This window comes from Hymenobacter rigui, assembly GCF_003944715.1.
GTDB classification, from domain to species: Bacteria; Bacteroidota; Bacteroidia; order Cytophagales; family Hymenobacteraceae; genus Hymenobacter; species Hymenobacter rigui.
Map to the genome: position 1 here is coordinate 57,062 of NZ_RWIT01000016.1, position 45,929 is coordinate 102,990.

Here is a 45,929-nt window from a genome sequence, read left to right on the forward strand (position 1 = left end):
CGCTACAAGCTGGTGGATGTGCCAGAAGTGAGTGAGTGAGTGAGTGATGAAACTGTTGAATAGATGACTGGATGGCTGGTTAAGCGCGTCATACCTTCTATCACCCATTCAACACTTCCCCCAATATCATAAAGCGTACCTTTGCAGGAAATACTGCTTTATGACTTCAACGACTCCATCCTTTGCCGACCTGGGCCTCGCTCCTGAATTGCTGCAGGCCCTGGAAGAACTCCAGTTCCAGACGCCCACTCCCGTGCAGGAGCAGGTGGTTCCGATGGCGCTGGCCGGCCAGGATGTAGCCGGACAGGCCCCTACCGGCTCCGGCAAAACTGCGGCCTACGGCCTCTCCGTGCTGCAGCTTCTCGACCTCAAGACCGACGCCGTGCAGGTAATTGTACTGGTGCCGGCCCGGGAACTGGCCCTGCAGGTACGCGACGCCCTGAAAAAGCTCGGCAAGTTTCTGCCTAATCTGCGCGTAGCGGCCTTTTACGGCGGCCACGCCTTCCGCGAGGAAACCGCCTCCCTCACCCAGGCCCCGCACATTGTGGTGGCTACTCCCGGCCGTCTGCTCGACCACTTTGAGCGGCGCACCATCATCCCCAACAAGCTCAAAACCCTGATTCTGGACGAGGCCGACAAGCTGTTGGAGCTGGGTTTTCAGGATGAGCTGGTGGAAATTGTGAAGCGCCTCCCCCGGCAGCGTCAGACGCTGCTGTTCTCGGCTACCATGTCGGACAAGGTGGTGGAGTTGATCCGCAAGAACCTGACGCGCCCCCGGGTGGTAAATGCTGGCGAGGACACCGACGAGTTGCCCGAGAACCTGACCCTGCTGGGCCACGTGGGTACCGTGGAGAAAAAGCCCGCCGCGCTGCTGCATCTGCTGCAACAGCCTGAAACCGGCCGGGCACTCATCTTCTGCAACACCCGTGACCGGTGCATGGAACTGACGCGCTTCCTGGTAGGCCGGGGCGTGGCAGCCGAGGTACTGCACGGCAAAATGCCCCAGCCCGAGCGGGATAAAGCGCTGCTGAAGCTGCGCAACGGCTCCAGCCAGGCCCTGATTGCCACCGACGTGGCCGCCCGCGGCATCGACGTAACCCAACTGGATACGGTGGTGCAGTACGATGCCCCCGACAAGTCCGACTCCTTCCAGCACCGGGCCGGCCGTACCGCCCGCGCCGGCGCCGAGGGTACCGCCCACATTCTAGTGACCGACAAAGAGCTGGCCCACGTGAAGAAATGGCCCGTGGCGGCCGGCATCAAGTGGCAGCAGATGCACGCTCCCAAGCTGCCGCCCGCCGCACCCAAAGCCCCCCGCCCCGAAAACGTGACCCTGCACGTATCGGCGGGCAAAAAGGATAAAGTGAGTGCTCACGATTTGGTAGGTGCCTTCGTGAACGTGGGTGGCGTGGCCCGCGAGGAAGTCGGCCACATCGAAGTATTTGATTACTACAGCTACGTGGCCGTGCCGCGCCAGCAGGCCCAGGAAGTGGCCGAGCGACTGGCCGGTGCCAAAGTAAAGGGCAAGAAAGTGCGCGTATCGGTGGTGGCATAGGTGCTGCCCCGGTTGTAACGTCTGCCACGGCCGTCTGGGAAGTAGGTGCTGCCTGCATGCCAGACGGCCGTTGTGCGTATTGGCGGCTAACGAAGCCCACCAGTGCATGCCGCCCGGCTGCCCGATGTGGCCTCCGAAGCCCAGGTCGGATTTTTTCGTTGTTTCTTATCCGTAGCGCCCGGTTATGAGCAGGGCCCGCGCGGCATTTCAGCCCCTGAAAACTGCGCTTCCGGAGTGTGTAGTAAGTGTATAAAACGGGCCGCAACAGTTGCACAGAGCCGGTTTGAGGTTTGTTTTCTCCGGGTTCCGGCCGGTATATTTGAAGTAGTTGCTGGTCGGCTCAGTTGAATCCTGCACCCCGGTACCACCTAGTCCGTCGTTACCCGGAGTGCCCACACACGCCGATGGTAGATTCGGCTCTTACCGCTTATCCGGAAGGCATAAGCCGGCGTTGCCTCAGGGGAGCAGCGCCGGTTGCATTTGAGCCAAGCACAGCAACCATCCGCCCATAATCGACTACTTTGCTGAAAAGAGCCGATTTTGCAGGTTCCCGCTTTTCATCTCCCCTGATACCTTTTCCCCTTCATTCCCCAACATGGCTGCTCCTATATCTGCCTCCACCCTTCCCAAACAACCGGCCACGCCCCCCGGCGCAGCCACCCCCAACTACACTCCGGCCCTGGCCTCGCTCACGGTACTGTTCTTCATGATGGGCTTCATCACCTGTCTGAACGACATCCTGATTCCGTACCTGAAGGCTATTTTTCAGCTCAGCTACACCCAGGCCAACCTCATCAACCTGTGCTTTTTTGGGGCCTACTTCGTGATGGGTATTCCGGCCGGTAAGCTTGTGCAGCGCATCGGCTACAAAGGCGGGATGCTGGCGGGTTTTCTGATTGCCGCCCTGGGCGCCTTCCTGTTCTACCCCGCCGCCGACAGCCGCAGCTACGCGCTGTTTCTGGGGGCGCTATTTGTGCTGGCCACCGGGGTGGTGCTGCTACAGGTAGCCGGTAACCCGTACGTGTCCATTCTGGGTCCGGCCAAATCGGCTCCGGCCCGCCTCACGCTCACGCAGGCGTTCAACTCTCTTGGTACTACCGTGGCCCCACTGTTGGGTTCGGCCCTGATTCTCTCGAACCTGCCCGACCTGGATACAGCTACTTCTGCCGCCGCCATTGATGTGAAGGCCGTGCAGATTCCGTACCTGTGCATTGGCGCGGTACTCATTGTTATCAGCATCCTGCTGGGCATGCTGAAGCTGCCCGTGATAACCCACGCCCAAAATGAGGCCGACTCCGGCCGACGCGCCTACCACTACCGTCACCTGGTGTTCGGGGTAATCGGCATTTTTGCCTACGTGGGTGGCGAGGTGGCCATCGGCTCGCACATCGTGTCGTACCTACACCTCCCCGATGTGATGAGCCTCACGCCCAAAGTCGCCGGCGACAAGGTGGCCTATTACTGGGGCGGTGCCATGGTGGGCCGCTTCCTCGGCGCCTATCTGCTCAACAAGTTCAATCCTGGCCGCCTGCTGGCCTTCAATGCGCTGGGAGCTGTGCTGCTGGTGCTGATTTCGGTGAGCACCACCGGCGAAATTGCCATGTGGAGCCTGCTGGCCGTGGGCCTGATGAATTCCATTATGTTCGCCACTATTTTCACGCTGGCCGTGGCTGGCCTGGGCCGCAACACCGAGGAAGCCTCGGGTCTGCTGAACGTGGGCATTGTGGGCGGAGCAGTAATTCCGCTGCTGTTTGGCCTGGTAGCCGATGCCAGCACCCTGCGCTGGGCTTTTGTGCTACCGGTGCTCTGCTACCTCTACATTGTGTGGTACGGCCTGCAAGGCCACAAACCCTCCGCCGAGTAACCGAGGGCCGGCTTAGGCCGGCCCTTTTTGCTGCTTTCTGGTTTTTGTGTGTTTTCAGCCGGTTTTCGCCGGCTAACGGCCACCCGCTTGCCTTTCCCATCCGTTCTATGTCCTTCCTTTCCCGCTCCTGTACTTCTGCTTTTGTGCTTCTGGCCCTCGGGCTGGGTACCGGCTGCCAGCGTATGCCGCAGTCGGGCCCGGCCAAAGGCTCGGTCGGTTTCTGGCTTACCAATCCTGATAAATCAGTGCTGTTTCAGCAGCAGGCTGCCCCAGTCTGGAGCAGTGCCGCCCCGGCGGCCGGCACGCCGGTACTTGAGGTGGATGATAAGCAGACGTTTCAGACCATCGACGGGTTTGGGTATTGCCTCACCGGGGGCAGCGCTGAATTGCTGCACCGCATGAGCCCCGAAGCCCGCAAGGCCCTGCTGCGGGAGCTGTTTGCTACCGATGGCAACAACATCGGCGTGAGCTACCTGCGCCTGAGCATCGGGGCCTCCGATCTGGATGCCAGCGTGTTCTCCTACGACGACCTACCCGCCGGCCAGACCGACCCCACCCTGGCCCGGTTCAGCCTGAACCCCGACCGGCAGCACCTGCTACCCGTACTCAAGGAAATCCTGGCCATCAGTCCCGGCATCAAAATCCTCGGCTCGCCCTGGTCGCCGCCGACGTGGATGAAAACCAATAACAACTCCAAGGGTGGCTCCCTGAAGCCGGAGTTCTACCCGGCTTACGCGCAGTATTTTGTGAAGTACGTACAGGGCATGAAGGCCGAGGGCGTACGCATCGACGCCGTTACAGTGCAGAACGAGCCCCTGCACCCCGGCAATAACCCCAGCCTGCTGATGCTGGCCGAGCAGCAGGCTGAGTTCGTGAAGAAGCACCTGGGCCCGGCCTTCCAGGCGGCGAAACTTGATACCAAGATTGTGGTATACGACCACAATGCCGACCGGCCCGACTACCCCCTGACCATCCTCAACGACCCCGAGGCCAAGAAGTACGTGGATGGCTCGGCCTTCCATCTCTACGCCGGCCCCATTGAAGCCCTGAGCCAGGTCCACAACGCCCACCCCGACCGCAACGTGTATTTCACGGAGCAGTGGGTGGGCTCCAAAACCAGCTTCACCGAGAACTTCCCCTGGCACGTGCGCACCCTGCTGATTGGGGCTACCCGCAACTGGGCCCGCACTGTGCTGGAGTGGAACCTGGCCGCCGATCCGCAGCAGAACCCGCACACGCCCGGGGGCTGCACCGAGTGCCGCGGGGCTCTTACCATTGACGGCAGCACCGTAACCCGCGAGGATGCCTACTACATCATTGCCCACGCCAGCAAGTTTGTGCGGCCCGGTTCGGTGCGCATTGCTTCCACCACCTCCGAGGTGCTGCCTAACGTGGCCTTTAAAGCCCCTAATGGCCAGAAAGTGATGCTGGTGCAGAACAATTCCAGACAGGCACAGCCCTTTAGTCTGCGCTACCAGGGTCGCACCCTCACCTCTACCCTGCAGCCCGGCGCGGCCGGCACCTACGTGTGGTAACCCCAACTAAGGTGCGGCCCGGCCGAACCACGGAAGACCGGGCCGCACCTGACGCATTGCCCAACCAACCGAAGACCCAGAGTACCCCGCCCCCTCCTGTAACGCGTGGGAAATGGTAGTGACCTAGCGAAGTATACCGGCCTCCGGGCTGGTTGCCACTGACCTTTTCGGGCCACCCCAAGGCCTTTTTTCAGTTCCTTTTTCACAACCAATTCCCACTTTTTATGAACACCAATACTTTAGCAGGGGGCCGAATGGCCCGGGCGTGGCGGTATGTGCCGCTGGTACTTGCCGGTTTGGGCTTTGGGCAGAGCGCCGGAGCGCAGAGCTTTTTGCGGGCCGATGGGCAGCGCATTGTGAATGCCAGCAACCAGGAAGTAATTCTCAACGGCATGAACCTGGGCAACTGGGCCGTGCAGGAAGGCTACATGATGAAGGTGGGCTGGCCCGGGGCCACGATAAACGGCGCCACGAAGCAGACGCAGGGCGCGGTAAAAAAGAGCCTCTACAACGCGGGTATGAGCGACGCGGCCGTGGAAACCTTCTACCAGAACTACCGCGCCAATTTCATTACCCGGTCTGACATCGACTACATTGCCAGTAAGGGCTTCAACTGCATCCGGCTGCCGCTGCACTACGAGCTGTTTCTGACGCCCAGCCAGCGGGCCGTGCGCAGCAGCGTTATGCGCGGCACCGTGACGTACGACTCCTACGTGAGCCAGCTGACGGGCTGGTACAACAATAACCAGCTCTTCACGGACCCCAATAATATGGCGGCGCTGGGCATGATTGACAACGTGCTGGCCTGGGCCCAGGCCAACCAGATGTACGTGGTGCTGGACATGCACGCCGTGCCCGGTTCCCAGGGCACCGATGCCAACATTGCCGACCAGATTGTGGCCAATGACCTGTGGAACCGGCAAATCAACCAGGACGTGCTGAACCGGCTCTGGTCGTTCATTTCCAACCGCTATAAGAACGACGCGCGGGTGGCCATGTACGACCTCATCAACGAGCCCAACAACTACCCCAGCAACCAGAAGATTCATGACGTATTTCAACGCCTGATTACCACCATCCGGGGTCAGGGCGACAACCACCTGATTCTGGTGGAAGGCAACGGCTGGGGCAACGACTACAACTATATGGAGCCGTTTACCTTCCCAAACCGCTCCAACCTGGTGTACAACTCGCACCGCTACAGCGGCACGGGTTACGAGATGGACAACGGCGTGAACTCCACCGGCGGCGGAGCCAACGACCTACGCTTCATTGGCAACCTGCGCAACTTCCGCAACACCCACAACGTGCCCATCTGGGTGGGCGAAACCGGCGAAAACTCCGACACCTGGATGCGCGACGCGGCCCGCAACCTCAACTCCGTGGGTATTGGCTGGTGCCACTGGACTTATAAGCGCTTTGAGGACCGTAGCAACCCGGCCTTCATGCACATCAACCCGCCCTACGTAGTTGACGGGCCTTCGGGCCTCAATCAGGTGCTTACGAACATTCAGTGGGCCAACTGCGTGCCGAATACCACGGTGGCGGTTGTATCACCGAACCAGAACGGCCTTGTGAACTACCCCGGCGGCGGCAACTACAACGGTACCGGTGCCACGTACAGCGGCCCGGCCATCGGGCGCATCTACGAAATCAGCTCCAAGAACGGCGGCAAAGCGCTGGAAGTATCGGCTAACTCCCAGGTCAACGGTGGGCGGGTGCAGCAGTGGGGCTGGGTGGGTGCCGCCAGCCAGAAGTGGAAGCTGGTGGACGCGGGCGGCGGCTACGTGCGCATCGTGAACCTGAACAGCAACAAGAGCCTCGATATTGCCGGACCCTCTACGGCCGATGGTGCCCTGACCCACCAGTGGGACTGGCTGAGCCAGGATAGCCAGTACTGGCAGATTCTGGCCAACGGCGACGGCACGTACCGTATCATCAGCAAGTACAGCGGCAAGGCCCTGGATGTGCAGAACAACTCTACGGCCGACGGAGCAGCCGTGCAGCAATGGACCTACGGTGGGGGCGACAATCAGCGCTGGTGGTTTTCGGACCAGGGTGCGGCCCGTGCGGCACTGGCCATTGCCGGTTCCGACGACGACCTGCGCCTGCAGGTGTACCCCACCACCGCCAATGCTGAGCTGAACGTGCAATACAGTGCCCCGGCCGCCCAACGTCTGCATCTGCGTCTGCTCGACCTCACGGGCCGCCTGGTAGTAAACCAGCCCAACCGGGCCGTAACCACCGGCGACAATTCCATGAAACTGCCTGTTGCAACGCTGCGGGCGGGCCTCTATCTGCTGCAAGTGGATACGCCCGCCGGTCAGCTGACCCGCCGCGTTGTCATCAGCCACGAATAACGGTTCCGCGCCGGCCCCGGCCTCTGGCTGGGGCCGGCTTCCTGTTCTCCTTTGCCTGCATTTTCCTTATCCATCCATGAGCTTCCGTTTTATCCGCCTGCCGGGCCTGTCTGTCGTTACGCTGCTGTTACTGGCCGGCTGCGGCAAGGATACCCGGCCCGACCCCACGCCCGAACCGCCGCTGCCCCCTGCCCCAACCGGCTCCTCACAGGTACAGCGCTGGCTGACGACCACCGACCCGGCGAACCGGTTTAGCAAAAGCACCATCCCGCTGAATTTCGCGGCCACCAACGGACAGAACACGGCCATTTTCGTGGACACCACGCAAACCTACCAGACGGTGGACGGCTTCGGCTACGCGCTGACCGGCGGCAGCGCCCAGGTACTGCATCAGATGGGAGCTTCGGAGCGGGCGGCGTTGCTGCGGGAGCTCTTTGCCATCGATGGCACCAACATTGGCACCAGCTACCTACGCCTGAGCATCGGGGCCTCCGACCTGGATGCCAGCGTGTTCTCCTACGACGACCTACCCGCAGGCCAGATCGACCCCACCCTGGCCCGGTTCAGCCTGAACCCCGACCGGCAGCACCTGCTACCGGTACTCAAGGAAATTCTGGCCGTCAACCCCGATATCAAAATTCTCGGCTCGCCCTGGTCGCCGCCGACGTGGATGAAAACCAACGGTAACTCGGTGGGCGGGTCTCTGAAACCGGAATATTACGCGGCCTACGCGCAGTATTTCGTGAAATACATTCAGGAGATGAAGGCTGAGGGCGTAACCATTGACGCAGTTACGCTGCAGAACGAGCCCCTGTACGGGGGCAACAACCCCAGCATGCTCATGTCGGCGGCCGAGCAGGCCTCCTTCATCCGCGACCATGTGGGGCCAGCGTTTCGGGCGGCGGGTATCACCACCAAAATCATTGCCTACGACCACAACCTGGACCGCACCGACTACCCGCTGGAAGTTCTCCGCGACCCGCAGGCCAGCCAGTACGTGGATGGCTCAGCGTTTCATTTGTACGGCGGCAGCATCAGTGATATGACCACCGTACGCAATGCCTACCCCGCCAAAAATGTGTACTTCACGGAGCAGTGGACCGATGGCAACTCCCCGTTCAATGAGAGCTTTCGGTTTCATATGAGCAGCCTCATGATTGGGGCCCCACGCAACTGGAGCCGCAACGTCATTGCCTGGAACCTGGCCTCCGACCAGAATTTTGGTCCGCACACGCCGGGCGGGTGCAGTACCTGCATGGGGGCCGTTACCATCAGCGGGAATACCGTCACGCGCAATGCCACCTACTACACGGTGGCCCACGCGGCCAAGTTTGTGCGGCCCGGCTCGGTGCGTATCAATACTAACTCACCCACCAATCTACCGAACGTCGCCTTCAAAAACCCCGAGGGCCGAAAGGTGCTACTGGTGATGAACACGGGCGGCAGTACCCAGACCTTCGACATTACGTACCGGGGCAAGGCGGCCACTACCTCCCTGGAGGCCGGAGCCGCCGGCACCTACGTGTGGTAAATTTTCAGCTAACAGCCCGCCGCTGTCCGTGACGTTTTGAATAGTACAAATCCCATGCAAAAAGCTTTTTTCACCGCCCTGCTGGCCGCCGGTCTTGGCACCGCTGCTCTGGCCCAGAACAAGCCGGCCTCTTCTTCCAAAACCTATTCCGCCGCCGGCCGGCAGGTGCAGGTGTACACCACGGCCAGCGGCACCCAGCAGCGCCTCGCCGCCGGCGAGAAACTTTCCTTCCAGCAAGTGGGGCAGCCTCTGGAAACCCAGCCCACGGTATTCGTGGACCCCACCCACACCTTCCAGACGATGGTGGGCATTGGCGGGGCCCTCACCGATGCCTCGGCCGAAACCTTTGCCAAGCTGCCCAAAGCGCAGCAGCAGGAATTTCTGCGGGCGTATTACAGCCCTACCCAGGGCATCGGCTACACGCTGGCGCGCACCAACATTGCCAGCTGCGACTTCAGCAGCGACACCTACGCCTACGTGCAGGACGGCGACAAGGAGTTGAAGACGTTTTCGGTGAAGCACGACGAGCAGTACCGGATTCCGTTTATCAAGCAGGCCATTCAGGCCGCCGGCGGCAAACTGCCGCTGTACGTGAGCCCCTGGAGCCCCCCGGCCTGGATGAAGGACAACAACAGCCTCGTGCAGGGCGGCAAGCTCAAGCCCGAGTACCGCCAGGCCTGGGCCAACCACTTCGTGAAGTTTATTCAGACCTACGAGAAGCTGGGCATGCCGGTGTGGGGCCTCACAGTGCAGAACGAACCCATGGCCAAGCAGCGCTGGGAGTCCTGCATTTTCACGGCCGAAGAGGAGCGCGACTTCGTGAAGAACTACCTGGGCCCCACCCTTAAAAAGGGCGGAATGGCCGACAAGAAGCTCATCGGCTGGGACCATAACCGCGACCTGATGTTTCAGCGCGCCGCCACCCTGTTCGACGACCCCGAGGCCAGCCAATACTACTGGGGCCTGGGCTACCACTGGTACGAAACCTGGACGGGCTCGGGCATGCAGTTCGACAACCTGCGCCGCGTGCACGAAACCTACCCCCAGAAAAACCTGGTGTTCACGGAGGGCTGCGTGGAGAAGTTCGACCTCGGCAACGTGCAGGATTGGAAGCTGGGCGAAAAGTACGGCAACTCCATCATCAACGACCTAAACGCCGGCACCGTGGCCTGGACCGACTGGAACGTGCTGCTGGACGAAACCGGCGGCCCCAACCACGCCAGCAACTTCTGCTACGCCCCCGTTATTGCCGATACCAAGGCCGGCAAGCTCATTTACACCAACATATACTACTACATCGGCCACTTCTCCAAGTTCATCCGGCCCGGGGCCAAGCGCGTGGCCGTTACCGCCTCGCGCGATGCGCTGCAGGCCACCGCTTTCCTGAATACCGATGGCAAAGTAGCCGTGGTGGTAATGAACAGCACTGAGAAAGAACAGCCCTTCCAGCTCTGGATTAAAGGCCAGGCCGCCCAGACCACCAGCCCGTCCCATTCCATCCTGACGCTGGTGGTGAACTAAGGCCGCCAGCTTCTGTAGCTGATGGATTCATCGAACGTCATGCTGAGCGCAGCCGAAGCATCTCTCCCTGTGCCTAATTTTTGATTAGCAATACGGTAGAGATGCTTCGGCTGCGCTCAGCATGACGTTCTAGTGTTCACCCATTTTTTTTCCATCCCATGCTTCTCTTCCGCCTTCTGCTGTTGCTGATGCTGCTCTGGCAACTGCCGGCCCCGGCCCAGACGCCCGCCAAGGGCCGCGTGGTTGTCACCTACCTGGACTCCAAGCTACTGCGCGGCAACCCCGGCGGCGAGAACCCGCGGCGGCGGGTGAGCGTGTACCTGCCGGCCGGCTACGATTCTGACAAAGCCAAGCGGTACCCGGTATTATACTACCTGCACGGCTTCACCTGGAACGACAGCCTCATTTTCCACGCCGATGGCATGGCCGCGCTGCTAGATGAAGCCATTGCCGCCGGCCAGATCCGGCCCCTGCTGGTGGTGGTACCCAACGAGCAGACGCAGTTTCAGGGCAGCTTCTACGCCAACTCGGCCACCAACGGCCCCTGGGCCGATTTCACGGCTCGGGAACTGGTGAGCTTCATCGATAAGCAGTACCGCACGCTGGCTCGCCCGGCCAGTCGGGGCCTGGCCGGGCACAGCATGGGCGGCAACGGCACCTTGCGACTGTCCATGCTGTTCCCCGGCACCTACGCGGCAGCCTACGCCCTCAGCCCCGCTTTTGCCGCTCCCCACCCCGAGTGGATGGCCGCCCGCCCCAGCCAAACGCTGGCTAGCCGTGCCACCACGCCAGCGGCGCTACGCCAGGATTTCAACGCCGTGCGGCTGGTAGCCTGCGCCCGGGCCTTCTCGCCTACGCCCGGTAAAGGTGCGTTCGGGGCCGCCCTGCCCTACGCCTTCGGCCCTGACAGCCTCCGCCACCGCGACGCCGTGCTGGCCCAGTGGGGTGCGGCCTCACCGCTGAATTTGCTACCAGCCCACCTGGTCAGTCTGCACCAGCTGCGCGGCCTAGCTTTCGACTGGGGCGAGCAGGACCAGTTCCGGCACATTCCCGAAACCTGCCGCACCCTGGACACTCAACTCTCGGCCTACGGTATTCCGCACGCCGCCGAAAGCTACGAGGGCAACCACGGCAACCGTATTATGGGCCGCGAAGGCCGTTTCTACCAGAAGCTGCTGCCGTTCTTCAACCAGCGCCTGCAGTTTGAGTAGCGCGCCCACGTGTCATTCTGAGTAGCGTGAGGAATGTGATTTATCCTTCTGGATGCAAACCCGGCTTCCTCGCTTCGCTCAGAAGCCGAACAAACAAGAAGCGCGACGCCTGGCAGGCGTCGCGCTTCTTGTTTGTTCGGCTTCCGGAAAATCAGTCCGCTCCCCTAACTAGCTTTCTGGTTCCCGGAAGCCCCCGCGCATTCGTCCCACACGAAGCGCAGGTTGCCTGTACTTATTGCGCGGCCAGCTTGAAAGCGGCCATCTGCACGTCGCGGGAGTTGCCGCCCACCATCACCTGAAAGTCGCCGGGCTCGGCCACAAACTGCAGGTCGGCATTGTAAAACTTCAGGTCTTCTGGGGTGAGACGGAAGCTCACGGTACGACTTTCACCTTTCTTCAGCATAATTTTCTGGAAGCCTTTCAGCTCCTGCACCGGCCGCGAGATGGAGCCGACCATATCCCGGGTGTAGAGCTGCACTACTTCCTCACCGTCGAAGTTGCCGGTGTTGCGCACGGTTACTTTCACCTCCAGTGTGCCGTTCATGGCCAGCGTGTTGGTGCTCAGCTCGGGCTTGCCGTACTCGAAGGTGGTGTAGCTCAGCCCGTAGCCGAAGGGGTACAACGGGTCGTTGGGCAAATCCAGGTAGCGCGACTTGTACCAGTCGGGGGTGCCGTTGGTGTAGGGGCGGCCGGTGTTTTTGTGATTATAGTACAGCGGCACCTGGCCCACGTGCTGCGGGAAGGTAGCCGTGAGCTTGCCCGCCGGGTTGTAGTTACCGAACAGCACATCGGCAATGGCGTTGCCGGCCTGGGAGCCTGCAAACCAGGTTTCCAGCATGGCATCGGCGTTTTTATCTTCCCAGGGCAGCGTGAGGGGGCGGCCATTCATCAGTACCAGCACCAGCGGCTTCCCGGTCTTCTTCAGAGCCTTCAGTAGTTCCAGCTGCTGGCCGGGCAGGCCAATATCGGCGCGGCTGGCAGCCTCCCCGGTCATGCCCTGACTTTCGCCCACGGCGGCCACAATCACGTCGGCCTGCTGGGCCACCTGCACCGCTTCCCGAATCAGTTCCTCGGCACTGCGCTGGTCCACGTTCAGCTCGCCGCCGTGCTCGTTCAGGCGGGTAATCATCTGCTGATCATCGGTGAAGTTGGCGCCCTGGGCCGTCACAATCTTCACCCCGCTGCCGGCCACGTTGCGCATGCCCTGCTCCAATGATACTGCCTGCTTCCAGTCGCCGGCGGCGCTCCAGGAACCAATCATGTCGCGCTGACGGGTGGCCAGCGGGCCGATGAGGGCCACGGTGCCCTGCTTTTTCAGGGGCAGGGTGTTGTTGTTGTTTTTGAGCAGCACCATGCTTTTGCGGGCAATAACGCGGGCATCGTCCACAAACTCCTTTTTCATCATCGTGGCCTTGGCCCGCTCCTCGTTGGTGTAGCGGTAGGGGTCCTCAAACAAACCCAGCTTCCATTTGGCTTCCAGGATGCGGCGGCAGGCCTGGTCAATCTGGGCCTGGGTGACGGTGCCGTCCTTCAGGTTCTGCGCCAGGTTTTTGAGGAACACCTCCCCCACCATGTCCTGGTCGATGCCGGCGTTCAGGGCCAGGGCCGAGGTCTGCCGGTCGTCGCCCATGCCGTGGTTGGTCATTTCGTTGATGGCCGTGTAGTCAGTAGCCACAAAGCCGGTGAAGCCCCACTGCTTGCGCAGCAGATCGGTCATCAGCCACTTATTGGCGGTAGCGGGCACGCCATTGATGTCATTGAACGACGACATGAAGGAGCCGGTCCCGGCGTCGAGGGCAGCTTTGTAGGGCGGCAGGTACTCGTTGTACATGCGCACCAGGCTCATATCGGTGGTGTTGTAGTCGCGCCCGGCTTCGGCGGCCCCGTACAGGGCAAAGTGCTTCACGCAAGCCATCACCGTGTTGTTCTTCTTCAGGTCGTCGCCCTGGTAGCCGCGCACCATCACGCGGGCAATCTGGGAGCCCAGATATGGGTCCTCTCCCGAGCCTTCCGAAATCCGGCCCCAGCGCGGGTCGCGGGCAATGTCCACCATGGGCGAGTACACCCAGTTGATGCCGTCGGCGGAGGCTTCCTCGGCGGCAATGCGGGCACTACGCTCCATGGCCGGCAAATCCCAGCTGCTGGCCAGGCCCAGGGCAATGGGGAAAATGGTGCGGTGGCCGTGGATGACGTCGTAGCCGAAGATGAGCGGAATGTGCAGGCGGGTTTGCTTCACGGCCATTTCCTGCAGTTTGCGGGCGGCCTGGGGCGTGAAGGTGTTGAGCACTGCCCCCACCGAGCCGCGCTTGATGCTGGCGTCCACGTCCTTGCTCACCACGGGGCCTGTCACGTCGAAGCCCACGGCCAGCAGGTTCAGCTGCCCGATTTTCTCCTCCAGCGTCATCTTCTGCAGCAGGTCATCAATGAACCTGGTCATTTTGGGGTCGTCGGCCGCGGGGCGGGTTGTGGCAGCCGGGGCCGACTGCTGGGCCTGAAGCTGAGGCGTAAGCAGCCCCAGCGACATAAGCAGGGCGGTACGAAAAGCGTGTTTCATGTGGGAACGAACAGGGTGGATAAATCGGGCGAAAAGGGAGGCCGGCAGGGGCGCGGGTGCAGGGTGCAGCCAGCAGTGCGGGCCGGGCAGCGGCGGACGGGGCCGGGGGCTGTGGAAGCCGGAAAAACATCGGCTGATATACAATACTAGTACATCCGCCGCATCCGTAAAAGCTGGCTCCGGCTGCCCGTTGAGCCTGACCTAGCCGCCTGCCCGTCCGCAATCAGCTCCCCGGCTTAGTACGTGTTACGTAAGTGTTGCCCCCTGCCGACACCACGCCAAGCACAACCGTGCATCACGTGCGTAATTTTCTGTTTTTCAGAAAATTATTAACCCCACCGCTACTCTTGACCCACGCGCTGCGTGTGATGTAACGGGCCGCTCGTGTAACCGGGCTATTTTGTGGTTACGGGAGGATATTTTTTTAGCGCGGCAATGGCTCCCGGAAGCGCGGGCATACCTTTGCCGGCTCATCATCTTTGCCGGCGGTGCCCGATTCTCCTACCCAGCTTTTGTTTATCTGCAGCCAGAACCGGTGGCGCAGCCTCACGGCCGAGCGGCTGTTCGAACACCATCCTACCATTACGGCCCGCTCGGCCGGCACCGAGCCGGGAGCCCGGGTGCGCGTTACGGCCGGCCACCTGGGCTGGGCCGATACGGTGGTGGTAATGGAGCGCAAGCACGCCGACTACCTCCGCCAGAAATTTCCCGAGGCCCTGGCTGGCAAGCGGCTTATCATTCTGCGTATTCCGGATAAGTTTCAGTTCATGGACCACATACTGCAGGACTTGCTGCGGGAGCGGCTCCGGGAGCATCTGGGGCTGCAGTGGTAGCCAGCGGCAACCCCGCTCCTGTCCGGCCCGTTGAGGCACACCATGCAGTACATCCTTTTCGCCGCTCTGGTAGCGGTGGTCGCCTTTTTCTTTTACCGCTACCTCACCCGCGACGCCCGCTTGAAGCAAAATGCCTTACGGGCTGAGTTTCCAGCCGAGTGGCGCCAGACGCTGCAGCAGCGGGTGGCTTTCTACCTTTCTTTGTCGGATACTGACAAACAGCGATTTGAGCGGCGGCTGCAGATATTCCTGGCTCAGACTCGCATCACCGGCATCCAGACCGATATTGACGACACGACGCGGGTGCTGGTGGCAGCCTCAGCGGTAATTCCCGTGTTCGGCTTTCCTGATTGGGAGTATGCCAACCTGAGTGAAGTGCTGGTAGTGCCCGATGCCTGGACGCTGAAACGAGACCCGAACAAGGAGTTTGTGGGGCTGGAAGGTACGCTGCTGGGCTCCGTGCAGGGGTTCCAGACTTCACACTACATGCGGCTCTCCAAATCCTCCCTTGAACAGGGCTTTCAGGATTCAATGGACCGGCAGAACGTGGGCATCCACGAGTTTGCACACCTGTTGGACGAAGCCGACGGCGTGATTGACGGCGTGCCCGGTCTGGCCCTGCCCGCCGCCCTGCGCCCCGAGTGGGAAGCCGTGGTGCAGCGCGAAATTGCCGCCATCAGGGCCGGCAACTCCGAAATCAACGACTACGCCGGCACCAACGAGGCCGAGTTTTTTGCCGTGGTAACGGAGTATTTCTTCGAGAAGCCCGAGAAGCTGCAGGAGCATCACCCCGAGCTGTACGGCCTGCTGCTGCTGGCTTTCCGTCAGAACCCCAAAAGCCGCTTTCTGCGCTGGGCTACCGACCCGCGCCAGTGGCTGAAAGAGTTGCGTAGCCGCCAGAAATTCGGGCGCAACTCGCCCTGCCCCTGCGGCAGCGGTAAGAAGTATAAAGAGTGTCACCAGCTGCAGGAATCTGCCGCCGCGTAGCATATTGTAGCCTGTTCTACTTGTCATCCTGAGCGCAGCCAAGGACCTTATACCGTCAGAACAATTTGTTCCATTGGTATAAAGTCCTTGGCTGCGCTCAAGCCAACAGATAGTAAACTGGAGTTGTCGCTGAACTACTCTGGCAACCTCAACATGCGAGATACTTCGGCTCTGCATGATGAGCTAAATGGTAGCAAATAGCTTGACTGTACGCACTGCTTATCCGGGTTTGCGGCTTGTTGTTGATGGGTCACGTATTTTAGCGTTCTATCACACTCCGCTCTGCCCTATGAAACGCTACCTTCTGCCTACCCTCACGGCCGCCGTACTAGCCTCCTGCGCCCCTACGGCCAAAACGCCCACGGCTACAGTGCCCGCCACTACCCAGCCGGAACCAGCCACCCAGCCCGCCGCCCCGTCGTGGTCGGAACAGGCTGATGCTTTTTTGAAGGAATACTCGGCTGAATATGTGCGCCTGTACACGCAGTCATCGGAGGCGGAATGGCGCTCCAACACCCACATTGTGGCCGGCGACACAGCCAACTCCGGCGCTACGGCCCGGGCCAACGAGCGGATGGCCGCCTTCACCGGCTCCACCCGCAACATTGAGCGCCTGCGCGAGCTGCTGGACCACAAAGATCAGTTTTCCGAAATTCAGGTAAAGCAGCTGCAGACGGCCCTCTACAACGCCGCCAACTCGCCCCAGACCATTGCCGACGTGGTGAATCGCCGCATCAAGGCCGAAACCCAGCAGACGGAGAAGCTTTACGGCTTCGACTATAAGTACCAGGGCAAATCAGTCACTACCAACAACTTGGACGAACTGCTGCGCAAGGAGAACAACCCGCTGAAGCGCCAGCAGATCTGGGAAGCCAGCAAGGCTATCGGCCCCACCCTCAAGGACGGGCTGCTGAACCTGCGTGATTTGCGCAACCAGACGGTCCAGGCCCTGGGCTACCCCGACTACTTCAGCTACCAGGCCTCCGACTACGGCCTGAGCCGGGAGGAAATGATGACGCTGGTGCGCAAAATCAACGAGGAGCTGCGCCCCTTGTACCGGGAGCTGCACACCTACGCCCGCTACGAGCTGGCCAAGAAATACGGCGTGAAGCAGGTGCCCGACTACCTGCCCGCCTCCTGGCTGCCTAACCGCTGGGGCCAGGACTGGAGCGCCATGGTGGACGTGAAGGGCCTCAACATTGACCCCGTGCTGGCCAAGAAAGGCCCCGAGTGGCAGGTGCAGCAGGCCGAGCGGTTCTACCAGAGCCTGGGCTTCCCGGCATTACCCGGCTCGTTCTACGAGAAATCCAGCCTGTATCCGCTGCCCAAGGGCGCAACTTACAAGAAGAACAACCACGCCTCGGCCTGGCACATGGACCTGAACCAGGACGTACGCAGCCTAATGAGCGTGGAAGGCAACACTGAGTGGTACGAAACCACCCACCACGAGCTGGGCCACATCTACTACTACCTCACCTACACCAACCCCGAGGTGCCGCCCTTGCTGCGCGGCGGGGCCAACCGCGCCTACCACGAGGCCATGGGTTCCCTCATGGGCCTGGCCGCCACCCAGAAACCCTTCCTGGCCGGCCTGGGTCTGGTGGACGCCAAAGCCAAAACCGACCAGACGCAGACCCTGCTGAAGGAAGCCCTGAACTACGCCGTATTCATCCCGTTTGCCTCGGGGGTAATGAGCGAGTGGGAGAACAGCTTCTACGCTGATAAGCTGCCCGCCGACCAGCTCAACGCCCGCTGGTGGGCACTGGCCAAGCAGTACCAGGGCATTGTGCCCCTCACCACCCGCGGCGAGCAGTACCTCGACCCGGCCACCAAAACCCACATCAACGACGACCCCGCGCAGTACTATGACTACGCCCTGTCGTACGTCATCTTGTTCCAGCTGCACGACCACATCAGCAAGCAGATCCTGAAGCAGGACCCGCACGCCACCAACTACTACGGCAACAAGGAAGTCGGCACGTTCCTGGCCGACATCATGCGGCCCGGGGCCAGCAAGGACTGGCGCACCGTGCTGAAGGAAAAAACCGGCGAAGACCTCTCAGCCCGCGCCATGGTAGAATACTTCCAGCCCCTGATGGCCTACCTGAAACAGCAGAACAAAGGCCGCAAGTACACGATGTAAAACACGAAGCCCGATGCCTGCCCCGGCATCGGGCTTTTATTATTTCTTCCAGATGAAGCATACTACCTGGCTGTTTACTGTGCTCCTGCTGTCGTGCCTGAGCCTAACAGTAACCCGGGAAACGCACGCCCAAGCGCAGGCCGCCCCACTCAGCATCGGCCAGACGTTTACCATTGACTCCAAAGCCCTGGGCGAAACGCGGCGCATCAACGTGTATCTACCGGCCGGCTACGCGGAATCGACCAAAACGCGGGTGCCGGTGCTGTACATGCCGGATGGCGGAATGGCCGAGGACTTTCTGCATGTGGCGGGGCTGGTGCAGGTGTCGGTGGGCAATGCTACCATGCGGCCCTTCCTGCTGGTAGGCATCGAAAACACGGAGCGCCGCCGCGACATGACCGGCCCCACCACCAACGAGAAGGACAAGAAAATAGCCCCACGGGTGGGCGGCTCGGCCGCTTTTCGTCGGTTTATCCGCACGGAGCTGATGCCCGAAATCAAGCGGCGGTACCGCACCACCGAGGAAACCGCCGTGGTAGGCGAGTCACTGGCCGGGCTGTTTGTGGTGGAAACTCTGCTGCTGGAGCCGGACCTGTTTACCACCTACCTGGCCTTCGACCCCAGCCTGTGGTGGAACAAGCAGCAACTGGTTCAGCAGGCTCCCAACTTTCTGGCTACGTACAAAGGTCCGCCTAAAACCCTGTTCATCGCCACCAGCAACGAGCCGGGAATCGTGACCGATGCCGGTAGCTTTGTAAAGGCCTTACAGGCGGCCAGCAACCCGGCTATTCAGTGGCAGTATGAACCTATGCCCCAGGAAACGCATGGCACCATTTACCATCCGGCGGCGCTACGGGCATTTCGGCAGGTATTCCGGCCGGCGGCAGTTTCATCGGGGAAATGAATAATGGCTTTACGCGTGGGCCGATGGAATTTCTTTCATGCGGCGGTCCAGCACTTTACCCACACCGGCCAGGCGGCGCAACACCAAATCCTGAATCTCGTCATCGTCGAGGTTGATACCGTTGTTGCGGGTGCTGAGGTAGCGGGTCAGGGCCGCGTTATCGTCCAGCGTAGCGGTGAGTTCCTGCTGGGCCGCTTCCCACGCATCGGTCATATCCACGTTCAGGTACTGAAAACGCAGCTCGATGGTGCGGCTCACCAGGTTGGCCAGTTGGGTTAATACGTCCTCTTCGGCGGCCGACAGCGTCCGGAATTCCCGCCCGATAACGGCCATCATACCAATTCGCTCCCCATCCGGCATCCGCAGTGCCGAGCCCGCATAAAAACCCAGGCCCAGCGCCTGAGCCACATCAGGCTTGATGAGCTGACAGCTTTCGGCTTTATAGTCGGAGGTGATGATGGGCAAATCCAACAGAATGGCGGCTGAGCACATGCTTTCCGTGCGGGGCAAGCCCGGCACTCCCTCCGCCCCTGTTAAGGCTTTAAAATGCACGTACTCCTCATCGACCAGTGAAATCAGCGCAATGGGCGTATTAAAGAGTTGTGCTGCCCAGGCCACGTACTCATCGAATATCTGCTCAGGGGTAGTGTTGGCAACCTGGTAAAGATGCAGTGTCCGGAGCCGGCTCGCCTCATTTGCCGGAATCAGGGAGGCGGGAAAAGATATACTCATGAAAAACAGCCAACTGAATGTAGATTGTTACTCTACTATTCAGCTGGCTTTAAAGTTTGCGACAAACCGGGAAAAACCGGTATTTAATCAAGATTTAATAGTTGGCTTCGCTGCCGGGCAAGTCTATCAGAATGAACTGCGCATCGGCAGATGCCTGGATTTCCAATACGTGCTCATCGGTGGAGCGGATCTGGTCGTTGGGCCCGATGTCCACTCCGTTCACGTATACCTTGCCTTCCTTCACGTACAGAAAAGTATTGCGGATTGGAAACGTCTTAAACGACACCGTTTTGCCCTCCCGCAGGTTGCACCAGTACACGGTGCTGTTGGAGTTCATGTACACCACATCCTCCAGCACCCGCTGCCCGGAAACCAGGGGCACCAACTCGTTTTTAGTGTCCAGAAAGCTTACATCCTTCTGCTCATAACTAGGTGCCAGCCCTTTTTGGTTGGGCAGAAACCACAGCTGATATAAGTGCACCGGCTTGTCCGTTTCATTCTTTTCGGAATGCGCCAGGCCCGTGCCCGCCGTCATGCGCTGCACCTCGCCCTTCGTGATAGAGCGGCGGTTACCCATGGTGTCTTCGTGAGTCAGCTCTCCTTCCAGCACCAGCGTTACTATTTCCATTTCGGAGTGCGGGTGTTGCGGAAAGCCGGCATTGCCCTGCACCGTATCATCATTGAATACCCGCAACGGCCCGAAATGCACGTTCTGAGAGTCGTAGTAGTCGGCAAAGCTGAACAGGAAATAGCTATTGAGCCAGGCCACGGGCGCAGCATGATGACGGTCGGTGGCAGGAATGAGCTTAAGCATCGGGAGTCGGGTTGATGGAATACCCCGCTGTACGCAAGCAATGCATCTGCGGTTGATAGTGGCCACGCAACCGGAGCAGTGCCAGCGCACTAATGGGCCACAAAAAAAGCCTCCATGGTGGGAGGCTTTTTTGCAACTGGCGAGCAGTAACAGCTCGTGCTTAGACTTTTTTCATGGTGCTGACCTGCTGCTGCAAATCCAGCACGATGCTGGCCAGACGGTTGAGCGAAAGGTCGGCAATGGGGAAAGTGCTGCTGATATAGGCCTTGGCCTCCCAGATTTCCACCACGTCCTCCACTTCAATCTCATACGGAGAGTACAGCGTATTGTCGGAGTGGAGCGTGAGGCGAGCGGCATCCTTCAGGCGGTTGAACACGCGCTTGAACACGATGCCCTCTTTGCCCGACACCACAATGCAGGGAGTCCCGTCCTTGATGCTCAGCCAGTCATCCACGTAGCGGCCCACAATGACGGTGCCGCTGGCAATGGGCAGCATCGAGTCGCCGGCAATTTCGAAGGCGCGGTAAGTGCCGGTGTTGCCCAGCATGGGCAGCCGGAACTTGGGCAGCTCCTCCAAATACTCGGGGTCGGCGTAGCCGTTGAGGTAGCCGGCGGCGGCTTTCTGAGGCACCAGTTCAATGTTTTCGTTCTGGTCCCGGTCTACGGTCAGGGCCAGAATGCGTAGGCCGTTGCTCCGATTACCCTGCTCGGCCGCGGCCTGAGCCGTTTGCGCCTGCAGCTGTGCAGCGGCTTTGGCGTTCTTTTTCTTGGTAAAGTCGGTGGTTACCAGGGCATCCAGGGTAATACCGAATAGGCGGGCCATATTTACCAGCGTGGTTAGCTTGGGCTCGGCCCGGCCTTCTTCGTACGCGCCCACCAGGGAGCGTTTGATGCCAAGTTTTTCGGCCATCTGGGCCTGCGTGAGGCTCAGCTCGCGCCGCCAGAATTTGAGGTTGGTGTTAATCATAACGCAGGGGAGCCGGGGAATAGGGCTGCGACGGCAAGCAAGTACCGGCTCACGAAGATACAAACCCGTTTACGCGAATACTAATTCAATTAGCTGAAATTTTTACTAAAATTTTGGGGACTAGAGCTTTGTTTCCGGCTCAGCTACCGAATTCGCCCACCACTCGTCCCCGCTCCAGTAGCCGCTCCAACCCAGTCGGGCGTACTCCGGGTTGAACTCAAGCAGGCGCTGGCCCAGTGCAAAGCGCCGAAAAACCTGGGTTCCATACAGGAGAACGTCCTCCACAAACACGACCCGCGTGGTGTGCCCCGTGGTGTATTCCGTCCAGACGCATTCAAACTTCTCGTTGCCCCCTCTGGCTCCTTCCGAGAAGCGCACCGACTGCGGCACGTACCGCCCGTTGCGGCACTGCGCCAGGTCAATATCGACCAAGCCAACTAGGTACCCGTTGCCTGCCTGCCTGCCGGGGCTGGGCCCAGCAGCCCCCCCCCCGAATAGTATAGGTAGCTACCGTTTCGTATCCCGGCGGCGGCGGAAATGCCCCCAGAATTCTACCCTCAGTTGGCTCACTTACCTGATACGCCGTGAGGTCGGGCTCGCTCGGCCGGCGGGAAGCAAGGCGCCGCATCCGATTGAGTACTATCTGCCCGGCTATTGGCTGAATGTTTTCCTGGTAACGGGTTTTTCCCTTCACCGTCCACACGTTCAGGCAGCCCGGCACGGGTTGCAGATGCTCGAATAGTACTTCAATCCGGCGGTTTTCGGGGCCAAAGAACCCCTGCATGGCCATATTATGAAAGTCCGGGTCGTCCAGGCTCTCAACATAGTCGCGGAGGGGATGCCGGGCCAGAAAGTGTCGTAGCGGAGCGGTAGAGCCTGTGTCGGGTACCGGCAAGGAAAGATTACCAGGGCTGAACTGAGTTACCTGCACAGGCGCGGAGTTTACCTCAGAAATGCTGGCGGAGCTGCAGGCTCCCAGTCCCAGGCTTAACAGGATACCCCAGTCGGCTCTCATAATCCGGCGCTGGTATCGGTAGGGGCGCCCACACCAATGCTGGCTGATGCTGGTTTGCGGGCCGGTACTTTCACCGGCTCAGCCCACCACTCGTCGTTTTCCCAGTAAGAGTCCCAGCCCAGCTTGGCGTATTTGGGATTGATGACCACGTCCCGCTCCCCCACCTCAAACTCCTCCAGCACATGCTCGGCGAAACCACCCACGTTTTCCACCAGAATAAACGGTTTGGTATGGGCGGTTCGGTAGCTGGTCCACTCGCCGTCGAACAGCAGGGCGGCCCCACGCGCACCGTCGGTTTGGCGCAGTGAGACTGATTGTAGCCCGTGCTGGTCGGTCACGGCCACGTCCAGCACGGCCTGTCCGGTAAACTGGCCTCCCCCATCGGTGGCGGGCTCCTGCCACGCAAACCGCCCCGTAAGCGTGTAGTAGCGCTCGGCCCGGGGCGCGCCGGGCAGACGCACGATGGTTACCATGCGCATGGCTTCCTGCTCGGCTTCGTAGGCCAGCTCGGCCTTGTTGAGTGCCGGCTGGGGCCGGATGCCAGTCAGCTCAATGGTGCCCTGCAGCTCCCGGATGCGGCCTTTGAACCGACTCCGACCCGCCACCAGCAGGCGGCGCGGCTGGGCGGCGTCGGGCCGCACCCGCAGGAACACTACCTCAATGCGGTGCCGCTCGGGGCCGAAGAAGCCGTTGTATGGAATAGTTTCCTGCTCACTGCGCACCGACTGCAGCAGCGGAGCTACGGCGTACTGCCGCAGAAACCGGGTCAGCGCGGAATCGGGCAGAGCAGCCGGGGTGGGCGGCGGTACGGGCAGCGTAGCCTGGTAGCGGGAAGGTGGCGGCGGTGGCGATGGTGAGGCGGCCGCCGACCGGGCCGCAGTGGGCTGCTTGGGCTGACAGCTACCCAGCCAACCCAGTAGGGCTAGAACCAGAATCGGGCGCATCGGTCTACAAAGAAGTGCTGATGACTGTTGCCGTATCTTCCTCCGACATGGTTTCGGCTTCCTTGGCGGTTACCTGGCCGGGCTCGGCCCACCATTCTTCGTTTTGCCAGTAGGTATCCCAGCCCAACTTGGCGTATTTGGGGTTGAAATCGATGTCCCGCTCGCCAATGATGAAGTCGCGAAAAATGTCCTGCTGGTAATCAAAAATATTCTGCACCCACAGTACCGGCTTCTGCTGTCTGGATTCCGCGTTCATCCACGTTCCTTTGAACAGTACATAGCCGCCACGGGTATTCTGCTTGATGTTCCGGCTGAATGGCTTCAGGTTGCCCCGCTCATCAACTGAGAAGTCTATCAGCACTTCCCCATTGAATACCCCGGCTCCTTTGTAGCTGGCATCTTCCCGAAGAGTAAAAGTACCCAGGGAGGAATACGCATTTACGGCGTTAATATCGGCCAGATACCTCTTGCCATCCTTGGCGGAAAAGTCTTTCGGGGCTTTTTTCAACGGGGCCTGCCCGCCCAGCTGGGTAAAGCGCAGCTCACCTTAGAAGGGCGTAATGGCCTTTTTGAATCGGTTTTTACCCTTCACGAAGTAATGCGCGGGGTCAGCCGGGTCGCGGCGCACGTCCAGCAGGGCAAACTCGATGCGGTAGTGGTCAGCGCCGTAGAAGCCGTTCATGACCTCCGAGTCGTCGGGCTCCTTGGCAATCAGGCTGCTCAAATCGTACTCCGCAAAAAACTGCCGTTCTTCTGCCGACAATGCCGGGGCGGCTACCGGGGCAGCAACGGCGGCTTCTGGTTCAACAGCTACGATGCTGGATACAGCCGCCGGCGCAGAAGCAGTACTGGCTGGTTTCTGCTGGCACCCGGCCAATAGGGTCAATAACAGGGCGAAGTAGTAGGTGGAGCGCATCGGCAACGGCTGATAACTATTGAGGAAGAATTATTCGAAGAAATATACAGCTTAACCTATACCCTCCGCAACCATTGCCGGCTGCCGATGCACTTTTGGAACTGCCGCTGGCCCGAAGGCCCGCAGATACCAGCGGCCCAGTCCGGCCTGCACCAGCACTTCGGCCAGCAGCAGGTTGCCCACCCAGGAAAGCCACACGACGGTAAGGTAAGTTTCGATGGGCCGGGTCTGGAAGAAGTAGTGAAGGCCGTAGCTTTCCAGCCGCAGGCTCATGGCAGCCAGCGTGACGGCGTAGGCGCGCAGCATCCACTCGCTGTGCAGCAGCCAGCGCCGCTGCCGGGCCGTGCGATACGCCTGCCACGTTACCAGCCACCACACCACGCACTGCAGCGTAAAGCCCACCTTAGCCGGCAGCCCGCCGTTGGCGTACAGGGCCAGCACCAGGCCCGAGGGAGCCGCCAGGGCCAGAATACTTGCCACGTACACCTGCCCCAGCCGCCGGTGCAGGCGCGGCCAGCGGCGGTACACGGCCGGCACCAGCTGCAGCAATCCAAGTACCAGCACCCACCAGCTACTGGTGATGTGCACGTAAAACCCCACCCGAAACCACGGATTGTCGTTGGTGGCTTCTGACTTGGTGGTCAGAAACAGAATCCCCTTCTCGAAGCCCAGGTACGGCAGCACCATCGTCAGCATCCTCAGGCTGAAGGCAGCCACGGCCAGAAATGCCAGCAGCTGCCCGGCGCGTTTAAGAAGCGGATACGTAGGCATCAGGCAATTACATTCAGACTATAATCAAACTACCACTATCCACTGATTAACAAATAGTCACTTACTCACCGCGCAGCCGCTTAAAATACAGCAGGGCCAGGCGGAGGCGGAAGTAGTCGTACTGCTCGCGCAGGTGGTCGAACAGGTCGCGGAGCATGGGGCTGCCGCCGAGCTGGGCCTGAGCGGTCTGGATTTCGGCCAGCTCCTGGGGCTTCAGGAATTCTTCCAGGCGCAGGTCCAGGCCCTTGGCGTAGCCGGTGGTCAGGTGGGTTTGCACCGTGGATACGGCCAGGTCGCGGCGCTCGGCAATGGCTTCCACGCTCAGGCCCATGCGGTGCAGCTGAAAGGTGGTTTCCATGGTGCTGTTCACATCACCGGCCACTTCTGCTGGCGCAGCCTTGGCGGCCCGCTTGCGCGGGGCGCGGGCCGGCGCCGCGGCGTCGAAGCCTAGGTCCAGTGGCACATCGTCTTCGTCCAGGTCGGCCAGGGCGGCGGGGTTGCCGCCGTGGGCCAGCACCTCCCGGATGAAGGCCTCGCCGTAGTTCTCGAACTTCTTCATGCCCACCCCGGAGATGCCCAGCATGGCTACCCGGCTCACCGGCCGCTCAGCCGCCATTTCCTGCAGCGTAGAGTCGGTGAAGATAACGTAGGGCGGCACGCCCTGCTCGTCGGCAATGCGCTTGCGCAGGGCGCGCAGGGCTTCGAACAGCGCCGCTTCGGGGGAAGTGGCGGCGGCTTTGGCGGCGGCGGCTTTGCGGCCCCTGGGGGCTTTTTCAGCCTTTTCAGCAGGCTGAAATTTCTTCATGGATACCGGACGCTGGCCCTGCAGCACTTCCCGTCCCAGATCCGTCATTTTCAGCGCGTAGCCTTCCTCGTAGGCAATGTACAGGAGGCCGTCGTTGAGCATCTGGTGCACATAGCTGTACCAATCGAGGTAGGGCAGGTCGCGGCCCGCGCCGTAGGTTTTGATCTGATCGAGGCCCTGGCTGAGCACGGCCTGGTTGCGCATGCCCCGCAGCACGTCAATCAGCAGGGTCAGGCTCATTCGCTCCCGCCCGCGCACTACCGCTGAAAGGGCCTTCTGGGCCAGCTCGGTACCATCGAAGGTGGTGGGCGGGTTGCGGCAGATGTCGCAGTTGCCGCAGTCCTGGGGCAGGGTTTCGCCGAAGTAGTTGAGCAGGATTTTGCGGCGGCAGCCGGCGGCCTCGGCAAACTGCTGCATACGCTCCAGCTTGGTGAGGTTGAGCTGGGTGAGGTTGGGGTTTTCCTTGGTGAGCATGTCGCGCAGGCTCATCACGTCGGCGAAGCTGTAGAACAGCACGGCCGTGCCCGGGGCCCCGTCGCGGCCGGCCCGCCCGATTTCCTGGTAGTAGCCCTCGATGTTCTTGGGCAGGTTGTAGTGAATCACCCAGCGCACGTTGCTCTTGTCGATGCCCATGCCAAAGGCAATGGTAGCCACAATCACCTGCAGATCGTCTTTCAGAAACCCTTCCTGCACGCTGGCGCGCTGGTTGGGCGTCATGCCGGCGTGGTAGAAGCCGGCCTTCACACCCTTGGCCTGGATTTTCTGGGCCAGGGTTTCGCACTGCTTGCGCGAGAGGCAGTAAATGATGCCCGACTCGCCCTGGTGGCGCTCCAGAAACTCCAAGATGCCGCCCACGCGGTCCTGGCCCGGGCGCACAATCAGGTTGAGATTGGGGCGGTCAAATGAGGAAAGGAACACCCGCGGATTGTTCAGGCGCAGCTGCGTCTGGATGTCGCGCTGGGTGAGGCGGTCGGCGGTGGCAGTGAGGGCAATGATGGGCACCTGCGGAAACTGCTCGCGCAGCACCCGTAGCTGGGTGTACTCGGGCCGGAAATCGTGGCCCCAGCTGGAAATACAGTGGGCCTCGTCAATGGCAAACATGCTGATGCGCATGCGCTTGAGAAACGTCAGAAAACCCTCCGACAGCAGCTTCTCAGGGCTTACGTACAGCAGCTTGAGGTAGCCATTGAGGCAGTCGGCGGCAATGTTGTTCTGCTCGCTCTGGCCCACGCTGCTGTTGATGTAGGCGGCCGAAATGCCGTTGGCTTTCAGGGCTTCCACTTGGTCCTTCATCAGGGCAATGAGCGGCGACACCACCACGCACACGCCCTCCTGCACCACGGCCGGTACCTGAAAGCACACCGATTTGCCCCCGCCCGTGGGCATCAGCACCACCGTATCCTGCCCGCTTAGCACGTTGCTGATGATGTCTTCCTGCATGGGCCGGAAGGAATCGTAGCCGTAGTACTGCTTGAGGACTTTACGGGCTGATTCGAGCGTGGGAGCGAGTGGTTCGGCGGCAAATAACATGGGGTAAAGATACGGCTAAAGCGGGCGGGGTGAAAGCAGGAAGTTAACCCGACCCGGGCGAAAATGGTGCACCCTACCGGCCCGAATCGTACACGCCCGCCGCCCCGGCCGGCTGCGTACAACCACGCATCATCCTTTCCTTCATCCCCTTTCCGCCATGACCAACTCCCCCGCCTCCGCCACTCAGAACCAGGCCCTGCTCGACGCGCTCAACCGTTGCGTGGCCGCCTGTGAGCACTGCGCCACCGCCTGCCTGGGCGAAGAGCACATCAAGCACATGACCGACTGCATCCGCCTCGACCGGGACTGCGCCGACATTTGCGCCCTGGTCGCCCGCCTCGTGGCCCGCGGCTCCGAGCACGCCAAGCACCTCATCAAAGAGTGCATTGAGGTGTGCACGAAATGCGCCAACGAGTGCGCCAAGCACAACCACCCCCACTGCCAGCAGTGCGCCGCCGCCTGCCGCGCCTGCGCCGAAGCCTGCCGGGAGTACGCGGGGTAGAAAAGTAGCCTTACAGAGACAACGCTGGCTTACGCGGTTCTGCCCACCACTCTTCGTTGTACCACATATCATCCCAACCCCTATTCCGGTACTTCGGATTGACCATTGCTCCCCGGTCACCAACACCGAAATTGGCCAGAAAGCCATCCGCAATAGTAAAAACGTCTCGCGCAACGGTAAAGCGTTTGTTTGGACCTGGCAGTTCGTTCTGCCAGGTCCCTTTTAGTAACAGGCCGCTACCCCGGCTAGGTGCCTCCTCATCTGTCATTCCTGCTAACGGCGACGTAATGCAGCCTACGTGGCGCTCCTGGGTAATGTAAAAATCCAGGGCTGCGGTGCCGTTTATGCGGCGGATGGGTTGCCGGGTGCGATGTAACTGCAGCTGGGCGTAGGCGCTGTACGCTTTGGTAGTCAGCGTATCAACGGTGGAATCACTCTGGAACATCAATCTGCCCGGATCATAATAATCAAACATACTCGTCATAGTAAGCGTCCCGGTCAGCTCATCAACAAGCTTTTTGTAGCGGCTTTTAGCTCGCACATGAAACACATCGGGTCGTAGACTGTCACGTCGGACCTGGGTGAATACGAGGGAGAATCGGTAATTATCAGCGCCATAAAAGCCTTCTAACACTGCTGGCTCTTGTGAAATGCCCTCACTCCCCCAACCAAACCACAACGTCGATAAATCAACTTCCTGTAGCATTTGTAACGCAGCAGCTGGCAGCGCGCTTTGTGTGCTATCCCGCTGGATGTTTTGGGATGTTTTATTGGTCGAAACAGGAGCTTCAACTGGCGCCACAGCCACTTTTTTTTCAGGCTGTTGCTGCTGACAACAGACACAGGCTACAGCCACAACTAATAGATATACTCGTTGATACATTGTACAAGGGCTTCGAGAATGGAGTTATTGAAGAGTCCTGAGAACATCATGCTTTAGTGCGCTCTGCATGACGTTCTCAGGACTAAACTGATGGCTAAAACCGCTTCAATACAAACGTCTACTTCATCAGCTCCAGCACCACGGCCGTTTTGGCGGGGAGCTGCAGCGTTTTCAGATCGGAAATGGTTTCGCCGGTGAGGACGTTACGGGCTTTGGTGAAGCCGGTCATGCGCTCGGCGAAGCGGGCGGTGGGCAGGCTGGCGGCTTTGTCGGTCGTGTTGGAGGCTACCATCACGGTGCCGGCGTCGGCGTAGCGGAAGTACACGTACTGGCCGTTTTCGGGCAGATACTGCATCAGCTGGCCGGAGCTGAGCACCGGGTGCGTTTTGCGGTAGTTGGCCAGGGTGCTCACGAAGCGGAAGGCGTCGTTTTCGGCCTCGGTGCGGCCGGCGGCGGTGAACTTGTTCTGCTGGTCGCCGGGGAAGCCGCCGGGGAAGTCGCGGCGCACTTCAGCATCGGAAGGGTCCTTGAAGTTTTTCATCAGGATTTCCGTGCCGTAGTACATGCTCGGGATGCCGCGGGTGGTCAGCAGCCAGGTCAGGCCCATCTTATACTTGGCCACGTCCTCGCCTACTTCCGAGAGGAAGCGGTTGTGGTCGTGGTTGTCTATGAAGGTGACGAGCTTGGTGGGGTCTTGGTACACGGCGTCCTGGGCCAAGGCCTGGTACACGCGCTGGGCGCCGTTGTCCCAGCCGGTGGCACCGGGCGTGCCCACTTCCTTCAGGCCGGCCAGCATGGCGTTTTCCAGTACGAAATCGAGGCCGCCGGGCTGGTTGGACTTGAAGGGGAAGTCAATCTTGTTGCGCACGTAGTAGGCCTGATCCACCACGTTGTTCACCGACGACTCCCCGAAAATGTGGATTTTGGGGTACTCCTGCAACAGCGCCGCGTTGCAGCGGTTCATGAAGGGCTGGTCGTTGTACATGTAGGTGTCGATGCGCCAGGCATCCACCCCGAAGTTCTCCACCGTCCAGAGCGCGTGCTGGATGAGGAAGTTGGCCACGTACGGGTTCTGCTGGTTGAGGTCGGGCAGGAAGGGTACAAACCAGCCGTCGAGGGTCACGCGCTTGTCAATCTGGGCGGCGTGGGGGTCGGTGATGGGCTGCTGGCGGTAGCTGGTGTTGGTGTACGTGGGCCACTGGTGCAGCCAGCTTTTCATGGGCAGGTCCTGGATAAACCAGTGGTTGTTGCCGATGTGGTTGTACACGGCATCCTGCACCACTTTCAGGCCCATGCCGTGGGCTTTCTGCACGAAGGCCTTGTAGGCCGCGTTGCCGCCCAGGCGCTTGTCCACGGTGTAGTGGTCGGTGAAGCCGTAGCCGTGGTAGGCCGAGCGTTTCGCCCCGCCCTCGTCAGTGAGGCCCTGGTTGTTTTCGATGACGGGCGTAAACCACACGGCCGTTACGCCTAACTCCTTGAGGTAATCGAGGTGCTGCGCGGCGCCCTGTAGGTCGCCGCCGTGGCGCAGGAAGGGCTGGGCGCGGTCGGAACTGGGGTCAGCCATGTCGGCAAACTTGTCGTTCGAGGGGTCACCGTTGGCAAACCGGTCGGGCATGGCCAGGTAGATGAAGTCGGCCTGCGTGACGCCCTGAGCTTTCACGGCGTTGTCGCGGGCCTTCAGCTCCCAGTTCTGGGTTACGGTTTTCGCGCCCTTCTTGCCCACCAGCGCCACCTGCCCGGGTTTAGCCGTGGGCGCAATGATGAGGTCGAGGAAAGCGTAGTTGGGGTTCTCGACGGTGTTGGTTTTCACCAGCTTCACGCCGGGGTAGTTCACGGTGTAGGTGAGCGTGCCGGCCTGGGGGCCGTACACCAGCACCTGCACGGTATTGTGCTTCATGCCCACCCACCAGTTGGTAGGGTTCAGGCGGGTGATGGACTGGGCCGCGGCACCCAGCGGCAGCAAAGAAGCCGCCAGCAGCAGCGTATAGAGCGTCTTTTTCATCTTCTGGGGAAATTGGGGACCGGAAGATACGGGGCAGTATACTAAAGAACGTCATTCCGAGCTTGCCGAGGAATCTCGCGTGCTGATGTCAGGATTACTATCACAACATCAGCACGCGAGATTCCTCGGCAAGCTCGGAATGACGTTCTACTTGCACTCTACTGTGCTACCGACTACTCCGGCTTGCTCACTTTCCGGGTGCCCTGGTATAGCTCGTATTTCAGCAGGCGGCAATCAATGGGGCCGTTGTAGAGCGGGATGCGGCGGCTGGCTTTCAGGCCGATGCGCTTGGCGGCCTCCAGGTTGCCGGTGAAGATGTAGGCGTCGTAGCCCTGGAAGCCTGATTTGAGCGTATCGCCGATGGTTTTGTAGAGGGCATCCATTTCGGCCTCCTCCCCGATTCGCTCCCCGTAGGGCGGGTTCATGATGACGATGCCGGGCTCCTCGCGGGCCGGGGCCTTGGCCTCCTTCACGTCGCGCACCCCGAAGCGGATGTAGTCCTCCAGGTCGGCGGCGGCCACGTTTTCGCGGGCCAGCGCAATGAACTCGCGCGAGAGGTCGGAGCCGGCCAGGTAGGCCTGGGGCTCCTCGATGCGGGCCTGGCGGGCATCCAGCTGCACCGATTCCCAGAGGGCGGCGTCGAAATCGGACCAGTTTTCGAACCCGAACTTGCCCTGGTGATAGAGGCCGGGGGCAATGCGCTGGGCAATGAGGGCGGCCTCGGTGAGCAGCGTGCCCGAGCCGCACATGGGGTCGATGAGCGTCTTTTTGCCGTCCCAGCCCGCCAACAGCAGCAGGCCGGCGGCCAGGGCCTCGTTGAGCGGGGCCACGTTGGTTTGCTGCCGGTAGCCGCGCTTGTGCAGGGATTCGCCGGAGGCGTCGAGGCTGAGCACCACGTCGTTCTCAATCATGTGCAGGTGCAGCCGGATGTCGGGGTTCTTCACGTCCACGCTGGGGCGCGAGCCGGTGCGGTTGCGGAACTGGTCCACAATGGCATCCTTGGTGAGCTGGGCCACGAACAGGGAGTGGTCGAAGGTGGACTTGTTGACCACGGCCGTAATGGCAAACGTCTGGTCCTGACGAATGTACTTGCTCCAGTCGATGCGGCCGACTTCGCGGTAGAGAGCTTTTTCGTCGCGGGCGTAGAAGCCGGCGAAGGGCCGCAGGATGCGCATGGCCGTGCGGCACCAGAGGCAGGCTTCGTAGAGCAGCTGGGTGTCGCCCACGAACTCAATGGCACGCTGGCCCACTTTCTCAATTTTGGCCCCGAGCTGGCGCAGCTCCTCGGCCAGCACCTCTTCCAGCCCGAACTGAGTGGTGGCAGTCATGTAAAATGGGGCGGAGCGGCGGTTGGGCTGAGGCATGAGCAAAACAGAAAGTAAATCGGGCTACAAAGGTCGGGGTAGCGCAGCACATTTTCTGTATCAGGTAATCACACATCTTCTGCCGGCCCAACACAAATGGGGTTAATTTGCGGAGCGGCATCAATTATCCATCCGTTCCATAGTCGTTTAGTCTGCTGCTAGACTATCCTCCACCACACGCTCGAAAACCCGTGAAGCAACTTCTTATCCGTTTAGGGCTTATTCAATATCTATCCTTCCGTCTGCCCATCAGCGCGGAAGCCTTCTACCCTATCCTGCGTCATCAAGTCGACATCGGTAGCACGCAAGGGTTTGCCATGTTCTTCGATATTCTTTCTTCCGGCAGCAATGATTACGTGGGGGAAGTAAGACCTGGCACCTTCAGCATCAGGCGTCGGAAACGTTTTTTTGACATGAGCATGAACCTGGCAACCGCCACCGGCACCTATGCTACCCAAGAAAACGGCCTTATGGTCACAGCGGAAATCAATGGTTTCTCCGGCGTGATGATTCCCTTTCTGATTTTTGCCTTACTGATCTACAGTGTCGGTATAGGCAGTGTCATTTTTGCGGATGGTATCCCCTTTTTCGTGCTGTTCTTTTTGCTGATTCACGCGGCCTTTATGCTGGGCATACCTTATTTCATTATGAAGCGTGGCACAAAGCGCATGGCTTACGAATTGGAACGAGACTTTTATTATCTGGCCGGTCAACTCCAGAACAGGTGAGGATACCATCTTTATCTACGCCTTACTTCTGACAAAAACTCCGTAGCATTGCTAAGCCGGCCTCACGGGCCGGCTTTTTGTTTCTCTCACCCTCGCCTGTTATGGCCGCTCCGGTTACTTCCTCCACTCCCACCCTCGCGCCCGACACGGCCCGCTCCTACGCGGGCCCCATGGTGCTGATGACGACCCTGTTCTTCCTGTTCGGGGCCGTTACCAACTTCAACGACGTGCTCATGCCCTACCTCAAGGACGTGTGCCAGCTGACTGATTTGCAGTCGTCGGCGGTGCAGTCGGCCTTTTTTGGGGCGTATTTTCTCATGTCGCTGCCGGCGGGGCGGCTGCTGGAGAAGCTGGGCTTCAAGCGCGGCATTGTGGCGGGCCTGTTGATTATGGCCGTGGGGGCGCTGGTATTTGTGCCGGCGGCCAACTCGCGCACGTTCGGGCTGTTTCTGCTGGCCTTGGGGCTGCTGGGCGCGGGCGTTACGCTACTGCAGGTGGCGGCCAACCCCTACGTATCGGTGTTGGGGCCGGCCCGCACGGCGGCCAGCCGGGTGAGCATCGTAGGCGTGGCCAACGGGCTGGGCGGTACCATCTCGCCCCTCATCGGCGGGCTGATTCTGTTCGGGGGCTCGGCCGTGCTGAAGGCCCGGCTGGCAGCGCTGCCGCTGGAGCAGCGCCTCACCCAGGAAGCCACGCTGGTGAAGCCGCTGTACCTGGGCCTGGCCGGGTTTCTGGCCGTGCTGGCGGTGCTGTTCTTCCTGGTGCGCCTGCCCGAAATTGAAAGCATTCCGGCCGATGAGGAAACGGCAACTGCTCCCGCGGAAACCGGCCGCCGCTCCGCCCTCGACTACCGCCACCTGGTGCTCGGCATCGTGGCTATTTTCACCTATGTGGGCGTGGAAGTGGGCATCGGCTCCTTTATTATTCGCTACGGCGAGGCCCAGGGCATCAGCCAGCTCAGCGGGTTCACGCAGGAGTTGGTGCGGGGTCTGAGCCTTGCTACCAACTGGGCCGCCACGCTGTTCGGCAACACGCCCGAGCCCATTGATACCACTGCCGGCTTCACCAAGGCTGTGGGCGCGGTGCTGGTGGCCTCCTACTGGTTCGGGCTGATGGTGGGCCGCATCATTGGGATTCCGCTGCTCAGCCGCTTCAACGCCCGCAAGTTGCTGGTGGGAGTGTGCGCCGCCGGTACGCTGCTGGTGCTGCTGTCCATTCTGAACCACGGCGAAACGGCTTTGTGGCTGGTAGTGCTGTGCGGGCTGTGCAACTCCATTATCTGGCCGGTGGTGTTTCCGCTGGCCATTACCGGCCTGGGCCGCTTCACCAAGCAAGGCTCGTCTTACCTGATTATGGCCATTGTGGGCGGGGCCATCATTCCGCCCCTGATGGGCTGGGTGGCCACCCACGGCGGCGGCTTGCGGGTGGCCTTCGGGCTGCCGGCTTTGTGCTACGCCTACCTGCTCTACTATTCCCTCAGCGGCTACCGGGTGCGGTAACTTCCTCCATTTGCAGACGATGGCGCGGCCGGTTTCCTGGGAAGCCGGCCGCTTGCGTTGGGGGCCAGTGCGCAAGAATGACAGCCACCACCTCAACGCGGCGGCAAACGGCTACCTTTGCCGCTGCAACATCCGTTTTCCTGTGCTATGGCCCCGGCTCCCCTACTTGAACACTCCGTTTCCCTGCGTCCCTTCAACACTTTCGGGCTCGATGTGAAGGCCCGGCTGTTTGCCCGCTTTGCCTCGGTGGAGGAGCTGCGCGCTTTGCTGGCCCTGCCCGAGGTGCAGCAGGCCGACAAGCTGATTCTGGGCGGGGGCTCCAACCTGCTTTTCACGCAGGATTTCGATGGCGTGGTGCTGAAGAACGAAATCCGGGGGCTGGAAATCGTGAGCCAGGACGACGACTCGGCTTTGGTGCGGGCCGGGGCCGGCGAGTCGTGGCACGGCATGGTGCAGTTCACGCTGGACAACCAGCTCAACGGCATCGAAAACCTGTCCCTGATTCCGGGCACGGTGGGCGCGGCCCCGCTCCAGAACATTGGAGCCTACGGAGCCGAGCTGAAGGATACCTTTGACCACCTGGAGGCCCTGGAGCTGGCTACTGGCCACGTGCGCACCTTCACGGCCTCGGAGTGCGGCTTCGGTTACCGCGAATCGGTGTTCAAAGGACTGCTCAAAAACCAGTACGTGGTAACCGGGCTGGTGCTGCGCCTGCACCGCCGCCCCCAGCCCAACGTCAGCTACGGTGCCATCCAGACCACCCTCGAAGACATGGGCATTGGCGGGGAGCCCACCCCGCGGCAGGTGAGTGAGGCCGTGATGCACATCCGCCGCAGCAAGCTCCCCGACCCGGCCCAGATTGGGAATGCCGGCTCGTTTTTCAAGAACCCCGAGGTGTCGCAGGCTAAGTTCGATGAGCTGAAACACCTGTTTCCGGGCGTGCCGGGCTACCCGGTGCCGGGCGGCGTGAAGGTGCCGGCCGGCTGGCTGATTGAGCAGTGCGGCTGGAAAGGCCAGCGCCGCGGGGCCCACGGCGTGCACGATAAACAGGCCTTGGTGCTGGTAAACCACGGTGGGGCCCAGGGCCACGACATCCGGGAGCTGGCCTACGATATCATTGCCTCCGTGCGTGAGAAGTTTGGCATTGAGCTGCACCCCGAGGTCAACATTCTATAAGTAATTCAGAAACGGGCCGGTTGCTTTTGAAGCAGCCGGCCCGTTTCGCTTCCGGCTTTTTTCCCATCACCGGAAAAAAGTGCAGCATTTTAGGAATAGAAAGCTGTATTTTTACCTCAACTGGTAGTACTACTGTTCTGTTGCTCACCGCCTGATTCCTCTCTTTACTTCCAGCGCACAACCATCTCTACTACATGAAACAGCTCTTACTTCCAGTACTCCTGCTCTCTACTACCCTGGTAGCTCAGGCTCAACGCCAATCCGCCCGCTCCAAGCCCGCCACCGTAGCTCAGCCGGCCGCACCAGCACAGGCTCCGGCCACTATTTCGGCAGCCCGCACCGCCGGGCCGGGTACTACGGTAACTATCCATGGAGTGGTTACCAACGGCCCGGAACTAGGCCAGCTGCGCTTTGTGCAGGACAAGGCGGCCGGTCTGGCCGTTTTCTCCACCACCAATACCGACCTGCATGCGCTGGTCCCCGGCGACAGTGTACGGATTACCGGAACGCTCAAGAACTACAACGGTCTGTTGGAAATGGACCCCGTAGCCAGTGTCACCAAGCTGGCTTCGGGCCGGCGGGTAGTACCTATTGAGGTAGCCGCGGCTGATATTAACACCGTCTTCGATGACGCCTATGAGGGCCGTCTGGTCCGGATTAAGGGCTTGAGCAGCCTGACGACTGGTACCGGCTCCCCGGCCGATGCTCTGAAAGGTAACAGCAACTACCTGCTGAACGGCCAGAAAAGTACGCCCATCCGCATCAACATAGCCTCAACCGGCGAGAACGGTCTGATTGACAAAACGCCGCCGACCAGCACCTATGACCTGATCGGGACGGTGAGCCAGTTTACTCAGAATGGCACCGGCGGCTACCAGATTCTGCCCCGGCTGTTCTCCGATTTCGTGGTGGCCGGTGGCTTGCCCGCCATTCAGGGGGAGCCGGTGCCTACCAACATCTACCGGAACGGCTTCACAGTGATTTTCCAGACCATCAATCCGGGCAATACCAAAGTAGAATACGGAAAGACCTCAGCCCTCGGCACGGTGATTGAGCTACCGGAGCGCACCACCATGCACAACGTGGAAATCACTAATCTGGAGCCCAGCACCTCGTATTACGTGCGGGTGTCCTCCACCAACTCGGCCGGCACTTCCACCTCTCCCGCCGTGCCCATGCTTACCGACAACAAGAAGAAGCCAGCCGGCCGCTAGATCTGACTTCACCCGGCCAACGAAGCGTCACAAACTCTTCATCTGGCCGGGCACAATTTCAGGCTGAAAATCAGGATATTTGTATCCGTTTTTTTAGTCGCACACCTTCCCCCCAACCTTTTTCTCTTTGATGAAAAAATTACCCTTGCTGGCACTGCTGTTTAGCATTGTCTCGTGGCTGCCTGCGCAAGCGCAAACGGCCATTACCATTGCCGCTGCCCGGGCGCAGGCTCCCGCCTACGGTACATCTGGTGCTACCGTTACGCTGCGTGGTGTTGTTACCAACGGCACAGAACTGGGTGCTATCCGTTACATTCAGGACGGTACGGCCGGCATCGGGGTGTACTCGGCGACGCTGACCACCAACGTGCGCCCCGGCGACTCTATTCAGGTAACCGGCACGCTGAAGGACTACAAAGGTTTGCTGGAGCTGGATCCGGTTTCCTCACTGACGGTACTGGCCGGCAACCGCCCGTTGCCCACGCCGGTGGCATTTTCGGCTACCAATGCCGCCGCGGCTTACGCGGAAGCTTATGAAGGCCAGCTGGTGAAGCTTACCAACGCTACCACCGTAACCACCACAGCCGGGGCAGCTGTTACGGCCTTTTCCAGCACTACGTACCGCATCAGCGGCAATGCCACGACCATCATGTACGTCAACGCGGCCTCCAACGGCCCCGACGGACTGATTGGCAAACCCTCCCCCACGGGTACGTTTGACGTGGTGGGCATCATGAGCCAGTTTACCAACACGGCCGGCAACACCGGCTATCAGTTGCTGCCCCGCCTCTACGCCGATTTTCAGCAGGGCAATACGCCGAACCTGACCAACCAGCCTGCACCGACCAATATTACCACGACGGGCTTCACGGTGAACTACACCACCCAGAACGCCGGTGACACCAAGCTGGAGTATGCCACCTCGGCGGCGGGTCCGTTCACGGCCGTTACCAACGCCACCAGCACTACCAACCACAGCCTGGCTATTTCGGGTCTGCAGCCGGCTACCATCTATTACGTAAAGGCCAGCAGCACCAACGCCACCGGCCTTTCGGAGTCGCGCGTGGTACCCATGATTACGGCTTCGCAGTCGACGGGTAAGATGCGCACCTACTTCACCAACCCCGTGAATACGGCCCTGGCCAGCCCCGGCAACAACGCCGTGTACCTGGCTAACGGCGCTATGGCGGATACTGTGGCCCGCTACATTGCCCGCGCCCAGCAGACGCTGGATATTGCCATCTACAACTGGAACAGCCCTACTATTCTGGCAGCCGTAAACGCCGCTAAGGCCCGGGGCGTAGTGGTGCGCGTGATTTTCGAGAACGACAACGCCAACGTCAGCATTCAGAGCCTTGATGCCAGCATTCCGCGTATCGGCCGCCAGACGACCACCAACATCATGCACAACAAGTTTGTGGTGATTGACGTGAACAGCACCAACCCCAATCAGCCCTGGGTATGGACCGGCTCCACCAACTGGACCGGCGCGCAGCTGAGCACCGACCGTAACAACTCCATTGCCATCCAAGATCAGTCGCTGGCGAAGGTGTACACCGTGGAATTCAACGAAATGTGGGGCTCGGGCACCCAGGCTACGGCCAAGTTCGGCTCGCTCAAAACCGACAATACCCCGCACTTCCTCAACATCGGCGGCAAAATGGTGGAGTCGTGGTTCTCGCCGACTGACAACGTGAACGGCCGCCTGATTCAGGCTGTGCAGACCGCCGACAACGACCTGCACATTGCTACCATGCTGCTCACCCAGAGTGACATCGGCAACGCCATCCGCAACCAGATCCAGCAGAAGAACATCGGCAGCTGCTCAGAGATGCTGCTGAACGAAATTACCGCCAATACAGCTGCCCAGACCATCTTCGACAACATCCAGTCCGTTATCGGCAACCGGATTATGCTGTACAACGGCACGGGCATCATGCACCACAAATATGCCATCATCGATGCTGGTGCGGCTCAGTCGGATCCGCAGGTATTCGTGGGCTCGCACAACTGGAGTCTTTCGGCTAACACCGAGAATGACGAAAACACGCTCATCGTGCACGATGCCCGCGTGACCAACCAGTACTACCAGGAATTCGCCAAGCGCATTCAGGATCAAAACAACGGTGTGCAGGTATGTAACCTGGTGCTGAGCAACAAAACAGCCACGGTGCAGCAGAGCAGCGTGCAGGTGTACCCCAACCCCACCCGCGGCCAGTTCCAGCTGCGCGTGCAGTCGGGTGCCGCCCGCACCGCCCGCGTTATCCTGCGCGACGCCACAGGCCGCGTAGTACTCGACCAGATCAAAGCCCTTACCGGCCAGGACGTAAGCGTGGACGCCTCGCAGCTGCGCGCCGGCCTGTACTTGGTGCAAATCGAAACCGCCGAATCGACGCAGGTTAGCCGCGTGGTGGTGGAGTAATCAGAGGTTAGATATGAGAAGCTAGAACTTAGATATCTGGCGGCTCACACAGTAGAAAAGGCGGCTTCCGATATCGGGAGCCGCCTTTTGCGTTTTATCGGGCTTTATCTTTTTCCTCGTGACAGTCAATGGATAAACCTACTCCGCTTCTGCCCAACCGTAACATTTCCTGTGCATCAAACCCTAAAGCACATTGATGGGTGTACAAATAGGTAATACTCAAACTGATGCATTCTTTTTCAACACCTAATTGTAACAGCGCATCGAGTTTTGGCTCTAGCAGGTCGAGAAAGATATTAATGAAGTCGAAGTAAGGAGCTTCATCATCTGAAACAACCAAATAAGACCAGGAGTCTGGTTGCTCTGAACTGAACCAATGCTTCTCCCAGGGCTCCGGCACTACACCCAGCAGTTGGGTTATAGCATCATAGGTTTCAAAACCAGGTTTATCATACCCGATGTATAGCCGATAGTATTTCATTGCCAGCGCCGCTGGGCCCAGGTCTGGCGCTGCTCGGGCGTCTGGAACGACCAAGCCACGAGGCGGCTGATTTTCTGGCCCTGGCTCATGTTGAGGATGCGGGTTTCGGGAGAGCCGGCCAGCTTCAGGAAATGCTGGATGCTGGGCAGGGTTTCCTTTTTGGAGATAAGCGTGGTGAACCACAGCACCTGCTGGCCCAGCGGCGCGCTTTGGGCCACCATGCGTTTCAGGAAGCCCTCCTCCCCGCCTTCACACCACAGCTCCGAGTTCTGGCCCCCGAAGTTCAGTACCGGTGCGGCGGCCTTGGGGTAGCCCAGGTTGCGGTTTTTGCGCTGGCTGCCCTCGGCCGCTGCCGCCGCCGAGGCGTGGAACGGCGGGTTGCACACCACCAAGTCAAACTCCTCCCGGGGCTTTATAATGCCCTCAAACACGTAGTCGGCGTGGGTTTGCAGGCGGAAATCGATGCGGCCGGCCAGCCCGGGGTTGGCGGCTACCATGGTGCGGGCAGCTTTCAGGGCTACCTGGTCGATTTCGGAGCCCACAAAGCGCCAGCCGTACGCCTGGGAGCCGATGATGGGATATACGCAGTTGGCCCCCACGCCCACATCGAGCACGTGCACGGCCTTGCCGTGGGGTACTTCGCCGCCGTTGGTTTCGGCCAGCAAATCGGCGGCGTAGTGCAGGTAGTCGGCGCGGCCGGGAATGGGCGGGCAGAGGTAGCCGGCCGGAATATCCCAGTGCTGCACGCCGTAGAACTGCCGCAGCAGGGCCCGGTTCAGAGCCTTCACCGCGGCCGGGTTGGCGAAGTCAATGGTTTGGTCGCCGGTGGGGTTGGGCACCACGAAGGCGGCCAGTTCGGGGCTATGGCTGAGCAGCTGCGGAAAATCGTAGCGGGCGTTGTGAGGGTTGCGAGGATGCAAAATCGGGAGGGGGAAAAGATGAAAAACCGCTTTAGCGGTCTGATGACAGGTTGCACCGGTGCCGCCAGTTGGCCATGCTACCCAGCAGCAGCGAAAATGCCAGCAGCACCAAGAGCACCAGCACGCTGTTGAGCAGCACGCGCGGATAGCCCAGCGCCCCCGCATCCACGAACGGATACGGATAAAACCGGGCTCCGGGCCCGCGCAGCAGCGTATACGCCAGGTACAGGGCCGGATACAGCAGCCAGTATGGCACCGTGCGCAGCCGCACCGGCCCACCGGAAACAAACCCGAGCCAGTAGCCCAGCATGTACAAAGGTACGAGGCCGTGGAGGATGTCGTCGGCCACGCGGCCCCAGCCGGCCACGGGCACCAAGCCGCGCAGCACCGTTTGGTACACCACGCCCACTACCAGAATGTACACCGTGAGGGCCGTACCCACTTCCGGCTGCAACACCCAGCGCTCCAACTGCCCGCCCGGCGCCAGCCCGCGCACCAGAAAATACGCCGTAATCAGCGCGTTGGTCAGGATGGTAAAGTAGCTGAAGAAGCGGATGAGGGTTTCCAGCGGCGGCAGTTGCCGGTGGGTGAACGTGAGGTAAAACTGCAGCCCCAGGCCCGTCAGCCCAAATGTTGCCCCCACTACAGCCCAACGGCGGCTTTGCGCATCCTCCATGGCAGATACCTGATTATGCAGGGCTACCAGCGCGGCCGCCCGGAGCAAGATAGTTGCCTTGCACTAAGCCACCCAAAGGCAAACGTAATTCTGCAGCTGACTGCCAATAGATTAGCTCCAGCTCATCCGAATTTCCACCTCCGGCCCCTGAATAACCACAGTTCCCCCCATGGCACCATCTTCGCCCGGGTATACCTTATACGTTTTTCGGCTGCCATCCTGCGTGAAATAAGCGGTGGCAAGCCGTTTGCTCCAATTAATCCATTTGGCCAAGGATGTGGCTGAGCAGTTGGGGAAAATCGTAGTGGAGGTTGCGAGGATGCATGGGGTGGTGGAATGTGTATCGAGTGTAAAGAAAAAGTCTCGCTTATTCTCACCAACTTCTACTAGAGTTAAAATGACCCTTGAATTCAGATAGGACGAAGCTGAAAGCTACGCTCCAAATCGTGTTTAATTACTGCCAGCGTCGACTTCTCAACGCCATGTCCGCCATAAAATCCCACAACAGCAAGCAGCACTGCGGCAACGGCAGCATGCCATTGCTGATTCTGAACTGCCAGCAACAGTAGTAATCCAGCAATGATCAGCAAAACGCGCTTAGAATTGTTGCCGTTGGCTGCACTCGTAAGCTGTAGTTTAATTACCGGATCAGTGACGGAAAGGGGCATCGTCAAAACGGCTGGCTCACGGTGAATCCTTCCCCCAATTGAGGGGCCGAAAGCAATAAAAGGCTCAACTGACAACTCAGATGCACTAGACCACCAAGCCCGATATGCATGCTTGTGCAGTGGCCCACCTTCTTCTTCAATGAACTGGTGCGCTACTGCTAACAACTCCTCGATAGGTAATGAACTGCGGTAGGTATAAACTGGCATCGGAATCAATACAGTAAAGGACAGCTGTGTAAGTGCTTCATAATGGTAAAAACCAAGCCCGCTCCGGTTCCCAACTGGTTACCGGAGCGGGCAGCAAAGATGTGAGGTTTTACTTCAGCACGGCAATGGTGACGCCGTCGCCGCCGCGGTCGGCGTGCTCGTCGGCTACGCTGGCTACGGCGCGGGTGCGGTGCAGATAGTCGCGGGCAATCTGGCGCAGCACGCCGTTGCCGCGGCCGTGCAGGATTTTAATTTCCGGCACGCCCAGCATCACGGCATCATCCACGTAGGCCATAATTTTGTTGAGGGCATCTTCGGCCCGCTCGCCGCGCAGGTCGAGGGTGGTGTTGAAGCCGGCCATGCGGCCCGTAATATCCAGCGTGGCGTGCTGGGCCGGGGCCTTGCGGGCGGCCGTTTTCTCCCGCTCCCGGATTTCGGAGCGGGTGAGCTTTTCCAGCTGGCTGACTTTGACAATGGTTTTCATGCCGCCAAAGCTCACCTCGGCCGTTTTGCCTTTCACACTCATGATTTCGCCGTGGCCCTCCTGCCCCAGCAGCGCCACTTTGTCACCGGGCTTGAGGGTATTAGCGTCGGCCATTTCGCGGGTGGCGCGGGGCTTGGGCGGCTCAATCTGCAACTTCTCGCGCACAAAGGTATCCAGCTTCACGCGGGCATCCTTGGTGCGCTCCTTCTCGGCCTGGGCCAGCCGGATTTCCTGGATGGTGGCCTCAATCTGCTGGTTGGTATCCTTGAGAATGAGCTTGGCCTTGGCTTTGGCGTCGCGTAGCACCTCCAGCGTGGTATCGTCGAGGTACTTCTTGAGGTCCTGATACTCCTGGGCGGCTTTTTTCATGCGCCGCTCGGCCTTAGCGGCTTCGGCGGTGCGCTGCTCCAGCTCGGTTTTCTCCTTCTCAAGGCCTTCCAGCAGCCGGTCGTAGCGGATTTTGTCCTTGCCTACCAACTGCGTGGCACGCTCCACCAGCTGCCTGGGCAGCCCGATTTTGCGGGCAATTTCGATGGCGAACGAGGAACCCGGCTTGCCGATTTCCAGCCGGTACAAAGGCTGCAGCTGCTCGGGGTCGTAGCGCATAGCCCCATTCACGATGCCGGGCGTACGCTCGGCGTAGTTTTTCAGGTTGGTATAGTGGGTGGTGATGACGCCGAAGGCCCGGGCGCGGTTCAGCTGCTCCAGCACGGCCTCGGCAATGGCCCCACCCAGGCTGGGTTCGGTACCGGTACCAAACTCATCGATGAGCACCAGGCTGCGCTTGCCCGCCAGCGTCACGAACTGCTTCATGCTGAGCAGGTGCGAGGAGTACGTACTCAGGTCGTTTTCCAGGCTCTGCTCGTCGCCGATGTCCAGGAAAATATCGTCGAACATGCCGGCCTCGGAGTTTTCCCCGGCCGGAATCAGCAGGCCGCACTGCAGCATGTACTGCACCAGGCCCACCGTTTTCATGCTCACCGACTTACCGCCCGCGTTGGGACCCGAAATCAGCAGGATACGCTGCTCGGGCGTGAGCTCAATATCCAGGGGCACCACCTCGCGTGGGTCGTCCTTGGCATGGCTCAGGAACGTGAGGTAGAGCAGCGGATGGCGCACCTGCTGCCAGCGCATCATGGGGCGCGGGTGCAGCACGGGCAAGGAAGCCTCCAGGCGGCGCGCCAGCTGGGCCTTGGCCCGAATAAAATCGAGCAAGCCCAGATACTGATACGCCTTGCGCAGATCCGGAATATGAGGGCGCAGCTGGGCCGTGAGCTGCAGCAGAATGCGCACCAGCTCACGGTGGTAGGCGTTGTCGAGGTCCTTGATGTCGTTGTTGAGCTCGAAGACGGCCTCCGGCTCGATGTACACCGTCTGGCCCGTGGCCGACTCGTCGTGAATCAGGCCTTTCACCCGGCGCTTGTGCTCGGCAATTACGGGCAGCACCAAGCGGCCGCCCCGGATGGTGGGCTCGGAGCCCTCAGGCACCCAGCCTTCCTGGCGGGCGTGGCGCAAGATGCCGGCAATCTGCTTGCGCAGCTGCACCTGCCGGGCAATCAGCTCCTGCCGGATCTGGCGCAGCAGCGGCGAAGCATCGTCGCGCACGAGGCCCTCGTCGTCCACCACTTTATCCAGGGCGGCCAGCAGGTTGCGGTCTACCTGCACGCCAATGCCCAGTAGGCGCAGCGTGGGGTACAGGTCTTCCTCGGTACGGCTGAAAAAGGTAAGGGCCTCGCGAATGGTGCGCAGGCTCATCTTGATGGCGTAGAAAGCCGCCACCTCCAGGTAAGAGCCGGGCAGATTGGCCCGCACCAGGTGCTGGTTTACGTCGTGGTAGTGGGAGCCGGGAAACTCGGCCCCGCTGTTGAGCAGCTGGCGGAATTCATCGGTTTGCAGGAGCAACTTTTCCAGCTGGTCGTGCTTGGTCAGAAAGCTCATCTTGGCTACAAAGTGCCGGCCCAGCGCGCTCAGGCACAGGCCGTCCAGCAGTTCACGCAGCTGCGTGAAGCCAATCTTCTGCTCGAAATTCTGGGGTAAAATCAAATCGGGGAGTCTTGGAAATCGGAATGGGATGCGAAGATAAACAGCAGACAGGGTCGGAAAGATTCAGTTGGGCTAATAAAGAAACATGGGCTACCTATTAGGCTTCGTGCTGACTCCGGCCTTTTCCCGCAGTCCACCACGAACCCAGGTAACTCAAATATGCTCCGGCAGCGCCTAGGATATTCACAGTAGGCACGCTTGCATTGAATAACGACTTGCTTACGAACAGCAAAAGAAGGAAAGTAATAACTATCAAAAGGACAGTAGAGATGCGGCGTTCAAAAAAACTGCGGGCACGGACCATACTCCCAGGATGAAGCTGCTGATACCTTCCTGCAACCGTTTCCAGTGCCTGAACCAAGCCGGCAAAATCACCGATGGAGCCAAACAACTGGTTTGCACTAATCTTTCGCGAAGCTTTGTTTGCTAACCTGAATACAATTTCCTCCCGGTCCCGGAGCGACTTATGCTTATAGTGCTTTACTTCAGCAAACTCTATTACAGATGGCTGTGAACGGCTGTGGTAATGCACGACTACCCGCTCCGCCCATACTTCTACAGTTGCCTGTTGTATCACCAGCCGCTTCAGTACCAAATAGCCGCCTACCGCAACAACCATCAGCAGGCCTGCTTCAGCAACTTTTACCAAGCCGGGCACTTCCGAGGTCAATATGGCAAGCGTCCCCAACAGAAATGAGAGCATAGCCGGTAGCCCAAGCACAAAGGCTAACCTTGAATTACATAGCCTTACCTCAAACTTTTCGGGCATTGATAGAACGCTACGGTTTCAGCCTTTCTACATCTCCTCTTCCACACCCAGTCCGAATAGGGCGAAATCGTACTTCACGGGGTCGTGGGGGTCGAAGGTGCCGGCCCAGCGTGCTCAGGCACAGGCCGTCCAGCAGTTCACGCAGCTGCGTGAAGCCAATCTTCTGCTCGAAATTCTGGGGTAAAATCAAATCGGGGAGTCTTGGAAATCGGAATGGGATGCGAAGATAAACAGTATAATGCAGGCTAAAGATTCGCTGAAGTCGACAAATACTATAGCGGATTCATGAACGGTATACATGATAGCCGCAATGGTTGAACCAGGCTTTGGCGTCCTTGCTGGAAATCCAGTCCACGGCCGTTTGGATAGCCGCCTCCACTGCTTCACGGGTACGGGCCT

38 protein-coding genes and 1 pseudogene (1 of these 39 cut by a window edge) are annotated in these 45,929 nt (G+C 60.1%); 18 read left to right on the plus strand and 21 right to left on the minus strand.

The features are described 5' to 3' along the window. From EI291_RS19560 to EI291_RS19595, 8 genes are all read left to right on the plus strand, one after another. Positions 1-39, plus strand: the end of a protein-coding gene (locus tag EI291_RS19560; RefSeq protein WP_170172729.1) for a YihY/virulence factor BrkB family protein. The gene continues 906 nt to the left of window position 1, outside the view; only the last 39 of its 945 coding nucleotides appear in the window; its start codon lies beyond the left edge, outside the window; its stop codon occupies positions 37-39. A gap of 121 nt (positions 40-160) precedes the next feature. After that, the gene (locus EI291_RS19565) at positions 161-1,555 is read left to right on the plus strand and encodes a DEAD/DEAH box helicase (RefSeq protein WP_125423976.1); all 1,395 of its coding nucleotides are present in this window, start codon (positions 161-163) and stop codon (positions 1,553-1,555) included. 595 nt (positions 1,556-2,150) lie between these two features. After that, entirely contained in the window at positions 2,151-3,419 is a 1,269-nt protein-coding gene (locus tag EI291_RS19570; protein ID WP_125423977.1) for a sugar MFS transporter, read from the plus strand. Between the two features lie 107 nt (positions 3,420-3,526). Beyond that, positions 3,527-4,954 carry a glycoside hydrolase family 30 protein gene (locus EI291_RS19575; protein ID WP_125423978.1) on the plus strand — a complete coding sequence of 476 codons (1,428 nt, stop codon included), beginning with the start codon at positions 3,527-3,529 and terminating at the stop codon, positions 4,952-4,954. Positions 4,955-5,178: 224 nt separating this feature from the next. Beyond that, positions 5,179-7,314, plus strand: coding sequence for an RICIN domain-containing protein (locus tag EI291_RS19580; RefSeq protein ID WP_125423979.1), 2,136 nt, complete (start codon positions 5,179-5,181; stop codon positions 7,312-7,314). Between the two features lie 76 nt (positions 7,315-7,390). Further along, positions 7,391-8,845 (plus strand): glycoside hydrolase family 30 protein, encoded by a 1,455-nt coding sequence (locus EI291_RS19585; RefSeq protein WP_125423980.1) that lies wholly within the window; start codon positions 7,391-7,393, stop codon positions 8,843-8,845. Between the two features lie 54 nt (positions 8,846-8,899). Further along, positions 8,900-10,366 (plus strand): glycoside hydrolase family 30 protein, encoded by a 1,467-nt coding sequence (locus EI291_RS19590; RefSeq protein ID WP_125423981.1) that lies wholly within the window; start codon positions 8,900-8,902, stop codon positions 10,364-10,366. A 158-nt stretch (positions 10,367-10,524) separates the two neighbouring features. Continuing rightward, positions 10,525-11,577, plus strand: coding sequence for an alpha/beta hydrolase (locus EI291_RS19595; protein ID WP_125423982.1), 1,053 nt, complete (start codon positions 10,525-10,527; stop codon positions 11,575-11,577). 232 nt (positions 11,578-11,809) lie between these two features. Here EI291_RS19595 and bglX read toward each other — a convergent pair whose 3' ends face one another. Continuing rightward, positions 11,810-14,131 (minus strand): beta-glucosidase BglX, encoded by a 2,322-nt coding sequence (bglX, locus tag EI291_RS19600; protein WP_125423983.1) that lies wholly within the window; start codon positions 14,129-14,131, stop codon positions 11,810-11,812. A 488-nt stretch (positions 14,132-14,619) separates the two neighbouring features. Between bglX and EI291_RS19605 the strand changes: the two genes are divergently transcribed. From EI291_RS19605 to EI291_RS19620, 4 genes are all read left to right on the plus strand, one after another. Beyond that, positions 14,620-14,964 carry a low molecular weight protein tyrosine phosphatase family protein gene (locus EI291_RS19605; RefSeq protein ID WP_205701637.1) on the plus strand — a complete coding sequence of 115 codons (345 nt, stop codon included), beginning with the start codon at positions 14,620-14,622 and terminating at the stop codon, positions 14,962-14,964. A gap of 42 nt (positions 14,965-15,006) precedes the next feature. Then, positions 15,007-15,951, plus strand: a complete 945-nt coding sequence (locus EI291_RS19610; protein ID WP_125423985.1) for a M90 family metallopeptidase — start codon at positions 15,007-15,009, stop codon at positions 15,949-15,951. 289 nt (positions 15,952-16,240) lie between these two features. Further along, positions 16,241-18,094, plus strand: coding sequence for a M2 family metallopeptidase (locus tag EI291_RS19615; RefSeq protein WP_125423986.1), 1,854 nt, complete (start codon positions 16,241-16,243; stop codon positions 18,092-18,094). Between the two features lie 52 nt (positions 18,095-18,146). Continuing rightward, on the plus strand, positions 18,147-18,998 hold the full coding sequence (locus EI291_RS19620; protein WP_125423987.1) for an alpha/beta hydrolase: 852 nt from the start codon (positions 18,147-18,149) through the stop codon (positions 18,996-18,998). Positions 18,999-19,007: 9 nt separating this feature from the next. Here EI291_RS19620 and EI291_RS19625 read toward each other — a convergent pair whose 3' ends face one another. The 10 genes from EI291_RS19625 to recQ all read right to left on the minus strand — a co-directional run bounded on the left by EI291_RS19625 (position 19,008) and on the right by recQ (position 27,492). Next, positions 19,008-19,730 (minus strand): GAF domain-containing protein, encoded by a 723-nt coding sequence (locus EI291_RS19625; protein ID WP_125423988.1) that lies wholly within the window; start codon positions 19,728-19,730, stop codon positions 19,008-19,010. 94 nt (positions 19,731-19,824) lie between these two features. After that, positions 19,825-20,544, minus strand: coding sequence for a pirin family protein (locus EI291_RS19630; protein WP_125423989.1), 720 nt, complete (start codon positions 20,542-20,544; stop codon positions 19,825-19,827). Between the two features lie 160 nt (positions 20,545-20,704). Further along, a complete protein-coding gene (locus EI291_RS19635; protein WP_125423990.1) occupies positions 20,705-21,511 on the minus strand; it encodes a LexA family transcriptional regulator in 807 nt (268 codons plus the stop codon). A 120-nt stretch (positions 21,512-21,631) separates the two neighbouring features. Next, positions 21,632-21,943, minus strand: a complete 312-nt coding sequence (locus EI291_RS19640) for a hypothetical protein (RefSeq protein WP_125423991.1) — start codon at positions 21,941-21,943, stop codon at positions 21,632-21,634. Beyond that, positions 21,930-22,526, minus strand: a complete 597-nt coding sequence (locus EI291_RS19645) for a hypothetical protein (RefSeq protein ID WP_125423992.1) — start codon at positions 22,524-22,526, stop codon at positions 21,930-21,932. Before EI291_RS19645 ends, EI291_RS19640 begins: the two co-directional genes overlap by 14 nt. Further along, positions 22,523-23,470, minus strand: a complete 948-nt coding sequence (locus EI291_RS19650; protein ID WP_125423993.1) for a hypothetical protein — start codon at positions 23,468-23,470, stop codon at positions 22,523-22,525. Before EI291_RS19650 ends, EI291_RS19645 begins: the two co-directional genes overlap by 4 nt. Positions 23,471-23,474: 4 nt before the next feature. Beyond that, positions 23,475-23,978 (minus strand): hypothetical protein, encoded by a 504-nt coding sequence (locus EI291_RS19655; protein ID WP_125423994.1) that lies wholly within the window; start codon positions 23,976-23,978, stop codon positions 23,475-23,477. Between the two features lie 39 nt (positions 23,979-24,017). After that, the gene (locus tag EI291_RS19660) at positions 24,018-24,386 is read right to left on the minus strand and encodes a hypothetical protein (protein WP_125423995.1); all 369 of its coding nucleotides are present in this window, start codon (positions 24,384-24,386) and stop codon (positions 24,018-24,020) included. 51 nt (positions 24,387-24,437) lie between these two features. Further along, positions 24,438-25,157: a DUF2306 domain-containing protein gene (locus tag EI291_RS19665; RefSeq protein ID WP_125423996.1), complete on the minus strand. Its 720-nt coding sequence runs from the start codon at positions 25,155-25,157 to the stop codon at positions 24,438-24,440. Between the two features lie 61 nt (positions 25,158-25,218). Further along, positions 25,219-27,492 carry a DNA helicase RecQ gene (gene recQ, locus EI291_RS19670; protein ID WP_125423997.1) on the minus strand — a complete coding sequence of 758 codons (2,274 nt, stop codon included), beginning with the start codon at positions 27,490-27,492 and terminating at the stop codon, positions 25,219-25,221. 157 nt (positions 27,493-27,649) lie between these two features. On the opposite strand from recQ, the gene EI291_RS19675 reads away from it, so the two are divergent. After that, positions 27,650-27,994, plus strand: coding sequence for a four-helix bundle copper-binding protein (locus tag EI291_RS19675; RefSeq protein ID WP_125423998.1), 345 nt, complete (start codon positions 27,650-27,652; stop codon positions 27,992-27,994). A gap of 10 nt (positions 27,995-28,004) precedes the next feature. Here the strand turns inward: EI291_RS19675 and EI291_RS19680 are convergent, their stop codons facing one another. From EI291_RS19680 to EI291_RS19690, 3 genes are all read right to left on the minus strand, one after another. Further along, on the minus strand, positions 28,005-28,877 hold the full coding sequence (locus tag EI291_RS19680) for a hypothetical protein (RefSeq protein ID WP_125423999.1): 873 nt from the start codon (positions 28,875-28,877) through the stop codon (positions 28,005-28,007). 118 nt (positions 28,878-28,995) lie between these two features. Next, entirely contained in the window at positions 28,996-30,879 is a 1,884-nt protein-coding gene (locus tag EI291_RS19685; RefSeq protein WP_125424000.1) for a glycoside hydrolase family 13 protein, read from the minus strand. Between the two features lie 173 nt (positions 30,880-31,052). After that, on the minus strand, positions 31,053-32,243 hold the full coding sequence (locus tag EI291_RS19690; RefSeq protein WP_125424001.1) for a THUMP domain-containing class I SAM-dependent RNA methyltransferase: 1,191 nt from the start codon (positions 32,241-32,243) through the stop codon (positions 31,053-31,055). A 191-nt stretch (positions 32,244-32,434) separates the two neighbouring features. On the opposite strand from EI291_RS19690, the gene EI291_RS19695 reads away from it, so the two are divergent. The 5 genes from EI291_RS19695 (at position 32,435) to EI291_RS19715 (ending at position 39,282) form a co-directional block, all read left to right on the plus strand. Beyond that, positions 32,435-32,971, plus strand: a complete 537-nt coding sequence (locus tag EI291_RS19695; RefSeq protein ID WP_125424002.1) for a hypothetical protein — start codon at positions 32,435-32,437, stop codon at positions 32,969-32,971. Between the two features lie 101 nt (positions 32,972-33,072). After that, positions 33,073-34,470, plus strand: a complete 1,398-nt coding sequence (locus EI291_RS19700; protein ID WP_125424003.1) for a sugar MFS transporter — start codon at positions 33,073-33,075, stop codon at positions 34,468-34,470. A gap of 147 nt (positions 34,471-34,617) precedes the next feature. After that, positions 34,618-35,646, plus strand: a complete 1,029-nt coding sequence (gene murB, locus EI291_RS19705; RefSeq protein WP_125424004.1) for a UDP-N-acetylmuramate dehydrogenase — start codon at positions 34,618-34,620, stop codon at positions 35,644-35,646. 194 nt (positions 35,647-35,840) lie between these two features. Next, on the plus strand, positions 35,841-36,860 hold the full coding sequence (locus EI291_RS19710) for a hypothetical protein (RefSeq protein WP_125424005.1): 1,020 nt from the start codon (positions 35,841-35,843) through the stop codon (positions 36,858-36,860). Positions 36,861-36,990: 130 nt separating this feature from the next. After that, entirely contained in the window at positions 36,991-39,282 is a 2,292-nt protein-coding gene (locus EI291_RS19715) for a phospholipase D-like domain-containing protein (RefSeq protein WP_125424006.1), read from the plus strand. A 94-nt stretch (positions 39,283-39,376) separates the two neighbouring features. Here EI291_RS19715 and EI291_RS19720 read toward each other — a convergent pair whose 3' ends face one another. The 7 genes and pseudogenes from EI291_RS19720 to EI291_RS23575 form a co-directional block, all read right to left on the minus strand. After that, positions 39,377-39,763, minus strand: coding sequence for a hypothetical protein (locus tag EI291_RS19720; RefSeq protein WP_125424007.1), 387 nt, complete (start codon positions 39,761-39,763; stop codon positions 39,377-39,379). Continuing rightward, positions 39,760-40,683: a 23S rRNA (adenine(1618)-N(6))-methyltransferase RlmF gene (rlmF, locus tag EI291_RS19725; RefSeq protein WP_240635609.1), complete on the minus strand. Its 924-nt coding sequence runs from the start codon at positions 40,681-40,683 to the stop codon at positions 39,760-39,762. The genes EI291_RS19720 and rlmF overlap by 4 nt, the downstream gene beginning before the upstream one ends. Before the next feature lie 31 nt (positions 40,684-40,714). Then, positions 40,715-41,407, minus strand: a complete 693-nt coding sequence (locus EI291_RS23250) for a Pr6Pr family membrane protein (protein WP_240635610.1) — start codon at positions 41,405-41,407, stop codon at positions 40,715-40,717. A gap of 362 nt (positions 41,408-41,769) precedes the next feature. Then, complete coding sequence (locus EI291_RS19730; RefSeq protein ID WP_125424009.1) at positions 41,770-42,234, minus strand: hypothetical protein; 465 nt, start codon at positions 42,232-42,234, stop codon at positions 41,770-41,772. Between the two features lie 109 nt (positions 42,235-42,343). Beyond that, positions 42,344-44,761, minus strand: coding sequence for an endonuclease MutS2 (locus EI291_RS19735; RefSeq protein WP_125424010.1), 2,418 nt, complete (start codon positions 44,759-44,761; stop codon positions 42,344-42,346). Between the two features lie 97 nt (positions 44,762-44,858). After that, complete coding sequence (locus tag EI291_RS19740) at positions 44,859-45,464, minus strand: hypothetical protein (protein ID WP_125424011.1); 606 nt, start codon at positions 45,462-45,464, stop codon at positions 44,859-44,861. 93 nt (positions 45,465-45,557) lie between these two features. After that, positions 45,558-45,626 (minus strand): annotated as a pseudogene (locus tag EI291_RS23575) (DUF2400 family protein); the annotation flags it as partial. Positions 45,627-45,929: the final 303 nt, after the last annotated feature.

Excerpts from the sequence above, each read along its gene's own strand:
- EI291_RS19580 (WP_125423979.1), top strand. The coding sequence starts at position 5,179 with ATGAACACCAATACTTTAGCAGGGGGCCGAATGGCCCGGGCGTGGCGG.
- EI291_RS19575 (WP_125423978.1), top strand. The coding sequence starts at position 3,527 with ATGTCCTTCCTTTCCCGCTCCTGTACTTCTGCTTTTGTGCTTCTGGCC.
- EI291_RS19635 (WP_125423990.1), bottom strand. The coding sequence starts at position 21,511 with ATGATTAACACCAACCTCAAATTCTGGCGGCGCGAGCTGAGCCTCACG.
- EI291_RS19595 (WP_125423982.1), top strand. The coding sequence starts at position 10,525 with ATGCTTCTCTTCCGCCTTCTGCTGTTGCTGATGCTGCTCTGGCAACTG.
- EI291_RS19620 (WP_125423987.1), top strand. The coding sequence starts at position 18,147 with ATGAAGCATACTACCTGGCTGTTTACTGTGCTCCTGCTGTCGTGCCTG.
- EI291_RS19630 (WP_125423989.1), bottom strand. The coding sequence starts at position 20,544 with ATGCTTAAGCTCATTCCTGCCACCGACCGTCATCATGCTGCGCCCGTG.
- EI291_RS19685 (WP_125424000.1), bottom strand. The coding sequence starts at position 30,879 with ATGAAAAAGACGCTCTATACGCTGCTGCTGGCGGCTTCTTTGCTGCCG.
- EI291_RS19625 (WP_125423988.1), bottom strand. The coding sequence starts at position 19,730 with ATGAGTATATCTTTTCCCGCCTCCCTGATTCCGGCAAATGAGGCGAGC.
- EI291_RS19660 (WP_125423995.1), bottom strand. The coding sequence starts at position 24,386 with ATGCGCTCCACCTACTACTTCGCCCTGTTATTGACCCTATTGGCCGGG.
- EI291_RS19675 (WP_125423998.1), top strand. The coding sequence starts at position 27,650 with ATGACCAACTCCCCCGCCTCCGCCACTCAGAACCAGGCCCTGCTCGAC.
- EI291_RS19610 (WP_125423985.1), top strand. The coding sequence starts at position 15,007 with ATGCAGTACATCCTTTTCGCCGCTCTGGTAGCGGTGGTCGCCTTTTTC.
- EI291_RS19710 (WP_125424005.1), top strand. The coding sequence starts at position 35,841 with ATGAAACAGCTCTTACTTCCAGTACTCCTGCTCTCTACTACCCTGGTA.
- EI291_RS19665 (WP_125423996.1), bottom strand. The coding sequence starts at position 25,157 with ATGCCTACGTATCCGCTTCTTAAACGCGCCGGGCAGCTGCTGGCATTT.
- EI291_RS19585 (WP_125423980.1), top strand. The coding sequence starts at position 7,391 with ATGAGCTTCCGTTTTATCCGCCTGCCGGGCCTGTCTGTCGTTACGCTG.
- recQ (WP_125423997.1), bottom strand. The coding sequence starts at position 27,492 with ATGTTATTTGCCGCCGAACCACTCGCTCCCACGCTCGAATCAGCCCGT.
- bglX (WP_125423983.1), bottom strand. The coding sequence starts at position 14,131 with ATGAAACACGCTTTTCGTACCGCCCTGCTTATGTCGCTGGGGCTGCTT.
- EI291_RS19565 (WP_125423976.1), top strand. The coding sequence starts at position 161 with ATGACTTCAACGACTCCATCCTTTGCCGACCTGGGCCTCGCTCCTGAA.
- EI291_RS19690 (WP_125424001.1), bottom strand. The coding sequence starts at position 32,243 with ATGCCTCAGCCCAACCGCCGCTCCGCCCCATTTTACATGACTGCCACC.
- EI291_RS19590 (WP_125423981.1), top strand. The coding sequence starts at position 8,900 with ATGCAAAAAGCTTTTTTCACCGCCCTGCTGGCCGCCGGTCTTGGCACC.
- EI291_RS19615 (WP_125423986.1), top strand. The coding sequence starts at position 16,241 with ATGAAACGCTACCTTCTGCCTACCCTCACGGCCGCCGTACTAGCCTCC.
- EI291_RS19650 (WP_125423993.1), bottom strand. The coding sequence starts at position 23,470 with ATGCGCCCGATTCTGGTTCTAGCCCTACTGGGTTGGCTGGGTAGCTGT.
- EI291_RS19645 (WP_125423992.1), bottom strand. The coding sequence starts at position 22,526 with ATGAGAGCCGACTGGGGTATCCTGTTAAGCCTGGGACTGGGAGCCTGC.
- EI291_RS19740 (WP_125424011.1), bottom strand. The coding sequence starts at position 45,464 with ATGCTCTCATTTCTGTTGGGGACGCTTGCCATATTGACCTCGGAAGTG.
- murB (WP_125424004.1), top strand. The coding sequence starts at position 34,618 with ATGGCCCCGGCTCCCCTACTTGAACACTCCGTTTCCCTGCGTCCCTTC.
- EI291_RS19730 (WP_125424009.1), bottom strand. The coding sequence starts at position 42,234 with ATGCCAGTTTATACCTACCGCAGTTCATTACCTATCGAGGAGTTGTTA.
- EI291_RS19570 (WP_125423977.1), top strand. The coding sequence starts at position 2,151 with ATGGCTGCTCCTATATCTGCCTCCACCCTTCCCAAACAACCGGCCACG.
- EI291_RS19700 (WP_125424003.1), top strand. The coding sequence starts at position 33,073 with ATGGCCGCTCCGGTTACTTCCTCCACTCCCACCCTCGCGCCCGACACG.
- EI291_RS19680 (WP_125423999.1), bottom strand. The coding sequence starts at position 28,877 with ATGTATCAACGAGTATATCTATTAGTTGTGGCTGTAGCCTGTGTCTGT.
- EI291_RS19715 (WP_125424006.1), top strand. The coding sequence starts at position 36,991 with ATGAAAAAATTACCCTTGCTGGCACTGCTGTTTAGCATTGTCTCGTGG.
- EI291_RS19720 (WP_125424007.1), bottom strand. The coding sequence starts at position 39,763 with ATGAAATACTATCGGCTATACATCGGGTATGATAAACCTGGTTTTGAA.